The sequence below is a fragment of the Mycolicibacterium lacusdiani genome, assembly GCF_021916785.1.
GTDB lineage: Bacteria > Actinomycetota > Actinomycetes > Mycobacteriales > Mycobacteriaceae > Mycobacterium > Mycobacterium lacusdiani.
In genome coordinates, this window is record NZ_JAKCFC010000001.1 from 287,042 (window position 1) to 342,107 (window position 55,066).

64 protein-coding genes (2 of these 64 cut by a window edge) are annotated in these 55,066 nt (G+C 69.4%); 31 read left to right on the top strand and 33 right to left on the bottom strand.

Features of this window, described 5'->3' with window-relative positions; all coding sequences use genetic code 11:
• A protein-coding gene (locus tag LOK44_RS01385; protein WP_237568178.1) for a hypothetical protein crosses the window boundary here: on the bottom strand, positions 1–265 show its 5' portion. 182 nt of this gene lie to the left of the window's left edge; 265 of the gene's 447 nt are visible here — the first part of the coding sequence; the start codon lies at positions 263–265; its stop codon lies beyond the left edge, outside the window.
• 51 nt (positions 266–316) lie between these two features.
• On the opposite strand from LOK44_RS01385, the gene LOK44_RS01390 reads away from it, so the two are divergent.
• On the top strand, positions 317–2,242 hold the full coding sequence (locus tag LOK44_RS01390; RefSeq protein ID WP_237568179.1) for a flavin-containing monooxygenase: 1,926 nt from the start codon (positions 317–319) through the stop codon (positions 2,240–2,242).
• 12 nt (positions 2,243–2,254) lie between these two features.
• Here the strand turns inward: LOK44_RS01390 and LOK44_RS01395 are convergent, their stop codons facing one another.
• Entirely contained in the window at positions 2,255–2,707 is a 453-nt protein-coding gene (locus tag LOK44_RS01395; protein ID WP_237568180.1) for an SRPBCC family protein, read from the bottom strand.
• Between the two features lie 120 nt (positions 2,708–2,827).
• Here LOK44_RS01395 and LOK44_RS01400 point away from each other — a divergent pair, with 120 nt between their 5' ends.
• The 4 genes from LOK44_RS01400 (at position 2,828) to LOK44_RS01415 (ending at position 5,680) form a co-directional block, all read left to right on the top strand.
• The gene (locus LOK44_RS01400) at positions 2,828–3,709 is read left to right on the top strand and encodes a TIGR03854 family LLM class F420-dependent oxidoreductase (protein ID WP_237568181.1); all 882 of its coding nucleotides are present in this window, start codon (positions 2,828–2,830) and stop codon (positions 3,707–3,709) included.
• A 16-nt stretch (positions 3,710–3,725) separates the two neighbouring features.
• Complete coding sequence (locus tag LOK44_RS01405; RefSeq protein WP_237568182.1) at positions 3,726–4,028, top strand: putative quinol monooxygenase; 303 nt, start codon at positions 3,726–3,728, stop codon at positions 4,026–4,028.
• Positions 4,029–4,228: 200 nt separating this feature from the next.
• Complete coding sequence (locus tag LOK44_RS01410; protein WP_237568183.1) at positions 4,229–5,113, top strand: cyclopropane mycolic acid synthase family methyltransferase; 885 nt, start codon at positions 4,229–4,231, stop codon at positions 5,111–5,113.
• 84 nt (positions 5,114–5,197) lie between these two features.
• Complete coding sequence (locus tag LOK44_RS01415) at positions 5,198–5,680, top strand: lipoprotein LppJ family protein (protein ID WP_237568184.1); 483 nt, start codon at positions 5,198–5,200, stop codon at positions 5,678–5,680.
• A 10-nt stretch (positions 5,681–5,690) separates the two neighbouring features.
• Here the strand turns inward: LOK44_RS01415 and speB are convergent, their stop codons facing one another.
• Both speB and LOK44_RS01425 read right to left on the bottom strand, forming a co-directional pair.
• Positions 5,691–6,689, bottom strand: a complete 999-nt coding sequence (gene speB, locus LOK44_RS01420; RefSeq protein ID WP_372481179.1) for an agmatinase — start codon at positions 6,687–6,689, stop codon at positions 5,691–5,693.
• Between the two features lie 44 nt (positions 6,690–6,733).
• The gene (locus LOK44_RS01425; RefSeq protein WP_237568186.1) at positions 6,734–7,192 is read right to left on the bottom strand and encodes an acyl-CoA thioesterase; all 459 of its coding nucleotides are present in this window, start codon (positions 7,190–7,192) and stop codon (positions 6,734–6,736) included.
• A 94-nt stretch (positions 7,193–7,286) separates the two neighbouring features.
• Here LOK44_RS01425 and LOK44_RS01430 point away from each other — a divergent pair, with 94 nt between their 5' ends.
• Positions 7,287–8,237, top strand: coding sequence for a threonine ammonia-lyase (locus LOK44_RS01430; protein WP_237568187.1), 951 nt, complete (start codon positions 7,287–7,289; stop codon positions 8,235–8,237).
• A gap of 4 nt (positions 8,238–8,241) precedes the next feature.
• On the opposite strand, the gene LOK44_RS01435 is transcribed toward LOK44_RS01430, so the two are convergent.
• Positions 8,242–8,448 (bottom strand): hypothetical protein, encoded by a 207-nt coding sequence (locus LOK44_RS01435; RefSeq protein WP_237568188.1) that lies wholly within the window; start codon positions 8,446–8,448, stop codon positions 8,242–8,244.
• A gap of 98 nt (positions 8,449–8,546) precedes the next feature.
• On the bottom strand, positions 8,547–10,010 hold the full coding sequence (locus LOK44_RS01440; protein WP_237568189.1) for a peptide MFS transporter: 1,464 nt from the start codon (positions 10,008–10,010) through the stop codon (positions 8,547–8,549).
• Between the two features lie 227 nt (positions 10,011–10,237).
• On the opposite strand from LOK44_RS01440, the gene LOK44_RS01445 reads away from it, so the two are divergent.
• From LOK44_RS01445 to LOK44_RS01455, 3 genes are read left to right on the top strand one after another with little or no spacing between them, the layout of a single operon-like run.
• Positions 10,238–11,551, top strand: coding sequence for a DUF7159 family protein (locus LOK44_RS01445; protein WP_443678090.1), 1,314 nt, complete (start codon positions 10,238–10,240; stop codon positions 11,549–11,551).
• 13 nt (positions 11,552–11,564) lie between these two features.
• Positions 11,565–12,170, top strand: a complete 606-nt coding sequence (locus tag LOK44_RS01450) for a Pr6Pr family membrane protein (RefSeq protein WP_237568191.1) — start codon at positions 11,565–11,567, stop codon at positions 12,168–12,170.
• Between the two features lie 20 nt (positions 12,171–12,190).
• Positions 12,191–12,988, top strand: a complete 798-nt coding sequence (locus LOK44_RS01455; protein ID WP_237568192.1) for a L,D-transpeptidase — start codon at positions 12,191–12,193, stop codon at positions 12,986–12,988.
• Here LOK44_RS01455 and LOK44_RS01460 read toward each other — a convergent pair.
• From LOK44_RS01460 to LOK44_RS01470, 3 genes are read right to left on the bottom strand one after another with little or no spacing between them, the layout of a single operon-like run.
• Entirely contained in the window at positions 12,972–13,649 is a 678-nt protein-coding gene (locus tag LOK44_RS01460) for a sterol desaturase family protein (RefSeq protein WP_237568193.1), read from the bottom strand. The genes LOK44_RS01455 and LOK44_RS01460 overlap by 17 nt on opposite strands.
• Positions 13,646–14,368: a FadR/GntR family transcriptional regulator gene (locus LOK44_RS01465; RefSeq protein WP_237568194.1), complete on the bottom strand. Its 723-nt coding sequence runs from the start codon at positions 14,366–14,368 to the stop codon at positions 13,646–13,648. Before LOK44_RS01465 ends, LOK44_RS01460 begins: the two co-directional genes overlap by 4 nt.
• A gap of 48 nt (positions 14,369–14,416) precedes the next feature.
• Positions 14,417–15,160 carry a helix-turn-helix domain-containing protein gene (locus LOK44_RS01470; protein WP_237568922.1) on the bottom strand — a complete coding sequence of 248 codons (744 nt, stop codon included), beginning with the start codon at positions 15,158–15,160 and terminating at the stop codon, positions 14,417–14,419.
• 145 nt (positions 15,161–15,305) lie between these two features.
• On the opposite strand from LOK44_RS01470, the gene LOK44_RS01475 reads away from it, so the two are divergent.
• Complete coding sequence (locus LOK44_RS01475) at positions 15,306–15,659, top strand: hypothetical protein (RefSeq protein ID WP_237568195.1); 354 nt, start codon at positions 15,306–15,308, stop codon at positions 15,657–15,659.
• Here the strand turns inward: LOK44_RS01475 and LOK44_RS01480 are convergent.
• Entirely contained in the window at positions 15,623–16,906 is a 1,284-nt protein-coding gene (locus LOK44_RS01480; RefSeq protein ID WP_237568196.1) for a cytochrome P450, read from the bottom strand. The genes LOK44_RS01475 and LOK44_RS01480 overlap by 37 nt on opposite strands.
• Before the next feature lie 238 nt (positions 16,907–17,144).
• On the opposite strand from LOK44_RS01480, the gene LOK44_RS01485 reads away from it, so the two are divergent.
• The gene (locus LOK44_RS01485; protein ID WP_237568198.1) at positions 17,145–17,786 is read left to right on the top strand and encodes a hypothetical protein; all 642 of its coding nucleotides are present in this window, start codon (positions 17,145–17,147) and stop codon (positions 17,784–17,786) included.
• Positions 17,787–17,814: 28 nt separating this feature from the next.
• Here LOK44_RS01485 and LOK44_RS01490 read toward each other — a convergent pair whose 3' ends face one another.
• The 3 genes from LOK44_RS01490 to LOK44_RS01500 all read right to left on the bottom strand — a co-directional run bounded on the left by LOK44_RS01490 (position 17,815) and on the right by LOK44_RS01500 (position 21,897).
• Positions 17,815–20,052 carry a molybdopterin-dependent oxidoreductase gene (locus LOK44_RS01490; protein WP_237568199.1) on the bottom strand — a complete coding sequence of 746 codons (2,238 nt, stop codon included), beginning with the start codon at positions 20,050–20,052 and terminating at the stop codon, positions 17,815–17,817.
• Positions 20,049–20,618 (bottom strand): TetR/AcrR family transcriptional regulator, encoded by a 570-nt coding sequence (locus tag LOK44_RS01495; RefSeq protein ID WP_237568201.1) that lies wholly within the window; start codon positions 20,616–20,618, stop codon positions 20,049–20,051. Before LOK44_RS01495 ends, LOK44_RS01490 begins: the two co-directional genes overlap by 4 nt.
• Positions 20,619–20,763: 145 nt before the next feature.
• Positions 20,764–21,897 (bottom strand): nitronate monooxygenase, encoded by a 1,134-nt coding sequence (locus LOK44_RS01500; protein WP_237568203.1) that lies wholly within the window; start codon positions 21,895–21,897, stop codon positions 20,764–20,766.
• A 197-nt stretch (positions 21,898–22,094) separates the two neighbouring features.
• Here LOK44_RS01500 and LOK44_RS01505 point away from each other — a divergent pair, with 197 nt between their 5' ends.
• Positions 22,095–22,748, top strand: coding sequence for a fatty-acid--CoA ligase (locus LOK44_RS01505; RefSeq protein ID WP_237568205.1), 654 nt, complete (start codon positions 22,095–22,097; stop codon positions 22,746–22,748).
• Positions 22,748–22,951: a (2Fe-2S)-binding protein gene (locus LOK44_RS01510; RefSeq protein WP_237568206.1), complete on the top strand. Its 204-nt coding sequence runs from the start codon at positions 22,748–22,750 to the stop codon at positions 22,949–22,951. Before LOK44_RS01505 ends, LOK44_RS01510 begins: the two co-directional genes overlap by 1 nt.
• Here the strand turns inward: LOK44_RS01510 and LOK44_RS01515 are convergent.
• Entirely contained in the window at positions 22,890–23,648 is a 759-nt protein-coding gene (locus tag LOK44_RS01515) for an HAD family hydrolase (protein WP_237568208.1), read from the bottom strand. The two genes, LOK44_RS01510 and LOK44_RS01515, sit on opposite strands and share 62 nt — an antisense overlap.
• A gap of 241 nt (positions 23,649–23,889) precedes the next feature.
• Here LOK44_RS01515 and LOK44_RS01520 point away from each other — a divergent pair, with 241 nt between their 5' ends.
• Together LOK44_RS01520 and LOK44_RS01525 are read left to right on the top strand one after the other, a co-directional pair.
• A complete protein-coding gene (locus tag LOK44_RS01520) occupies positions 23,890–24,282 on the top strand; it encodes an STAS domain-containing protein (RefSeq protein WP_163917341.1) in 393 nt (130 codons plus the stop codon).
• Positions 24,283–24,350: 68 nt separating this feature from the next.
• Positions 24,351–24,803 (top strand): ATP-binding protein, encoded by a 453-nt coding sequence (locus tag LOK44_RS01525; RefSeq protein WP_372481149.1) that lies wholly within the window; start codon positions 24,351–24,353, stop codon positions 24,801–24,803.
• Here the strand turns inward: LOK44_RS01525 and LOK44_RS01530 are convergent.
• Positions 24,800–25,870, bottom strand: coding sequence for an NAD(P)H-dependent amine dehydrogenase family protein (locus LOK44_RS01530; RefSeq protein WP_237568211.1), 1,071 nt, complete (start codon positions 25,868–25,870; stop codon positions 24,800–24,802). The two genes, LOK44_RS01525 and LOK44_RS01530, sit on opposite strands and share 4 nt — an antisense overlap.
• A gap of 115 nt (positions 25,871–25,985) precedes the next feature.
• Here LOK44_RS01530 and LOK44_RS01535 point away from each other — a divergent pair, with 115 nt between their 5' ends.
• Positions 25,986–26,729, top strand: coding sequence for a glucose 1-dehydrogenase (locus tag LOK44_RS01535; protein ID WP_237568212.1), 744 nt, complete (start codon positions 25,986–25,988; stop codon positions 26,727–26,729).
• 12 nt (positions 26,730–26,741) lie between these two features.
• Here LOK44_RS01535 and LOK44_RS01540 read toward each other — a convergent pair whose 3' ends face one another.
• Positions 26,742–27,581 carry an alpha/beta fold hydrolase gene (locus LOK44_RS01540; protein WP_237568213.1) on the bottom strand — a complete coding sequence of 280 codons (840 nt, stop codon included), beginning with the start codon at positions 27,579–27,581 and terminating at the stop codon, positions 26,742–26,744.
• A gap of 58 nt (positions 27,582–27,639) precedes the next feature.
• On the opposite strand from LOK44_RS01540, the gene LOK44_RS01545 reads away from it, so the two are divergent.
• The 3 genes from LOK44_RS01545 to LOK44_RS01555 all read left to right on the top strand — a co-directional run bounded on the left by LOK44_RS01545 (position 27,640) and on the right by LOK44_RS01555 (position 31,446).
• Positions 27,640–28,263: a TetR/AcrR family transcriptional regulator gene (locus LOK44_RS01545; protein WP_237568214.1), complete on the top strand. Its 624-nt coding sequence runs from the start codon at positions 27,640–27,642 to the stop codon at positions 28,261–28,263.
• A 104-nt stretch (positions 28,264–28,367) separates the two neighbouring features.
• A complete protein-coding gene (locus LOK44_RS01550; protein ID WP_308192690.1) occupies positions 28,368–31,133 on the top strand; it encodes a glycoside hydrolase family 2 protein in 2,766 nt (921 codons plus the stop codon).
• Between the two features lie 106 nt (positions 31,134–31,239).
• The gene (locus LOK44_RS01555) at positions 31,240–31,446 is read left to right on the top strand and encodes a hypothetical protein (RefSeq protein ID WP_237568216.1); all 207 of its coding nucleotides are present in this window, start codon (positions 31,240–31,242) and stop codon (positions 31,444–31,446) included.
• Here the strand turns inward: LOK44_RS01555 and LOK44_RS01560 are convergent.
• Positions 31,443–31,709: a hypothetical protein gene (locus LOK44_RS01560; RefSeq protein ID WP_237568217.1), complete on the bottom strand. Its 267-nt coding sequence runs from the start codon at positions 31,707–31,709 to the stop codon at positions 31,443–31,445. The two genes, LOK44_RS01555 and LOK44_RS01560, sit on opposite strands and share 4 nt — an antisense overlap.
• Positions 31,710–31,734: 25 nt before the next feature.
• Complete coding sequence (locus LOK44_RS01565; protein ID WP_372481150.1) at positions 31,735–32,400, bottom strand: VTT domain-containing protein; 666 nt, start codon at positions 32,398–32,400, stop codon at positions 31,735–31,737.
• Positions 32,401–32,491: 91 nt separating this feature from the next.
• On the opposite strand from LOK44_RS01565, the gene LOK44_RS01570 reads away from it, so the two are divergent.
• Genes LOK44_RS01570 through LOK44_RS01580 form a run of 3 tightly spaced genes read left to right on the top strand, consistent with a single transcriptional unit; the run spans position 32,492 to position 37,215 of the window.
• Positions 32,492–33,778, top strand: coding sequence for a competence/damage-inducible protein A (locus tag LOK44_RS01570; RefSeq protein ID WP_237568218.1), 1,287 nt, complete (start codon positions 32,492–32,494; stop codon positions 33,776–33,778).
• Positions 33,779–33,784: 6 nt separating this feature from the next.
• On the top strand, positions 33,785–34,714 hold the full coding sequence (locus LOK44_RS01575; RefSeq protein WP_237568219.1) for a phosphotransferase: 930 nt from the start codon (positions 33,785–33,787) through the stop codon (positions 34,712–34,714).
• 8 nt (positions 34,715–34,722) lie between these two features.
• Positions 34,723–37,215 carry a GcvT family protein gene (locus tag LOK44_RS01580; protein ID WP_237568220.1) on the top strand — a complete coding sequence of 831 codons (2,493 nt, stop codon included), beginning with the start codon at positions 34,723–34,725 and terminating at the stop codon, positions 37,213–37,215.
• 20 nt (positions 37,216–37,235) lie between these two features.
• On the opposite strand, the gene LOK44_RS01585 is transcribed toward LOK44_RS01580, so the two are convergent.
• The 3 genes from LOK44_RS01585 to LOK44_RS01595 are packed head-to-tail and all read right to left on the bottom strand — an operon-like array spanning position 37,236 to position 38,955.
• A complete protein-coding gene (locus LOK44_RS01585; RefSeq protein WP_308192691.1) occupies positions 37,236–37,607 on the bottom strand; it encodes a hypothetical protein in 372 nt (123 codons plus the stop codon).
• A 4-nt stretch (positions 37,608–37,611) separates the two neighbouring features.
• A complete protein-coding gene (locus LOK44_RS01590; protein ID WP_237568221.1) occupies positions 37,612–38,529 on the bottom strand; it encodes an alpha/beta fold hydrolase in 918 nt (305 codons plus the stop codon).
• Positions 38,530–38,589: 60 nt separating this feature from the next.
• On the bottom strand, positions 38,590–38,955 hold the full coding sequence (locus tag LOK44_RS01595; RefSeq protein ID WP_237568222.1) for a hypothetical protein: 366 nt from the start codon (positions 38,953–38,955) through the stop codon (positions 38,590–38,592).
• Positions 38,956–39,114: 159 nt separating this feature from the next.
• On the opposite strand from LOK44_RS01595, the gene LOK44_RS01600 reads away from it, so the two are divergent.
• Positions 39,115–39,768, top strand: coding sequence for a response regulator (locus LOK44_RS01600; RefSeq protein ID WP_237568224.1), 654 nt, complete (start codon positions 39,115–39,117; stop codon positions 39,766–39,768).
• Between the two features lie 7 nt (positions 39,769–39,775).
• On the opposite strand, the gene LOK44_RS01605 is transcribed toward LOK44_RS01600, so the two are convergent.
• Positions 39,776–40,132 (bottom strand): response regulator transcription factor, encoded by a 357-nt coding sequence (locus LOK44_RS01605; protein WP_237568225.1) that lies wholly within the window; start codon positions 40,130–40,132, stop codon positions 39,776–39,778.
• Between the two features lie 109 nt (positions 40,133–40,241).
• On the opposite strand from LOK44_RS01605, the gene LOK44_RS01610 reads away from it, so the two are divergent.
• Positions 40,242–41,768, top strand: a complete 1,527-nt coding sequence (locus LOK44_RS01610) for a GAF domain-containing sensor histidine kinase (RefSeq protein WP_237568226.1) — start codon at positions 40,242–40,244, stop codon at positions 41,766–41,768.
• A 21-nt stretch (positions 41,769–41,789) separates the two neighbouring features.
• Here the strand turns inward: LOK44_RS01610 and LOK44_RS01615 are convergent, their stop codons facing one another.
• The 4 genes from LOK44_RS01615 to LOK44_RS01630 form a co-directional block, all read right to left on the bottom strand.
• Positions 41,790–43,253 (bottom strand): amidase, encoded by a 1,464-nt coding sequence (locus tag LOK44_RS01615; protein WP_237568228.1) that lies wholly within the window; start codon positions 43,251–43,253, stop codon positions 41,790–41,792.
• A gap of 51 nt (positions 43,254–43,304) precedes the next feature.
• Positions 43,305–43,772: a nuclear transport factor 2 family protein gene (locus LOK44_RS01620; protein ID WP_237568229.1), complete on the bottom strand. Its 468-nt coding sequence runs from the start codon at positions 43,770–43,772 to the stop codon at positions 43,305–43,307.
• Positions 43,772–44,830 (bottom strand): TerC family protein, encoded by a 1,059-nt coding sequence (locus tag LOK44_RS01625; protein WP_237568231.1) that lies wholly within the window; start codon positions 44,828–44,830, stop codon positions 43,772–43,774. Before LOK44_RS01625 ends, LOK44_RS01620 begins: the two co-directional genes overlap by 1 nt.
• 173 nt (positions 44,831–45,003) lie before the next feature.
• Positions 45,004–45,243: a hypothetical protein gene (locus LOK44_RS01630; RefSeq protein WP_237568233.1), complete on the bottom strand. Its 240-nt coding sequence runs from the start codon at positions 45,241–45,243 to the stop codon at positions 45,004–45,006.
• A gap of 49 nt (positions 45,244–45,292) precedes the next feature.
• Here LOK44_RS01630 and LOK44_RS01635 point away from each other — a divergent pair, with 49 nt between their 5' ends.
• Both LOK44_RS01635 and LOK44_RS01640 read left to right on the top strand, forming a co-directional pair.
• Positions 45,293–45,700, top strand: coding sequence for a VOC family protein (locus tag LOK44_RS01635; RefSeq protein ID WP_237568235.1), 408 nt, complete (start codon positions 45,293–45,295; stop codon positions 45,698–45,700).
• A gap of 16 nt (positions 45,701–45,716) precedes the next feature.
• A complete protein-coding gene (locus LOK44_RS01640) occupies positions 45,717–46,352 on the top strand; it encodes a nitroreductase family protein (RefSeq protein WP_237568236.1) in 636 nt (211 codons plus the stop codon).
• A 186-nt stretch (positions 46,353–46,538) separates the two neighbouring features.
• On the opposite strand, the gene yaaA is transcribed toward LOK44_RS01640, so the two are convergent.
• The 5 genes from yaaA to LOK44_RS01665 form a co-directional block, all read right to left on the bottom strand.
• Positions 46,539–47,285, bottom strand: coding sequence for a peroxide stress protein YaaA (gene yaaA, locus LOK44_RS01645; protein ID WP_237568237.1), 747 nt, complete (start codon positions 47,283–47,285; stop codon positions 46,539–46,541).
• Between the two features lie 11 nt (positions 47,286–47,296).
• On the bottom strand, positions 47,297–48,442 hold the full coding sequence (locus LOK44_RS01650; RefSeq protein ID WP_237568238.1) for an alkaline phosphatase family protein: 1,146 nt from the start codon (positions 48,440–48,442) through the stop codon (positions 47,297–47,299).
• Entirely contained in the window at positions 48,443–48,865 is a 423-nt protein-coding gene (locus tag LOK44_RS01655; RefSeq protein ID WP_237568239.1) for a Rieske (2Fe-2S) protein, read from the bottom strand.
• Positions 48,866–48,928: 63 nt separating this feature from the next.
• Entirely contained in the window at positions 48,929–49,507 is a 579-nt protein-coding gene (locus tag LOK44_RS01660) for a DUF6529 family protein (RefSeq protein ID WP_372481151.1), read from the bottom strand.
• Positions 49,504–49,965 (bottom strand): hypothetical protein, encoded by a 462-nt coding sequence (locus tag LOK44_RS01665; RefSeq protein ID WP_237568241.1) that lies wholly within the window; start codon positions 49,963–49,965, stop codon positions 49,504–49,506. The genes LOK44_RS01660 and LOK44_RS01665 overlap by 4 nt, the downstream gene beginning before the upstream one ends.
• A gap of 252 nt (positions 49,966–50,217) precedes the next feature.
• Here LOK44_RS01665 and LOK44_RS01670 point away from each other — a divergent pair, with 252 nt between their 5' ends.
• Together LOK44_RS01670 and LOK44_RS01675 are read left to right on the top strand one after the other, a co-directional pair.
• Positions 50,218–51,456, top strand: coding sequence for an acyltransferase family protein (locus LOK44_RS01670; protein WP_237568242.1), 1,239 nt, complete (start codon positions 50,218–50,220; stop codon positions 51,454–51,456).
• Positions 51,457–51,469: 13 nt separating this feature from the next.
• Positions 51,470–52,150 (top strand): Rv0518 family GDSL lipase, encoded by a 681-nt coding sequence (locus LOK44_RS01675; protein WP_372481152.1) that lies wholly within the window; start codon positions 51,470–51,472, stop codon positions 52,148–52,150.
• Positions 52,151–52,157: 7 nt separating this feature from the next.
• Here LOK44_RS01675 and LOK44_RS01680 read toward each other — a convergent pair whose 3' ends face one another.
• Positions 52,158–53,057: an aminoglycoside phosphotransferase family protein gene (locus LOK44_RS01680; protein ID WP_237568244.1), complete on the bottom strand. Its 900-nt coding sequence runs from the start codon at positions 53,055–53,057 to the stop codon at positions 52,158–52,160.
• 54 nt (positions 53,058–53,111) lie between these two features.
• Here LOK44_RS01680 and LOK44_RS01685 point away from each other — a divergent pair, with 54 nt between their 5' ends.
• From LOK44_RS01685 to LOK44_RS01695, 3 genes are read left to right on the top strand one after another with little or no spacing between them, the layout of a single operon-like run.
• Positions 53,112–53,549: a PPOX class F420-dependent oxidoreductase gene (locus LOK44_RS01685; protein WP_237568928.1), complete on the top strand. Its 438-nt coding sequence runs from the start codon at positions 53,112–53,114 to the stop codon at positions 53,547–53,549.
• 57 nt (positions 53,550–53,606) lie between these two features.
• Positions 53,607–53,927 (top strand): ArsR/SmtB family transcription factor, encoded by a 321-nt coding sequence (locus LOK44_RS01690; RefSeq protein WP_237568246.1) that lies wholly within the window; start codon positions 53,607–53,609, stop codon positions 53,925–53,927.
• Positions 53,927–54,577 (top strand): cation efflux transmembrane domain-containing protein, encoded by a 651-nt coding sequence (locus LOK44_RS01695; RefSeq protein ID WP_237568929.1) that lies wholly within the window; start codon positions 53,927–53,929, stop codon positions 54,575–54,577. The genes LOK44_RS01690 and LOK44_RS01695 overlap by 1 nt, the downstream gene beginning before the upstream one ends.
• 27 nt (positions 54,578–54,604) lie before the next feature.
• Here the strand turns inward: LOK44_RS01695 and LOK44_RS01700 are convergent, their stop codons facing one another.
• On the bottom strand, positions 54,605–55,066 hold the 3' portion of the coding sequence (locus LOK44_RS01700) for a hypothetical protein (RefSeq protein ID WP_237568247.1). Its footprint extends 51 nt past the window's final position; only the last 462 of its 513 coding nucleotides appear in the window; the start codon falls outside the window, past its right edge — the gene reads right to left on this strand; it ends in the stop codon at positions 54,605–54,607.

Below are 55,066 nucleotides of genomic sequence, written 5' to 3' on the forward strand. Positions count from 1 at the left end.
GCACGTTGCGGCCGACCATCTCGGTCTCGAGTCGGTCGGCCACCTCGGTGTGGCCGGCGTCGCGCAACTTGTCGCAGGCGTCTCCGAGAGTGAGGTCGGCATGCCCCATCAGCTGGTGGAAGGAGTAGAGGTGCCCGCGGGCGCGCTCGACCCACTCCAGGGCCTCGGACACCGACCCAACCGCTTCGACGGTCGCGTCGGAGATGTCGTCGGGCAACTTGCGGTCGTGGTCTGCGGGCTTGTCGTCGTCGGCGTGCTCGGTCACCGAAACCAAATACCCGCACGGTTGGCCCGGAAACGTGGTAGCACTCAAGCGGTGCGCAACCCACATGCCGGACAACCCTTTACGGATTCCGACGAGGAGATCGCCCGGGCACTGCTCGACGTCAGCGTCCCCACGCTGATGCTGTCGCTGGTGCACATGTCCGGCGACCCCGAATTGATCCGAGGAGCGCTCAGGCCGGCAGGGCTCTTCCTCAACGAGGTGCAGGGCTACCTGTCCGAGGAGGACAAGGCGGCCGCACGGGACCTCGCCCTGACGGTGATCAGGGACTACCGGGACCGCGGCTGCCCCGAGCCCGAGCCGATCGGACCGGAACTGCTCAAGGAGATGATGGAGTGGCTGGTCTGCGAGCCCGTGCCCGAGGAGTACGTGCCGATGCTGGCCGAGGAGATGGAACTCGACGGCCGCGACGGCCGGGCCCCCGAGGCGCTGGACCCGGCCGCGTGCGCCGACTTTCCCGTCGTCGTGATCGGATGCGGCGAGTCCGGACTGCTGGCGGGAATCCGCTTGCGGGAGGCGGGGATTCCGTTCACCATCGTCGAGCGCAACGCAGGCGTGGGTGGCACCTGGTATCAGAACACGTACCCCGGCGCCCGGGTCGACGTCGGCAACCACTTCTACTGCTACAGCTTCGAACCCACCGATCAGTGGACCCACTTCTTCGCCGAGGCGCCCGAACTGCAGGCGTACTTCGAGGGCGTCATGGACCGCCACGGCATCCGCCCCCACGTGCGCTGGGAGACGGAGGTGACCGAGGCTCGCTGGAACGGTGACATCGCCACCTGGACGGTCTCGACACGGGATCGCGACGGAAAACGGGCCGACCTCACCGCGCGTGCGGTGATCAGCGCCGTCGGCCAGTTGAACCGGCCCAAGGTGCCCGACATACCCGGCCGGGATACATTCGGCGGCAGCGCCTTTCACTCGGCGGAGTGGGATCACTCGGTCGACCTGGCGGGCAAGCGCGTCGCGATGATCGGGGCGGGCGCCAGCGGTTTCCAGATCGCCCCGGCCATCGCCGACGAGGTCGCGCACCTCACCGTCTTCCAGCGCACCGCGCAGTGGATGTTCCCCAACCCCAACTACCACGCCGAGGTCGGATCAGGCGTTCAGTGGGCGTTGCGGCACCTGCCGTTCTACGGCAGGTGGTACCGGTTCCTGCTGTTCTGGCCGGGCTGCGACAAGGGGCTCGACGCCGCGCGGGTCGATCCCGACTACCCCGACCAGCAGCGCGCGGTGAGCGAGATCAGCGAGGTGACGCGGTTGGTGTTCACCGACTGGATCACCAGCCAGCTCGACGGCGACACCGAGCTGGCCGCGAAGGTGGTGCCCGACTATCCGGCGACGGGCAAGCGCACGCTGCAGGACAACGGCACGTGGCTGAAGACGTTGACGCGGGACGACGTCGACCTCGTACGGACGCCGATCGCCCGCATCGAGGCAGATGCCGTCGTGACCGAGGACGGCGTGCGTCACCCGGCCGACGTGATCGTCTACGCCACCGGGTTCCACGCCAACCGCGTGCTGTGGCCGATGACGATCCTGGGCCGCGACGGCGACGACCTGATGACCCGCTGGGGTGAGCGACCGGTCGCCCATCTCGGCATCACCGTGCCCGGGTTTCCGAACCTGTTCTGCATGTATGGCCCAGGCACCAACCTCGCCAGCGGCGGCAGCCTGATCTTCCACTCGGAATGCCAAATGCGCTACATCACGGACTGTTTGACGACGCTGATCGCCGGCGGCCACCGGTCGATGGAGCCCCGCCAGGACGTCTGCGACGACTGGGTGCGCCGCAGCCAGGACGAGATGCGGACCATGGTGTGGTCGCAGCCGTCGATCGAGCATTCGTTCTACAAGAACGCCTACGGCGAGGTGTACACGCTCAGCCCGTGGCGGCTGGTCGACTACTGGGGATGGACGCGGGCGGTGAACGCCGCCGACTTCGTCTTCGACTGAGGCTTTTTAGAGTCAGGCCTCGACGACCGCCTTGATCCCCTCGAGCGTCTTGCGCATGTCGCGGACGTTGCGGCGGCGACGCAACTGGCCGCCGAACAGCCCGAACAACGTGGTGAACACGCCCTCGTTCATGAAGAACGACTCGGTGACGTCGGTGCCGGTGGCCGAGGGTTCGAACCGGTAGCGCCAGTTGTTGACGGGGCGGTCGCCGATGAGGACCTCGAAGCCGAACTCGCGGCCGGGGTCGCACGCCGTCACGCGGCACGTCGTCCAGTAGACGGGGCCGATCTCGTTGCGCCGGACGTGGCCGCGGAACTTCGCGCCCAACTCCGGACCCGTCGCACCGCCCAGCCATTCGGCCTCGAATGTCTCGGGGGAGAAGCGGCCGGTGTTGCGGACGTCCGACACCAGTTCCCACACCTGCTGCGGCGGGGCGGCCATGGACACGGTCACTGATGCCTTCATCAGGGCACTCCCTCGTCTGCGTCGGACTGGTCGGCCTCAGCACAGGCCGCTGACTCAGCGTGCCACCCTCGCCCGGCGAACCAGCGCCGGGTAGGGCGCCCCGTCGCTACGCTCGCCCCGGTGAAGATCCGTTTCGGCGTCGGCCTGGCAGGCGAGACCGCCCCCGACGCGCTGCCCGGCCTCGTCGACCGCCTCGAGGAGCTCGGCATCGACTCGCTGTGGTTCTCGGAGTTGGTGTACTCCAAGGCCGTCGACCCGTTCGTCGGCATGGCGTTCGCGCTGGCGCGGACCACGCGATTGAAGGTGGGGACGTCGGTCGTCGTGCTGCCGGGCAGACACCCGGTGTTGGTGGCCAAGCAGCTCGCGTCGTTGGCGGCGCTCGCACCCAAGCGGGTGCTGCCGGTGTTCGGGCTGCGGTCGGCGATCGCGACCGAGCGCGAACTGTTCGTGGTGCCGGAAGGCAGGCGGGCCGCGGTATTCGACGAGTCGCTGCGCCTACTGCGCGCCGCACTGCAACCCGACGGCGAGCGGTTCGAGGGTGAGCTCTTCTCGGTGAGTTCGCCGCAGGTGCAGCCACGGCTGGCCAGGCCGCTCGACATCTGGCTCGGCGGGTCCGCACCCGCGGGGCTGCGTCGCATCGGCAGGCTGGCCGATGGCTGGCTCGGCAGCTTCGTCACGCCCGACGAGGCGCGGCGGGCGGTGCAGCTGATCCAGGAGTCCGCTGCCGAGGCCGGACGGGAGATCGAAGCCGACCACTTCGGCATCAACCTCGCGGTCAGCGAGGGCGGGCTCGGGGAGGACCTGAGGGCCGCGGTCCGCAGCCGCCGTCCCGACGTGGATCCCGCCGACCTCGTCGCCGACGGCTGGCCCGCACTGCACCGCCTCGTCGATGAGTTCACCGCGGCCGGGTTGTCCAAGTTCGTGGTGAGGCCGGCAGGCGGCAGCGACCTCGACGGTTTCGTCGAGAGATTCGCCGCCGAACTGCTGCCTCGGGAGAACTAGCCGCGAGGAGGACCCCATGGCCGAGCACGTGATCGTGTCCGGACACCTGACCGTCGCACCGGAGGCCCGCGACGACTACCTGCAGGGCTGCGCGAGTGTGGTCCGGGCTGCCAGGGCGGCGCCGGGCTGCCTGGACTTCGCGATCGGAGCCGACCTGGTCGACCCCGGCCGGATCAACGTCTTCGAACGCTGGGACTCCCGTGCCGCCGTGGAGGCGTTCCGCGGCGACGGCCCCAGCGACGAACAGAACGCAGCGCTGCTCGACGCGTCGGTCGCCGAGTACGACGTGGGCGGAGCTGCCCGACCCCTCGGGCCGTAACGGAAAGCCCAGCTCAGAGCGGCTTTCGCCCGGGGCTCGCACGGACGCGCGCGCGGGTGCGGGATTCGCCGGGTGTCGAACCGCTCGGGTACTGTGCATACACTGCCCAGGACGTACGGGCGAGGCTCCCGAGCCCGGTGGAGCCTTCGTTGGACACGAATCAGCCGACACCATCCTCACGACGCCAAGGGGCCATCACCTTGTCAGACACACCAAGCCAGACCGAGGGCCTCACGCCGCACTTCGAAGACGTCCAGGCGCACTACGACCTGTCCGACGACTTCTTCCGGCTGTTCCTCGACCCGACGCAGACCTACAGCTGCGCCTACTTCGAGCGTGACGACATGACGCTCGAGGAGGCCCAGCGCGCCAAGATCGATCTGTCGCTCGGCAAGCTCGGCCTGGAGCCTGGCATGACGCTGCTCGACGTCGGCTGCGGCTGGGGCGGCACGATCAACCGTGCGCTGGAGCGCTACGACGTCAACGTGGTGGGTCTGACGCTGAGCCGCAACCAGCAGGCACACGTCCAGAAGCTGCTCGACGCCAAGGACAGCCCGCGCAGCAAGCGCGTGCTGCTGCAGGGCTGGGAGCAGTTCGACGAGAAGGTCGACCGCATCGTGTCGATCGGCGCGTTCGAGCACTTCGGTCGCGACCGCTACGCCGACTTCTTCGCCAGGGCCTACGAGGTGCTGCCCGACGACGGCGTGATGATGCTGCACACGATCATCAAGCCCAGCGACGAGGAGTACCACGAGCGCGCGCTGCCGATGACCATGACCATGCTGCGGTTCTTCAAGTTCATCATGGACGAGATCTTCCCCGGCGGTGATCTGCCGCAGGCCAAGACGGTCGTCGAGCACGCGACGAAGGCCGGGTTCGAGGTCAAGCTCGTCCAGCCGCTGCGCCTGCACTACGCGAAGACGCTCGACATCTGGTCGGCAGCGCTCGAGGCGCGCAAGGACGAGGCGATCGCCATCCAGTCCCAAGAGGTCTACGACCGGTACATGCGGTACCTCACCGGCTGCGCCGACCTGTTCCGCAAGGGCTACACCGACGTCGCGCAGTTCACCCTGACCAAGGGCTGACCCACCACGGACGGCGGTACCCCGGCCTGGCTCCGCTCGCGGGCGGCAGTCGCGCTGCTGGCCGCGACCCTCACGCTCACAGCGGTGTTCGGCGTGTTCGCCCTCCTGGTGCTGTCGCGTCCCGGCCCGGACCCCGCCGCGGGCGTGCCGCGGATGACCGAGGCCGCGGCCGCCGAGTCGGTGACCGCGGCCGCGCGGGACGCCGTCGTCGCAGCCCGGTTGGAACGCCCGGCGGGTGGGCGGACGAGCATGTCGTGCGGGTCGGCGACCGGACCGCCGTACCGCCCGGTGGTGCACATGACGTTCGCGCTGCCCGAGGGCAACACCGTGGGCTACCTGAATCGCGTGGCAGCCGACCTGGTCGCCGACGGATGGGCCGACTCGGGAGTCGTGGCGGAGTACTTCGGCAAGAAGCTCACCAGGGGTGGTGTCATCGCCGTCTTCTACCGCAATCCCGAACGCCTCGACGTCGCCACGATGCGGCTGTCGGGCGAGTGCGCCGTCGACGCCGTCACCAACGAAGGCGTGTGGACCGAGATCGGCGACCGGCTGCGCGCCGGCTCGTGACCAGCTGGGGCTAGGACCTGGGCCGCCCGGGTGGGCCGACCTCGCCGCCCGCGGCGTCACGGCGCCGGGCGGCCATGCCTGCCAGTGCCTCGAACACGACGCGGTGCGCCGCGTTGACGGTCAGCTCGGCGTGATCGTAGGCGGGTGCCACCTCCACGACGTCGACACCGGCGACGTCGTGTTCGTAGCAGAGCTGGCGCACCATCCGCAGCAGGTCCACGCTCGTGATGCCGCCGGGCTCGGGGGTGCCGGTCCCTGGCGCGTGGGCGGGATCGAGGACATCGATGTCGACGGACAGGTACAGCTTGTCCGCCTTCGCGAGCGCCTCCCCGACGGCGTCGACCATGACCGGCTTGAAGCCGCGCTCCCAGATCTCCTGCATGGTGTGCCAGACCATGCCCTGTTCCTGCATCCACTCGAACGTGTCCTGCGGCGGCCAGTACCCGCGCAAGCCGACCTGGACGAAGTGGGTGCCGGGGACGGCACCCGACTCGATGAGCCTGCGCATCGGCGTGCCGTGGCTGGCGAGATTGCCGTCGATGATGTCGGCGGTGTCGGCGTGTGCGTCGAAGTGCACGATGCCGACGTTTCCGTAGCCGTGCACGTCGGCGACGGCCGTCGCCGATGGCCACGTGATGGAGTGGTCACCGCCGAGCACGACCGGGACGATTCCGCGCGACGCGACGGCGTGCACGCGTTCGCGAATGTTGGCGTGCGACACCTCGGTTTGCCCGTGCGGACAGTAGGCGTCGCCGTAGTCGACGACCTCGAGCCAGTCGAAGATCTCGAGCCCGAGGTCCATGTGATAGGTGCCCGGCTCGTACGCCGTGGCCCGGATCGCCCTTGGGCCGAACCGCGCTCCCGGCCGGTTGGTGGTGGCGACGTCGAACGGCGCCCCGACGATCGCGACGTCGGGTTGCCACGAGTCGAGCTGCTCGGTCTCGGTGAGGAACGGGCGGTGCCCGAACGTCGCCAGCCCCGAGTACGGCAGGTCCAATTGCTCGGCCATGCCGGGCGGCAGATCGCGCTGCGGGCCGTGCTCGTGCTGGTGGCTCATGACGTGACCGTACCCCTTGTCGGCAAGCTATGCGCCGCAACGGATGTCAGCGCCGAGCGCAACTCCGCCGGGATCTCTCGCTTGGTCCAGTCCGTGGTCGACACGACGACGTAGACGGTGCGCCCGGTGACCGCGACGCACTCGGCGTCGTCGGTGGCGGCCCGCCGCCACGCCTCGAAGCCGAGCGTGAGGCTCGTCGTGCCGGTCGCCACGCTGGTCACCAGCACGCGTACTGCGTCCCGCCACCGCACCGGTGCCGAATAGTCGAGTTCGGTGTGCACGACCTGGAGGTCGCAGCCTGCCGCGTTCAGCTCGGCGAACGAGATGCCGAGGTGGTCGAAGAACGCCGTGGCGGCTTCGTCGAACCAGGTGAGGTAGTGCCCGTTGAACACCACGCCCTGCTGGTCGATCTCGGCGTAGCGCGGCACCACCGGGAACGCGAAGGGCTGACTCACGTCCGTCACTGTGCCCGGTGCCGGCACCCCGGGCAATGGTGTGCCGTCACTAGGCTCGAGGGTCGGCAGTGGCGGATTCAGCGCGGAGGACGAGATGCAGCAGGTCACCATCGACGACGTCCGTGCGGCGGCCGACCGGATCAGGGGGTCGGTGTTGCGCACGCCGCTGATCCCGGCACCGTGGGCCGACGGCGAACGCGACCAGCGCCTGTGGATCAAACCCGAGAGCCTGCAATCCATCGGTGCGTTCAAGGTGCGCGGCGCCTTCAACGCCATCGCCTCGCTCGACGACGCGACGAGGGCCAGGGGCGTCGTCGCCTACTCGAGCGGCAACCACGCGCAGGCGGTCGCCTACGCGGCATCGCGCTACGGCATCACGGCGCACATCGTGATGCCGATCGAGACGCCCGAGATCAAGGTGGCGGCGACCCGGACGTGGGGCGCCGAGGTGGTGCTCTGCGCCGCGGGGCAGCGCGAGGCCGTCGCCGCCCAGGTCGTCGCCGACACCGACGGCGTTCTCATTCCGCCGTTCGATCACCCCGACGTCATCGCCGGACAGGGCACGATCGGCCTCGAGATCGTCGAGGACATGCCCGACGTCGACACGGTGATGGTGCCCGTCAGCGGGGGAGGGCTGGCCTCGGGAATCGGCACCGCGCTCAAGGCGCTGCGACCGGAGGTCCGGGTGATCGGGGTCGAGCCGGAACTCGCCGCGGACACCGCTGAGGGACTGCGTGTCGGCCACCCGGTCGACTGGCCCATCGAGGATCGCAACCGGACGATCGCCGACGGTCTGCGGTCGCAGCCGTCGGAGCTGACGTTCGCGCACCTGCGGCGGGTGCTCGACGACCTGATCACCGTCTCGGAGAACGACATTCGGTCCGCCGTGCGCGAATTGGCCTTGCGCGCCCACCTGATCGCCGAGCCGAGTGGCGCGGTGGCGCTGGCGGCCTACCGCGCCGCGGCTCGACCGGGCAAGACCGTCGTCATCCTGTCCGGCGGGAACGTCGAGCCAGCGCTGCTGTCGGAGATCCTGGCGGGCTGACCGACTACCAGGGGACCACCAGCGGCGACGACACCTCGCAGTGCCGGGCCATGGCGTGTTCCCACGCGTCCTGTTCGGCGGCGGCCCTGAGGAAGCGGCGACCGCCGAACCATCCGCACGAGCAGACCGCAACCGAGTGACCAAGGCCCAGTGCGTGGACGAGGACCGTGCCGTGCTCGACGCCGTCGATGGCGTCGCGCGGGGACGTCATGACCATCTGCCGCCTCCTCCAGCCGGGGTGTGTCCGTGGTCACATCATCGCGGACCCGGACGGCGATTCCCGTGAAGCTCCGGTCACGGTTCGGTCTCCTAGTGCACGCCCTCCATCAGCCGGCTGATCCAGCCGGACAGCGCCCAGACCACGACACCGGCGACGATGGCGACGACGCCCAGGATGCCGAAGTAGGCGAATTCCTTGGCCGGGTCGTAATACCCCGACAGCACGCCCGACATCGAGGTCCCCAGACCCACCGAGAAGAAGTAGAGGGCCATCATCTGAGCCCGGAACGCCGTGGGCGCCAACTGCGTGGTCACCGCCAGTCCGATCGGCGAGATCATCAGCTCCGACACCGCGAACGCCGCGAGGATGCCCGCCACCACCAGCGCCGGCACCGTACGTCCCGTCGTACCCGCCATCGGCAGGAACAGCAGGAAGGCCGCACCCATCCCCATGACGCCGTAGGCGAACTTGCGCGGCGTCGTCGGGGCGCGGTTGCCCAGCCGCGTCCACAGCACCGCGAACAGCGGCGAGAGCAGGATGATCCACACGGGTTCGATCGAGCCGATCCAGCTCGACGGCGCGGTCCAGCCGAAGATGGTCCAGTCCATGCGTTCGTCGGAGTACACCGCGAGCACCGTGAAGATCTGCTGGAACAGCGACCAAAACACCGCGTTGGCGACGAACAACGGGATGAAGGCACGCACCCGCGTCTTCTCGACCCGTTCGACGTGGCTGCTGCGGAGCATCACCGCGAAGTAGGCGATCGAGGCGACGACGATCACGCCCGTGGTCACCTGCGACAGGTTCGCCAGCGTGATCAGGCCGGTGAACAGGGTTGCGACGACCAGCAGCAGCGCGACCACCCCGACCGCGGCGTACTTCGCGAACGCCTCGCGGGGCAACGGGTTCGGGACCTCCCGACCGTGCTCGCCCAGGTTGCGACGGAATGCCACGTACTGCGCGAGTCCCAGCGCCATGCCGACGGCGGCGGCCCCGAAACCGACGTGGAAGCCGACACGGGTCTGCAGCAGGCCGGTGATGAGCGGCCCGATGAACGCACCGAGGTTGATGCCGAGGTAGAAGAGGGTGAAGCCGCCGTCGGCCCGGGCGTCGCCCTTGTCGTAGAGGGTGCCGAGCAGCGACGATGCGTTGGCCTTGAGCGCGCCGGAACCGAGTGCCACCAGGACCAGCCCGGCCCCGACGCCGGCCAGGCCCGGCAGGATCGCGAGTGCGATGTGGCCGAGCATCACCACGACGCCGCCGTAGAACACGGTGCGCTCCATGCCGAGCACCCGGTCGGCGACCCAGCCGCCGAGCACCGTCGACAGATAGACCAGACCACCGTAGGCGCCGACGATGCCCGTCGCGGTCGCCTGCGGGAGGCCGAGCCCGCCGTCGGTCGCCGAGTAGTACAGGTAGTAGCCGAGGATCGTGAGCATCCCGTAGTACGAGAACCGCTCCCACAGCTCGACCCCGAAGAGGTTCGTCAGACCGAGCGGATGGCCGAACACGGTTCGGTCGTGCGTTGCCTCCCCGGCATGTCCAGAAGTCATGGGGAAACACCCTGCCACGCCGGCGGCGACGTCACCGAGGAAGTGGCCTCCGGACACGGGACCGCCAATGCCCGGCGCGCTGCGCACCCGCCGGTTCGGTAGTGTCGCGCTGAAGGTGTGCCACACGTCGGCGCCGCGCTCGTCGCGCCTCGGTACGGACCGGGCCCTGTCCCGGCGCCAATGATCCGTTCGACGTGGCCACCGCATGGTTCGAAATAGGGGTGCATGTGGACGCGGTACTCGGGTTGTCGATGACTCCCACGTCCGTCGGACTGGTCCTCGTCGAGGGACAGGACGCCGACGGCGCGACGGTGGACGGCAATGCCTTCGAGGTGCACGCCGGGGCGGTCGAGACCTCCGAGCAGGCCGCCGCCGCCGTGCGGCGCACGGAGGCCCTCGCCGCGACGCGCGGACTGCGGCTGACGTCGATCGGCGTGACGTGGAGCGAGGACGCCGACGCCGAGGCGTCGATGCTGATGAAATCGCTGTCGGAATCAGGCTTCGACAACGTGATGCCGATCCGGATGCCCGAGGCCACCGAAGCGCTGGCCCGCGGCATGGCCGCCGTGGTCGGCTTCGAGACCACCGCCGTGTGCGTCATCGAACCCGAGACGGTGATCAGCCTCGTCGTGCACGCGAGCAGCGGCGCCGTGCAGACCGCGTTCAACCACTCCATCTACTCCGACGACGACCTGATCGGCTGGCTGAGCACAATCTTCACCAAGGCCGACTGGCAGCCCGAGGCGCTGGTGGTGGTGGGCTCGGCAGGAGGATTCTCCTCGATCGTGCCCGAACTCGAGGACGCGCTGTCGGTTCCGGTGTTCACCCCCGAAGAGGCCCAATTGGCACTGGCCAGGGGAGCGGCGCTCGCCTCGGCGCAGAGCATCGACGGCCCGCTCGACCCCGGCGGCGAGTTCGCCGCCTACGCGCTGACCACCGGTGACCACGCCCGACAGACCCGGCGCGGCCGGGTGCCGGTGGGCGCGGCAGGAATGCTCGTCGCCGGTGTGCTGACGTTCGTCGTGTCGGTCTCGGTGGCGGTCAGCCTCGAACTGTCGCCGCGCAGGGATGCGCCTGCCAGCCCGGCCGCCGCCGCCGCAGACGCGCCGCAGGCACCGGCCGCGGCCAGGGCCAACCCGTCGATGCTCGCCCCGCCGGTCGCCATTCCTCCGGCTCCTGCCGCACCGCCCGTCATCGCGGAGGCCCCACCCGCACCCGAGGCGCCGCCGATCGAGGTCGCGCCCGCAGCGGCGCCCGACGCCGCCTTCGTTCCGGAGGCGCCCGTCGTCGCCGAGCCCCCGCCGCTGGCGCCGGTCTACCAGGAGCCTCCGGTGGTGGCCCCAGTCATCGCACCGCCGCCCGCGGTCGTTACGCCGCCGGCCACGGGAACGGGTCCGCTGGTCCCCAACTACACGGCTCCCACCAAGAAGCCGGGCATCTTGGGCCGCATCCGCGACAAGATCCCGTTCCTCGGGGACGACGATCAGTCGCAGGTGGCCCCGGCCGTGCCCGCGACGCCCCCGTACGTTCCGGGTCAGTAGTCGGGTCGACGGTTTGGCAACACCCGATGGGGCCCGAGACTGCCTCCGCATCGCGCTCCGGCTGGCGATCGTAGGCGCGGTCATCGCTGCCGTCGTTCTCGTCGAACTCACGTCGCGCTCCGGCGTGGCATGGCGGCTGATCACGTTCACCTACCAGGTGAACGTGATCGCCGCCGCCTTCTACGCCTGGACGCTCGTCTCGCCGGAAGCCAATCGGCGCAACGGCATCCGAGGGGCTGTCGTGGTCTACGTCGTCGTCGCGGGCCTGGTGTGGAACCTGTTCCTCACCGGGCGCAGCATGGGATACACGCCGGCGAACCTGCTGCTGCACGTCGTGGTTCCGGCACTGGCGCTCGTCGACTGGTTCGCGATCGGGCGCAACGACCGAGTGGTCCGGTGGTGGCAGCCGATCGCATGGCTGGCCTACCCGGCCGCCTACGGCGCGTTGGCGTTCTTGGTGCTGAACTCCGCGGGCCGGCGCGCGCCGTACTACTTCCTGGATCCCACGAGCGTCGGCGTGCCGACGGTTCTGGCGAACTGCGCCCTCCTGTTGAGCTGCTTCCTAGGCATCGGTTATCTGCTGGCGGCGTCCTCGCGGACACGCGCGGCTAACGCTTAGCGCTTCAGAACCGATCTAGCATGGAGAAGGCCATCGACCTCGGAGGATTGACCTTGCGTAACGCCGTGCAACGTGTGCTGGCAGCATCTGCTGCCGGCCTGTCCCTGGTGCTGTTGGCCGGAACCGCATCGGCGGGGGTGAGCAGTGCAGGCATGGCGGTGCCCTCAGCCGTCCCGGTGGCTGCCGTCTCGCCCTCGGCAGGCGAGGTCGTCGGCGTCGGTCATCCCGTGACGGTGACGTTCGGCGCCCCGGTGGCGAACCGGCTCGCCGCGCAACGGAGCATCGAGTTCACGTCGTCGCCCGTGCCGGCCGGTGAGTTCGTCTGGCTTTCCGACCAGGTCGTGCAGTTCAAGCCGACCGGGTTCTGGCCCGCACACAGCACGATCTCGCTGTCGGTCGGCGGCGCGAAGACCAACTTTCAGACCGGTGCGTCGGTGGTCGGCGTCGCCGACGTGAACGCTTACACGTTCACGGTCAGCATCGACGGCGTGGTCGCACGGGAGATGCCCGCGTCGATGGGCAAGCCGAAGTTCGCCACGCCGATCGGGTCGTTCACCGTGCTCGAGAAGCAGGACGTCGTGGTGATGGACTCGCGCACCATCGGCATCCCGCTCGGCGATCCCGAGGGCTACAAGCTCACGGTCTACGACGCGGTGCGCATCACCTGGGGTGGCGTCTACGTGCACGGCGCGCCGTGGTCCACCGGCTCGCAGGGCTACGCGAACGTGAGCCACGGCTGCATCAACCTCAGCCCTGACAACGCCTCCTGGTACTTCGACAACGTCAGCAAGGGCGACCCGGTCATCGTCCAGTCGTAGAACCGTGCAGGTTCTTCGCCGTCGGTGAAGCGGGCACCGTCGCCGGGTCCGGGTAGGTTCCCAGCACCCTGTCGGCCGTGCCGGTCGTCGTGACCGTGAACCAGTAGTGCTCGTTCTTGTAGTGGTGGTGGCGGTGGTTGCGCCACACCGCGCGGTAGAGCGCGGACTTCGGCTTGTAGTCGCTGTGGATCAGGTAGTGGCACCACTCGTAGGCGAGTCCGAGGATCGCAAGGAACACCAGGAACGTCAGTCCGAGACCGACTCTCGGGAAGGCGAGCACCGCGATTGCGGTCGCGAGCGGCAGCACCCACAGCAGCGCGCGCCACGGAATGAAGATCAGCGGGACGTTGCGCGGGTCGACGTGATGCTCTCGGTGCTTGCGGGCCAGCAGCGAGTCGACCGTCATGCCGCCGACGCGTCTGGGGCGCCAGTGCAGCACGAACACATGCACCAGCCACTCGAAGAACGGGAACACCGCGAGCATGGCGAGCGGCACCACTGCGTCGCTCACCCGCCAGTCGCCGACCACGCCACGCGCAGCCAGGGCGCCCGTCAGCACCGCCCCGATCATCCACGGCGATGGGTGCCTGCCGAATTCTGCGACGGCGTCGGACAGGGTGAACGCGCGGCGGTCGGTGCGCGGATTCCGGGCGGTGGTCATCGGCTCTCCTCCAGTTCGGCGATTACGTTCAGCAGGGCCGTGGTGGCGGGTTCGAGCAGCGCTCGGGCGGCGTGCTCGGCGGCGGCCGGGTTGCCCGCGCGGATGGCGTCGGCCACGGCGCGATAGCCGTCGGCGCGGCCGACCTCGTCGGCCATCATGGTGGCCAGCGCTGGCAGGGCAGGCTCGTAGGTGGCCCGAAGCGTGTTGTACATCAACCGGAATGCGATCGAGTCGGCGCCGTCGACCACGTGATCCCAGAAGGTCAGCGCGACGCGCTGAAGTTCGACCGGGTCGGTTTCGGCCTCCAGTGCGGCGACCGTCTCGTCGAGGAGCTCCGCGAGATCCGGGGCGCGGCGCCGCGCCGCGAGTTCGGCGATCTTCGGTCCGTTGTGCAGCCGGGTCTCGAGGATGCTGCGGACGACGGTGAGGTCCAGTTCGCCCGCCCGCAGCAGCAGGCGGGGGAGCAGGTCGAGTCCGGCGTGCTTGCGGAAGTCGCGGATGGTTGTGGCATCGCCCTGGCGCACGTCGACTAGGCCGGCTTCGGTCAGTCGCTTGAGTGCCTCGCGGATCGCAGGCCGAGACACCCCCAGCACCTCAGCGAGTCGGCGTTCGCTCGGCAGCGCGTCACCGGGGCGCATGTCACCGCTGAGCACCTCGGTGACGATTTGCTCGAAGACGTCCTCGGGGACTGATCGACGGTTGACGGGTTGCAGGGCCATACCCGGAATCTGCCACTGAATCGGTATGAGGTCAAGTGGTCATACCAGTCAGGGATCGGCTCGCAAGGCCTCCGTGGTGACGTCGTCGGCAGGCAGGAACGCCTCGATGCTAAGTTCGGCCGCCGTCAGATCCAGCGCCGTACCGAAGGTCGTGACGGTGCTCAGGAACGTCAGCACGACGCCGCCGGCGCCTTCGATCTTCAGCGGCACCACCACGCCGCCGAGATCACGGGATTCGTCGAAACCTCCCGGGTAGGCCTCGATCTCGGCGAGCAGCGCAGCCAGTTCGCCGGACCCGCTTGCCGCGACCTCGCGGCGCAACCGGCCGATCACGTGGTGACGCCACTGACCGAGGTTGCGGATGCGCGGCGCCAGTCCCTCGGGATGCAACGACAGCCGGAGCGCGTTCGGCTCCTCGAGCAGATGCTCGGCGACGCCATGGGCGAGGATGCCCGCGCCCGCGTTCATCGCGACGATCCGCCAGCCGCGATCGACCGCCAGGCAGGGGTAGGGCTCGTAGGCCGCGAGCACGCGGTGGACGCCCTCGCGCACTGGGGCCATCTCCGGGTCGTCGAGCGAGCGTTCCGCGTGGATCGGGGCGAGCCCAGCGGCCAGCAACAGCCGATTCTGTTCGCGCAGTGGGACGTCGAGCGCGTCGGCGAGGCGTAGCACCATGGCCCTGCTCGGCGACGACCGTCCCGTCTCGATGAAGCTGACGTGACGCGACGACACGTTGGCCTCGAGCGCAAGGTCGAGCTGGCTGAGCCGGCGGCGCTGCCGCCACTGGCGCATCAGCGTGCCGAACGGGGCGGGGGAGGTGACGGTCACCCCGCCAGTGTCACGCAGCGGCGCCCCGGGCTCCACTACCTCACGGGTAATTGCGCCGGTTACGTCGGGGCGGGACGCTCGTGGTGTCCGACCGACCGAGGAGCAGACGATGAGGTCTCACCCGCGCAGCCCCGCCCCGCCCGTCCCGCGCTGGTTGCGCACCGTGCTGAAGTGCGATCGAGCCGGCTCGTCGTGGTACATCGGGATGGGGTTCTTCTTCGCACCCGCGCTGGCCGTGGTGTCCCCGTGGCCGGCCGTCACCACGGCGCTGTGGGTGTTCATCGCGCTGGCCGGGCTGTGGCTCGGGCTGCTCGGCATCGCCATGGCCACCGGCTTGGCGTTGGTGCTGCGGACGGGCCGGGAGATTCCCGAGGACTATTGGCGAACCATCGTCCACTACCCTCCTGCGCCGAGGGTCACCGAACGTCAGTGCGCCGCAGCCCCTTTGGCGCCGCCCGTGTAGTCGACCTGCCAGTGCTTGATCCCGTTGAGCCAACCCGACCGGAGTCGCTCGGGCTTGGCCAGCGGGGTCAGGTCCGGCATCGCATCGGCGATGGCGTTGAACATCAGGTCGATCGTCATGCGCGCGAGGTTGGTGCCGATGCAGTAGTGGGCCCCGGTACCGCCGAAACCGACGTGCGGGTTGGGATCACGCAGGATGTCGAACTCGTAGGGGCGGTCGAAGACGTCCTCGTCGAAGTTGGCCGAGCGGTACATCATCACCACCCGCTGGCCCTTCTTGATCTGAACGCCCGACAGCTCGGTGTCCTCGAGCGCGGTGCGCTGGAACGACGTGACGGGGGTGGCCCACCGGACGATCTCGTCGGCGGCGGTGGCGGGCCGCTCGCGCTTGAACAGCTCCCACTGATCCGGGAAGTCGGCGAAGGCCATCATCCCCTGGGTGATCGAGTTCCTGGTCGTCTCGTTGCCCGCCACGGCCAGCAGGATGACGAAGAAACCGAGCTCGTCGTCGCTGAGCTTGTGCCCCTCGACGTCGGCCTGGACCAGCTTGGTGACGAGGTCCTCACCCGGGGTGTCCGCCCGCTCGGCGGCCAGCTGCATGCCGTAGGTGATCAGCTCGACCGACGCGCTGATGGCATCGTTGCCTGCGAACTCCGGGTCCATGTCGCCGACCATCTGGTTGGACCAGTGGAAGAGCTTCATCCGGTCTTCCTGCGGCACGCCCATCAGTCCGGCGATGGCCTGCAGGGGCAGTTCGGCCGACACCTGCTCGACGAAGTCGCCGGTGCCCTCGGCAACCGCCTTCTGCGCGATGTCGCGGGCGCGCTGCGCCAGATCGGCGCGCAGCTGTTCGACGGCCCGCGGGGTGAAGGCGCGCGAGACGATCTTGCGCAGGTGGGTGTGGTGCGGCGCGTCCATGTTGAGCAGCACGAACTTGCCGGTCTCGATCTGGCTGTCGACCGTGCCGTCCTTGTAGCGCGGTAGGGCCGTCTTCTGCAGGCTGGAAAAGACGTCGCTGCGGCGCGACACCTCCTTGACGTCCTTGTGCTTGGTGACCACCCAGTAGCCGCCGTCGCCGAATCCGCCGACTCCCTCTGGCTGCTCGTTCCACCAGATCGGCGCGACCTTGCGCATCTCGGCGAGTTCCTCGACCGGCAACCGCTCGGCATAGATGTCCGGGTCGGTGAAGTCGAAGCCGGCGGGAAGGTTCGGGCCGTTGGTGGCATCCGGCACAGCAGTCTCCGGCATCTTGGTCACTCCTCACACGAGGCGATCTAGTGGCGTATTCCATAGCTACACCACACGTCGGAGGTACCGCGGCAGGTTGGAGAAAGTTCCGAGTAGAACGTGTTCAGCCGTGCCGGACACCGACGATCTCGGCTCTGGGGATGCGCCCGTGTAACGAAGTGCGGCAGAATTCGGAATACTCGTTGAGCGACCCTGAGTAACTTCCGTACCAGCCGTAACACCTCGAGAGGCCACCGTGATGGGCAACGACACACGAAGGTTTCTGACCGCCGCGCTCTGCGGCGCGTCCGGACTGATCGCCGCGGTCTGCGTGACCGCAACCGCGTCAGCCGACCCCGGCGTCCCGCCTCCGCCACCGCCTGCCGTCCCGTCGGTCGCGGGCCCCCTGGTCCCCGCGCCCCCGGCCGGACCTGCGCCCGCCGCACCACTGCAGGCCGCCGCAGGCCAGCAGGCGCCTGCCGAAGCCCTTCCGGCGCCCGCCCCCGCAGAGGGAGTGCCGCACATCCCGAGCCCGGACGCGCTGCCGCCGGGGTCGACGATGGATCCGGCGGCCAAGGGCAACGACGATCCGAACGTCAGCTACCTGAAGGACCTGTGGCAGGCGGTGCAGAACAAGGAGATCAGCGGCAAGGAGGCCCTGATCATGGGGCTCGCGCAGCGTGGCATGAACACGCCGTACCCCCAGCAGGCCGCGGGCCCGAACGTGCCGCGCAGCGGTGTCGATTCGGTCGCTCCCGCTGCCGTTCCCGCTCCCGCCGCAGCCCCCGGGGCACCGGCGCCACTGTTGCCCCCGCCGCCCGCGCCTGCACCGGCCCCCGCCGCCGCTCCGGCTCCCGCGCCGGCACCTGGCCCGCTGCTGCTCCCGGCTCCCGGCGCCTGACCGACCTCGGCGCTCAGTCCACCGGTTCCTAGCCCGCCTCGACGCGCGCGGGCACGTGCTTGTGCCACGGCGTTCCCGCGTACGCGTCGCGCCAGTCGGACGACGTGAGCGCATTGGGCGCCACGCCGGGCGTGTGCGACGCGCCGTCGGCGTCGCGGTGATCCAGGCCGTAGCCGTTGGGTAGTGACACGTGACCCGGCAGCATGGCATCGCTGATCTCGACCGTCGCTCGCGCCGACCCGGCTGCGGTGGTGATGCGCGCCGATCCGCCGTCCACCAGCCCGATGGCCATCGCGTCTGCCACGCTGATGCGCAACGCACCGTCGACGTCGCGCTTGCGCCACGCCGGATCGCGCAGGATGTCGTTGGCGGTGTACGCACGTCGCTCGCCCGCCGACAGCACGAGCGGGAACTCGTCGGTGGTCAGCCGGGCGGGCGCGTCGCGTAGCTTGCCGATCTCGGCGAGCATCTCGGGCATCTCGAGGGCGATCCGCTTGTCCTCGTGGGTGATCAGGTCGAAGTCGTCGGCGTACTCGTGCACGCTGAACGTCACGCCGGATCGGCTGGACAGGATCGCCTCGAACAGTGCGTTGCCGTCGGCGTGCCCGGCACGCTGCACGGCCTGCGGATAGGTCATCGCCGTCTTCTGCGCCAGGCCCCACAGCGCGGCGGCGCCGGCGAGGCCGTCGGGCAGGGTGGGCCCGAGCGTCTCGTACAGCACGAACGGCAGCACCCGGCCCAGCGCCGGATTGGCACTGACGGCGACGAAGAAGGCCTGCGCGTAGGCGTCCAGCCCGGACTCGGCGGCCAGGCGCAGCGGTCGCAGATCCTCCTCGTCGACCACTCCGAGCGCACGCACCAACCGGGCCCAGATCTCGGGTTCGGCCAGCGTGCCCGGCAGTGGCTCGAAGATCGGGTGCCGCAGGTGGAAGGTGTTGTGCGGGAACTCCAGATTGAAGAAGGTCGCCTCGGGCTTCTCGAACTGACTGGCCGCAGGCAGCACGTAGTCGGCGAGCCGGGCCGTCTCGGTCATCGCGACGTCGATGACGACGAGCAGTTCCAGCGACGACAGCGCCTCCCGGACGGCGGCCGAGTCGGCCACCGAGTGCGCGGGATTGCTGCTCTCGACGATCATGGCGCGGAACCGGTCTGGGTGATCGGTCAGGATCTCCTGCGGCACGACGTTGCTGGGGACCAGCCCTGCGATGACCGGCGCTCCCGTCACCGGCGTCCGCCCGACCCCGCTGGTGGCGAACAACGGCGCGAACATCGAATGCAGATGCTGCGCACCGCGTTTGGCGAAGCTGCCGGTGAGGATCCACAGCAGCTTGTCGAGGTAGGAGCACAGCGTGCTGTTGGGTGCCTGCTGAACGCCGAGGTCTTCGAACACCGCGACGCTCGACGCGGCCGCGATGCGCCGAGCAGCGCCGCGGATCAGGTCCTCCGCCACGCCGCAACGCTGCGCGTAGTCGGCGATCGGGACCTCGCGCAGCACCTCGCGCACCGCGTCGACGCCGGTGACGTGCTGGGCAAGGAAGGCGTCGTCGCACAGGTTCTCGGTGACGAGCACCGCGGCGAGCGCAGCGAGGCACCAGGCGTCGGTGCCGGGCCGGACCCGCAGGTGGAAGTCCGCCAGCTTCGCGGTGTCGGTGACGACGGGGTCGATCACGATCATCGAGCGTCCGGGGTCCTTGGCGATCTCGTTGAGCACCACCCGGGCACGGGGGAAGCTCTGCGACATCCACGGGTTCTTGCCGACGAACACCGACACCTCGGCATGCTCGAACTCACCGCGGGTATGGCCGCCGTAGAGGTGCCGGTCGACCCAGTGTTCACCGGTCTTCTCCTGTGCCAACGCGTTCGAGCGGTAGCGGGAGCCGATGGCGCGCAGGAAGGCGCCGCTGTATGCGCCACCAAGGTGGTTGCCCTGGCCGCCACCGCCGTAGTAGAACACCTTGTCCCCGCCGTGCTCGTCCCGGATCCGGGCGAAGCCCTCGGCGATCTCGAGAATGGCTGTGTCCCAGTCGATCTCCTCGTAGGAGCCGTCGGGGCGGCGGCGCAAGGGAGAGGTGAGCCGGTTGCGGTCGTTCTGATAGTGGTCCAGGCGCAGCGCCTTGTTGCAGGTGTAGCCCTGCGACGCGGGATGCGCCTTGTCGCCGCGGATCTTGGCGATCGTGCGGTCCTCGGTCTGCACGACGATGCCGCAGTTGCATTCGCACAGGATGCAGGCCGTGGCCTGCCATTCGGTGGTGACGTCGGTGGTCATCGCGACGACTTCCCTTCTCCGGTCTCTGCCGCCACGATGGCGCGCAGCTGTCTGTGGACGAGGTCGATCGGTGTGGCGTCGCGCGTCGCGCGCGCCACCACGATCGCGCCCTCGAGCGAGGTCATCAGCAGCATCGCGATCTCCTCGGCACGCTCCCGGGCGACGCCGTCGTCCTCGAGTCGTCGCCGGATCGACTCGGTCCACCGCGTGAAGGCCACGGCGGCCCGGTCGAGCGCCGGCGCGTTGTCCGCCTCGACTGCCACCGCGACGACGGGGCATCCGGCGCGGTAGTCCGACTCGGCCAGCGAGGCACGGAAGCCGTCGAACACGACGTCGAGCACCTCGAGGGCATCCCGGGCGGCGTCGATCTGAGCGGCAACGAAGTCAGCGGCGTAATCGACTGCCTCGCAGAGCAATTGGTTACGGCCACCGGGGAAGTAGTGGTAGGCCGACCCGCGCGGGGCACCGCTGTGCGCGAGGACGTCGGAGATCGCGGTCGAATGTGCGCCGCGCTCGCGGATCAGCAGAGCGGTCGAGACGACCATCCGTTCCCGTGGACTGACCACTGTGGCGCCTCCTCGGCATTGATTATGTAGAGCAGCATACATAGCGCCGTAGCGGGCCGATAGCCCCGAAGGCCAGTGCCGCACCGAACGACGCGAAGGCCCCCTCCCGAATCGGGAGGGGGCCTTCGTCGGACCGGGCAGGTGGCTAGACCGAAGCCGCCTCGTTCAACTCGTTGAGCGTGTTGGTCGCATCGAGGTACTCCTGAACCCATCGCTCGATGACGGCCGAGGTCTTCTCGACCTTCTCGAACTGGCCCACCACCTGGCCGACCGGGTTGAAGGCGACGTCGACGCTCTCGTTGGGGTACTTGTTGGTGGCGGCGACCGCGATCCCCGACACCATGAACTGGAGCGGCATTCCGAGCGGCTTGGGGTTCTCCGGGTTCTCCCAGGCCTCGGTCCAGTCGTTGCGCAGCATCCGCGCCGGCTTGCCGGTGAACGAACGGCTGCGCACGGTGTCGCGACTGCCCGCCTTCACGTACGCCGCCTGCTGCACGGGGGTGTTCTCGGCCTCCTCGACCATGAGCCACTGCGATCCCGTCCAGGCGCCCTGCGCGCCGAGCGCGAGCGCTGCGGCGATCTGCTGGCCGCTGCCGATGCCACCGGCCGCCAAGACCGGAACCGGTGCGACCTCCTTGACCACCTGCGGCCACAGCACGATCGAGCCGACTTCGCCCGAGTGGCCGCCGGCCTCGCCGCCCTGGGCGATGATGATGTCGACGCCCGCATCCGCGTGCTTGCGCGCCTGGCTCGGCGAGCCGCACAGCGCGGCGACCTTGCGGCCCTCGGCGTGGATGTGCTCGATCATGTCCCGTGGCGGAGTGCCGAGCGCGTTGGCGATCAGCGTCATCTTGGGGTGCTTGAGCGCCACCTCGACCTGCGGAGTGGCGGTTGCCTCGGTCCACCCGAGCAGCTGCAGAGTGCTCTCGTTGTCCTCGGCGGTGAGCGGGACGCCGTGATCGGTCAGGATCTTCTTGGCGAAGTCGAGGTGCTCCTGCGGGACCATGTCCTGCAGCATCTTCGCCAGCTCGTCGGCGGACAGGTTCGCGTCCATGCCCTCGTACTTGTTCGGGATGACGATGTCGACGCCGTAGGTGTGGTCGCCGATGTGCTCGTCGATCCAGTTCAGCTCGATCTCGAGCTGCTCGGGAGTGAACCCGACGGCTCCCAGGACGCCGAATCCGCCGGCCTTGCTGACGGCGACCACGACGTCGCGGCAATGTGTGAAGGCAAAGATCGGGAACTCGATGCCGATCTGATCGCAGAGGGGGGTGTGCATGCCAGCTCCTAGGTGGGGCTCGAGCGGTGAGCTTCGAATTGGAACGTGTTCTAGTTTAGTACCCGCCAACCCCGCTCCGGGTCAATCCTGGGGATTAGACGGCGCACATCGGGACTCGACAGCGCAGGAGAAGGTCATTACCGTTTTTCGCGAATCGCGTTACAACACGTGATCGTCTCGAGGAGGGACCGCAGACCGTGACGCACTGGCTGAACCACTCGCTCGTCCTCGCCTCCGACTACCGCATCCCCGACCCGGAACGGGTGCTACCGCTGCTCGAACGTCGTCGGGACGCGCTGGCCGACCTCGGCGCGCACCACGTCCTCGTGTACACCTCGACGACCGAACCGGACCGGGTCATGGTCCTGATGGCGATCCACACGCGCGAGACGATCATCGAGCTGTTGCGGTCACGCGTCTTCTTCGATTGGTTCGACGCCGTCGGCGTCGAGGACATCCCGGCCGTGTTCGCGGGTGAGCTGATCGACCGACTCGACCTCGTCGGTGAGATGACGCCGACCGCGCCGGAGGTGATGGTCTCGGTGGTGACCCCGGTGGCGAGCGTCCCCGGGCTCGTCGACCACGTCCGGGAGACCGCGGGCGACCTGCGAGCCGCGGGCGTGCGCAAGACGTCGGTGTTCAGCGCGTTCGACGACGAGCGCGAGGTGATGATGCTGTTTCAAATCGACGACGAGCGCCACGCCCGACACTGGCTGCGCGATTCGGACCTGAACTCCGAATGGTTGGGCCGGGCCGGGATCGGCGCCTATCCGCCCGTCTTCATCGGCAGGTTGCGTCAGATACTGCGCATCCCGACTCCAGACATCGAGGACACCACGGGCGGCAACTGATGTACGTCTGCCTGTGCGTGGGCGTCACCAATCAGGCCGTCACCGACGCCGTGGCGGCCGGCGCCAAATCCTCCAAGGACGTCGCCGCGGCGTGCGGCGCAGGGTCGGAGTGCGGTCGCTGCAGGCGCACCGTGCGCGCGATCATCGACGCCCACCCCGGCGCCGCAGCAGGCGCGCCGACGCGGGACGACCGGGACCGCTGACCTCGAGCACCGGCCAGCCCTGCTTCGCCGCCTCCGCAGCGAGACGCGACCGCGGGTTCACCGGCCTGGGCGACCCCACCTCCCGCATCAACGGGATGTCCTCGTCGCCGTCGGCGTAGAAGTAGCTGCGCGACAGGTCGACGTCGTTGGCCTCGCAGAAGCGTCGGGCGGCCGCGGCCTTGCCCGGCCCCCAGACGACCGGCCGGATGATGCCGCCGTTGAGCGCCCCGCGCTCGTCGGTGTCGAAGTGGTTGCAGATGACGTGGTCGATGCCCAGGTAGCGCGCCACCGGCTCGGCGTGGATGGTCAGCGCCGACGAACTCAGCACGACGGTGTGGCCGCGGTCCTGGTGTGCGGCGACGATCCCGCGCATCGTGTCGAAGACCCGTGCCTGGATGTGGGTGCGGAACAGGTACTCGCCGAGGTCGTCGAGATCGGCCAGCAACTCGCCCTGCAGGTATCCGGCCGCCCGCAACATCAGCCGTTCGAACTCCATGCGGCCCAGCCGGTAGCGCACCGATGCCTCGATCACGCCGAGCACCTCGCCGATGCGCGCCTGCCTGCTGCGGATGCGGTGGCCGGCGTGCACGGTGGCAGTGAATCCGGAGACCAACGTGCCGTCGAGATCGAAGAACGCACCGATGCGCGCGTCGGCCGCGCTCGACGCGATGGCCGACAATTGCGGGTGCGGGGTCATCTGCCTCCTGGAGCCGCTGGGCCGAGTCGCTGGGCTGAGTCTGATCGGCGTCCGACCCCATTTGAGCATCACTGGCTGACTCGCGGGGGTGCAGACGGTAGCCGATAGGTACGAAGTCGGGCTCATCGGCTAGGTTCGATCACAGTAGTTTCGTTCTTGCCTGGTTCAGTCGGAAGCCTCGCGAGCATGAAAGCAGCGCCGATTCGCAGCCAGCGATGCGGCCGAACAGGGAAGATGGGCCTTGGACGAACAACGCGAAGCATCAGCCGCCAACGCGGCCTCATCGTCGTCATCGGCGTGCGAGGTCAGCGAGCGGCAGATCGGGGAGGTCGCCGTCGTGGCACCCTCCGGCGTGGTCGACATGCTGACCGCGCCACAGCTGGAAGGGGCGATCCGTACCGCCCTCAGCAACAAGCCGGCCGGTCTCGTAGTCGACCTCACCGCGGTCGAGTTCCTGGCCTCGGCGGGCATGGGCGTCATCGTGGCAGCACACGAGGAGAAGGACGACGGCACCAAGTTCTGCATCGTCGCCGAGGGCCCGGCGACCAGCCGTCCGCTGAAGCTCGTCGGCATCGCGGACATCGTTCCGCTGTACGCCACCCTCGACGAAGCGCTCGCCGCACTCGATTCCTGAGGTACCCCCGTGAACTCGGCTCGCAGACACGCTTACCGAGAGGATCGACCGGGTACGCATCACCTGCCATGATCGATTCGATGTCCACCGCCGACGTTGCCAACGCGGAGCACTTCGAGCGACTCGAGGCTGCCGCCGACGCACGCACCGCCTCCCAGATCCGCGATGAGTTCGCTGCGTGGCTGCGCACCTTCTTCACGTTGGACGCCACGCGGACCAGTGATCTCGTGCTCGCGATCAACGAGGCGCTCGCCAACTGCGCGGAGTTCGCGTACGTCGGCGCGCCGCGCGCGGGCACGATGGATCTACAGGCATGGTTCGAGCCCGCCGAGTCGACCATCGTCGTGGTGATCGCCGACCGCGGGTGCTGGCGCAACCCGGAGTCGCCAAGGGCGCTCAGCCGGGGCCGCGGCATCCCGCTGATGGAAGCACTCGCGGACCGCTCCTCGATCGAGGCGTCAGAGGCAGGCACGCAGGTCCGGCTCGAGTGGACGAACGTCGGACGCGCCGAAGCCCGCTAGCGCACCACTCCCTTGCCGGTGACCAGTGGCATGTCGAGCGTCGTCCGGATGCCGGGCGCTGCGGCCACCACGTCCGGGATGCCGTTGACGATGCGCCCCGCCGCCGCGAGGATCGCGGCGTAGTTGTGGTCGCCGTTGCGACTGGTCGGGCAGACGTCCATGACGTATGACGGCTCACCGGTGATCTCCACCCGGTAGGACCCGCCCTCCTGGGCAGGCTGCGCCCAGTCGGGCCGCAGGTCGCCGCGCAGGCGGGTGATGTGTTCGACCACGATCACCGGACGACCCTTCACCATGCCCTCGATCTGGAACCGCAGCGCAGCGACGGTCCCCTTGGCGATCGTGCCGACCGCGACGTCGATGTCCTCGGGGGCCGGTTCCTGCTCGACGGAGTCCCTGATCTCGTCGACCTCGACGCCGAGTCCGGCAGCCAGCTGCCGGATGGCGGTGCCCCAGGCGATGCCGAGCACGCCGGGCTGGAACAGGATGGGCAGGTCGCCGATCTGGTTGCCGAAGCCCATCACGTCGAACATCACCGTCGCACCGTCGTAGGTGGCGTAGTCGGCGATCTCCATCGTCCGGACCTGCTGGATGCTCTGGCAGGTGCCCGCGAGCGCGAAGGGCAGCAGGTCGGTCGCGAACCCCGGATCCACCCCGGTGATGAACACCGTCGAATTGCCTTCGCGCGCAGCGTCTTCGACGCGGCCGATGTACTTGTCGGGAACTACCTGCCACGGGTACTGCAGCACGCCGGGCGCTGAACCGACGACGTTGATGCCCGCACTCAGGAACCGGCGCACGTCGGCCATGGCCTCGGGCAGTCGCGTGTCGCCCATCGCGCAGTAGACGACGCAGTCGGGCTTGGCCGCCACGATGGCGTCGAGGTCGTTGGTCGCGACGATGCCGGTGGTCACCTCGAGCCCGGCGAGATCTCCCGCGTCCCTGCCGACTTTGGCGTCCGAGGACACCCAGACGTGGGTCAGCTCGAAGCGCTGATCCTCGACGAGTTGGCGCAGCGCGAGGCTGCCGCAGTTTCCGGTACCGATGAGTGCGACGCGGATCGCCATGCTGATGTTTCCTCCCGACGGTGCCTTCCGACTCAGGCCCACGCAGTATGCGTGCTGACCCGCCGAATTGGAACAGGTTCTAGTTCGAGAAACCCGTACGGTAGCCTGACCCGTCATGGGACGCGTGGACGGAAAAGTCGTACTGATCAGCGGCGGGGCTCGGGGCATGGGCGCCGCACATGCCAGGGCCCTGGTGGCCGAGGGCGGCAAAGTGGTCATCGGCGACATCCTGGACGACGAGGGCAAGGCGCTCGCCGACGAACTAGGTGACAGCGCCCTCTACGCGCACCTCGACGTGACCGACGCCGAGGAGTGGGACGCGGCCGTCGCTGCGGCCGTCGATCAGTTCGGGTCGCTGACCGGTTTGGTCAACAATGCGGGCATCGTCGCGATGGGCCAGATCGGCAAGTTCGACATGGCCAAGTGGCAGAAGGTGCTCGACGTGAACCTCACCGGCACGTTCCTGGGCATGCAGGCGTGCGTCGGCGCGATGAAGACCGCCGGCGGGGGTTCGATCGTCAACGTGTCGTCGATCGAAGGTCTGCGCGGGGCGCCGATGGTGCACCCCTACGTCGCAACCAAGTGGGCGGTGCGCGGCCTGTCGAAGTCCGCGGCCATCGAGTTGGGCAAGTTCAACATTCGTGTCAACTCGCTGCACCCGGGGTTCATCCGGACCCCCATGACCAAGCACTTCCCCGACGACATGGTGACCACGCCGCTTGGCCGTCCCGGCCAGTCGGAGGAGGTGGCGACGTTCGTGGTGTTCCTCACCAGCGACGAGTCGTCGTTCTCCACGGGCGCCGAGTTCATCGTCGACGGCGGCCTGGTCACCGACGTGCCGCACAAGGACCTCTTCTAGCGGGGAATTCTTCTAGCGCGTCGCGTCCGCGGTCGCGATCGCGTCGACAACGGCGTGCGGTGCGTCGAGCGCGACGAACGTCCGCGCGCCCGGCACCTCGACGAGTGTGGCGTTGGGAAACAGCGCGGCCAGGCGCCTGCCGAGTTCCGGCGTGAAGCTGCGGTCGGCCTGACCCCACACCAGCGTGACGGGCTTGTCGAACCGGGGCAGCCGGGTCGCGACGTCGGTGAGATCCGTTGCGGCCACGCCTCGCAACAGCGTGGCGAGGTTGCGCCCGATGCGCGAATCGGCGACGCACGGCCGGACCCACGACGCCGTGAGATCGTCCCTGCGCCGAAGCAGCAGGCCGTACCCGAGGGGCGAGTACCGCAGTGCGGGTATGCGCATGAGCCCGGCGAGCGCCTTGATCGTCCGCGGTCCACGCATGGTCGCGAAGACGACGTTGAACGGGAACGGCGGAAACTTCTCGAACGCATCGCAGTTGGTCAGCACCAGCCTGCCGATACGCTCCGGGTGGGCGTCGACGAGCAGTTGGCACAACCCGCCGCCGGTGTCGTTGCCCACCAGCGTGACGTCGTCGAGGTCGAGGGCCACCAGGAACTGGTGCAGCAGTTCGGCGACCGCCTGCGGGCTGCGCAGGACCTCGTCGTCGACCGGCATGACGTGCGAGCCCAGCGGGAGATCCGGCAGGATGCATCGGAAGCCGTTGCCTGCCAACGTCTCTGCCACCGTCAGCCAGAGCCGGTGATCCACCAGGATGCCGTGCGCGAACACGACCGGCGGACGGGTCGAGTCGTCCGGACCCAACACGCGGTAGTGGATCGTCGCTCCCTGCAGCCTGACCTCGGGCATCTCCGTTATCCTCTCCTCAACTTACGAACACTCGGTATGAAAGTTACGTGCACACTGTATGGAAGTCAATGGTGAGAAGCCGGCTCGACGCCGGACGCAGGCCGAGCGCACCGCGACGACGCGTGCCCGGTTACTCGACGCGGGCCGCGAACTCTTCGCCGCCCACGGCTACGCCGCCGTCTCGACCCAGGCGGTGGTCGAGGCGGCGGGAGTCACCCGCGGCGCGCTGTATCACCAATTCGGCGACAAGGCAGCGCTGTTCGCCGAGGTGTACGAGGACGTGGAACGCGGTCTGGTCGTCGCCATCACCGACCGCATCGCCGCCGCGGCGCCGGCCGACCAACTCGCGGCCATGCGCGTCGGCGCCCGCCTGTTCCTGGAGGAGTGCTCGTCACCCGCCGTCGCGCGCATCGTGCTGATCGACGCGCCCGCAGTGCTGGGGTGGGCGCGCTGGCGCGAGGTGGGCATGAAGTACGGACTCGGCATCGTCGAGGCGATGCTGGCCCAGGCCATGTCCGACGGCGCGATACCCGAGCAGCCGCTGCGCCCCACCGCCCACGTGCTGCTCGGCGCCCTCGACGAGGCCGCGCTGTACATCGCCAGGGCACCCGACGGCGAGGACGCGCTGCGGCAGATGGTCGTGGTGTGCGACCGCCTGATCAGCGGTATCGCAGGCGACTGACGCACCGGCAGGCCGCCACCGGCACAATGTAGGTTCTGGGCCGGTCGGTTCGACCCCGGCAGAGGGAGAGCATCGCCATTGCGACCGAGACGCGCCGGACGGCCGTGCGTGGCCCCGTCCTGCTGATCGTCACCGTGTTGCTCATGGCGATCTGCGCGGGCGACCTGCCCCGTTTTGCGACGCCGGAGCCGCCATCGTCGACGCGCGAGATCGCCGACGGCTGGCAACTCAGGTCGGCGCGCGGTCTCGATGCCGACGGGTCTGCGCTCTCGCGCACCGACTACCAGCCCGTCGACTGGCACGCGGTCGCCAGCATGCCCGCCACCGTGCTCCAGGCTCTCGAGGACGACGGCACGTACCCGAACCTGTACTACGGTAAGAACCTTCGCGACGAAGTGCCGCAGGATCTGTGGCAGCAGGACTGGTGGTACCGCACCACGTTCGACGCGCGCGCAGGCCACACGTCCTATCACCTGACCTTCCCCGGCATCAACTACCGGGCAGAGATCTGGCTCAACGGCCACCTCGTCGCCGACGATCGCCAGGTGGTCGGCATGTACGTCGAACACGACCTCGAAGTCTCACGCTGGATCGTGCCCGGCGGCCCGAACGCACTGGCGGTCAAGGTCGTTCCCGAACGGGCGCTGCAAGACGTCGACGGCGTGGAACTCGCCGACAGCTGGTTCGACTGGATCAACTGGAACTACCTCGGCTATCAGGGGCCGGGCAAGAACCCGGCCAACGGCAACTCCTTCGTCGCCGACCGCAATGCGGGCATCTGGAAACCCGTCTACCTCGAGTCGTCCGGTGCCGTGGCCATCGAGGCGTCGACGGTCACGACCGATCTGCCGTTGCCCGCCACCGACAGTGCTCGACTGACCCTTTACTCGACGCTGCGCAACTCCGGGGCGACCCGCACCGGGGGAGTGCTGCGCGCCACGATCAGCAGGTCCGGTCGGGCGAGTGTCACCGTCGAACGCGACGTCTCACTCGCACCCGGCGAAACCAGAGAGGAGCGGTTCGCCCCGGACGACTTCCCGGACCTCGTAATGCGCGACCCGGACCTCTGGTGGCCGTACACCATGGGCGAGCCGAAACTGTACGACCTGCGCATCGAGTTCGTCTCTCGCGGAACGCCCGTCGACACCAGGACGCAGCGCTTCGGCGTCCGCGAAGTGACCCAACTGCGCGACGACGACGAGCGTTTCCCCGAGATCGGTCGCGGCGGCAACTTCTACTTGCTGGTCAACGGACGCGACTTCCTCGTCCGCGGCGCCAACTACACTCCGGACCTGCTTTACGACTACGACCCCGACCGCGAGGACGCCATCCTGTCCTACACGCGCGACCTCGGGCTGAACATGCTTCGGCTGGAGTCGAAGATCCCCACCGAGGGCTTCGTCGAGCAGGCCGACGAACTCGGCATCCCGCTGATGGTCGGCTGGATGTGCTGCAACCAGTGGGAGAAGTGGGCACAGTGGGACGCCGAGGACAACGCCGTGGCAAGGGCCAGTGTCCGCTCACAGGTGTCGATGCTGCGGTCGCATGCCTCGGCGTTCGTGTGGGCCAACGCCAGCGACGGCCGGCCCCCCATGCCGCTCGCCGGCGACTACCACGCCATTCTGCGAGACCTGCACTGGCAGAACGCCATCGTGGACAGCGTCTCGTCGTACACCGTCGACGCCGACGGCGAGCGACTGTGGGACGGCATCCACATGGAGGGTCCGTACACCTGGCGGCCGCCGACCTACTGGTTCAGCGGTGAGTACCGCGCTGCCCGCGGCGCCTCGGCCGAGCAGGGCGACAACGAGCACATCCCACCGTTCGCCAGCCTCGAGGAGTTCATCCCGCCCGACCGGTTGTGGCCGATCAACGACGACTGGTACTTCCACGCCGGATCCAATACCGACAACGAAGTGCTGCGCAGCATCCAGCGCGTGATCACCCGGCGCTACGGGCCGTCGTCGGGCGCCGAGCAGTTCGCCGCGAAGGCGCAACTGGCGCACTACGAATCGACTCGCGCCCAGTTCGAGGCCTACGCCGCGCTGGGCTGGGCGGGTCACAAGATGACGCTCTACTGGATGCTGAACAACCACTGGCCGTCCTTCTTCGGCAACCTCTTCGACTACTACCTGCGTCCCGGCGGCGCCTACTTCGGCGCGAAGAAGGGCCTCCGTCCGCGCACGGCCGTCTTCGACTCCTACGCCACCGGTGACCGCGCCAACGTCACCGCGGTGAACCAGACCCCGGACGCGGCCTCGGGCATGCGCGTCCGGGCCCGCGTCTACGACCTCGCGGGCCGGCTCCGCGACGACCGCACCAGCGGTGCGCTGACCCTGCCGCCCAGCGGCGCCGTCCCCGCGTTGACCCTGCCCCGTCAGGCGCGGGACTCGCGGGTCTTCTTCGTGCGCTGTGAACTGCTCGACGCCGCAGGCAACGTCGTGACCGAGAATGTCTACTGGCAGTCCCAACGCAACGACGACGTCGACCCGAACCGCGACTTCGCGTTCCAGCTGAATCAGTCGAGCTGGGCGGACATGACGGCGCTCAATTCACTGCCCGCCGCTGCGCTGACGGTGACGGCGCAGCGCAGCGTCGACGGCGCGGGCCGCGACGAGGTCACGATCCGGCTCACCAACCCGACCACGCGAATTGCGTTCTTCGCCAGAGCCGAACTGACGGCGACGCGCGGTGGCGACGAGATCCTGCCGATCACCTACGACGACAACTACGTGACCGTGTTCCCCGGCGAGAGCGTCGAGGTCAGGGGCGTGGTGCCCAGCCCGCTGGTGACCGCGAACTGGGTGCGTGTCACGCCCTACGATGCCGCGGCCGTGGAGGTGCCCGTCACGCCGATCGAGCCGCGCTGATCCGTGTTTAGACGTCGACGGGTGGGTACCCGCGCGGTCGGGGCGTCGAACGCTCCGTGACATCACCGAGCGCGATGGCAGAAGGGAGATCGGAACAGTGACCGGCATGGAACCACTGAGCGACGCGGAACCGCTGCGCGAGGCCAACCCCGTCGACATCGCCGAACAGGTGCGAGACGCCGCCGACTGGCCCGAGGACGAGGTGGCGACGTCAGACCGCGAGGTCGACCTCGAGAGCAACCCTGCGGACTACGTCGAACAGCAACAGCCCGTCGTGGACGTCGAGGACGAAGCCGACGAGCGACGCGACTAGGACCGGTCCGGCTCGCGACCGACCTGCTCGGACTCCCATTTGGACTCCAGCGACCGGGTGACCACGGTGCCTGCCGCGTACTCGACGTCGAACGTCTCGCCGCCGTTGGTCTCCAGCGTCACCAAGACGATCGGCCGATCGTCGCGGGTGGTGTCGTCGCGGTGCACGACCCGGTAGGTCTGGGTGCCGTCACCGCGGTCGTGGTCGATCAGGTCGCCTGCTGCGACGTCGTCGATGCGGTCGTCAGTCGAGTTGTCGGCCATGACGACCACGGTAGCGGCGCGCGTACTAGCCGGTGGGCGCGGCCTCGCCACGCCGTCGGAGCAGCACGGCCCGGCCCACCGACAGCAGCACCGGCAGTGCGGAGAGCAGCGCGATGGCCAGCACGACCAGTTCCAGGTGTGTGGCGACGAACGGCAGGGCGCCCAGGTAGTAGCCGACCGCGGTGAGGCCGACACCCCAGGCGACGGCGCCGATCACGTCGAAGGCCAGGAACACGGGGTAGCGCATGCCCGACGCTCCGGCGATGACGGGGGTGAACGTGCGCACCACGCCGACGAAGTGACCGATCACGATCGTCTTGCGGCCGTGCCGTTCGAAGAACGCCCGGGACGTCGACAGATACCGCTTCTTGAAGAAGCGGGCGTCGTCGCGCCTGAACAGCGCAGGCCCCAGCCGCCTGCCGATCGAATAGCCGAGCTGCCCTCCCGCGATCGCCGCCGCCGCCGCACCGGCACCCAGCGGCCACGGGCCGATCGGGGCATCGGGTTGCGCTGCGAGCAGTCCCGCGGTGAAGAGCAGGGTGTCGCCGGGCAGGAACGGGAAGAACAGGCCCGTTTCGATGAACACGATCAACATGACGCCGGGAAGCAGCGCCGACGCGAACAGTCCGCCGGCGCCCAACCAGTACATCGGGTCGAGCACCTCGGGCATGGCCAGTACGGCACTCGTCACGGCCGCCGAAGCTACCCGCGACGGATGACCGTGACCTGAACGGGAGGCAACCATGCCCGCGGGGGCGCGCGGTCGACGTAGGGTCGTCGGGGTGAGCGCACGCGCGGGAATCGTCGTGACGGGTACCGAAGTCCTGACTGGGCGGATCCAGGACCGCAACGGGCCGTGGCTCGCCGATCGGCTACTCGAACTCGGCGTGGAATTGGCCCACGTCACCATCTGTGGGGACCGGCCCGCCGACATCGAGGCGCAGATGCGCTTCCTCGCCGCCGAGGGCGTCGACCTGATCATCACGAGCGGCGGCCTCGGCCCGACCGCCGACGACGTGACCGTGGCGACGGTGGCCAAGTTCTGCGGCCGCGACCTGCTGCTCGACGAGGCGCTGGAGGAGCGGATCGCAGGCATCCTGCGGCGCCTGATCGGCACCCGCGCCGGTGTCGACTTCGACGCCGTGATGACCGCAAACCGCAAGCAGGCCATGGTTCCCGAGGGTGCGGAGGTCCTGGACCCGGTGGGCACCGCGCCCGGCGTGGTGGTGCCCGGATCGCCGACGGTGGTCGTGTTGCCCGGCCCGCCCCGCGAACTGCAGCCGATGTGGCCGCGCGCGCTCGCCACCGAAGCCGTGCAGAAGGCGATCGCCGGCCGCACCGTCTACCGCCAGGAGACGATCCGGATGTTCGGCCTACCCGAGTCGGGTCTTGCCGAGACGCTGCGCATCGGCGAGGCAGGCATCGACGGTTTCGACCGCATGGAGATCACCACGTGCCTGCGGCGGGGCGAACTCGAGATCGTCACCCGCTACGAGCCCGCGGACGCAGCGATCTACGACCAGCTCGTCGACCTGTTGCGCACCCACCACGGCGCCGAGATGTTCTCCACCGACGGAGCGCTGATCGACGACCAGGTGGCCGATCTGCTCGCGGGCCGAACGATCGCCACGGCAGAATCGTGCACGGCGGGCATGATCGCCGCCCGCCTGACCGACCGTGCCGGGTCCTCGGCCTACGTCGCGGGCGGGGTGGTGTCGTACTCGAACGACGCCAAGGCCGACTTGCTCGGGGTCGATCCGGCGTTGATCGCGTCGCACGGAGCAGTGTCCGAGCCCGTCGCCGAGGCGATGGCCGCCGGTGCGCTCGCACGCTTCGGCGCCGACACCGCCGTCGCGACCACGGGCATCGCCGGACCTGGCGGCGGCAGCGCCGAGAAGCCGGTCGGCACCGTGTGCTTCAGCGTCCGGCTGGCTGACGGCACCACGCTGACGAGAACCCTTCTGCTACCGGGTGACCGCTCCGACGTCCGCGAGCGGTCGACGACCGTCGCGATGCACCTGCTGCGTTCGGTGCTCAGCCGTTCTGCGACACCGAGCCGGGGGAGCTGAGCGGCGTTGCCGTTCTCCTTCGGCAGTGTCGAACTGGCCGAACTCGACGCCCTCCTCGAGCAGTTCCCCGCGCTCGCCGGTCGACCGCGGGAACTCGAGGACCTCGCGGGCGGACTGACCAACCGCAACGTCAAGGTGACCACCCCCTCGGGGGTCTACGTCGCGCGGTGCTGCGACACGTCGAGCAGCCTGCTCGGCATCGACCGCGACAACGAGTACGCCAACAGTCGCGCGGCTGAGGCGGCCGGCGTGGGTGCACCGGTCGTCGACTACCGCCCCGACCTGGGCATCCTGCTGATCGGCTTCGTGCCGGGCCGGACGCTGTGCGACGACGACTTCGCCAGGCCGGGCGTCATCGCCAAGGTGGCGAAGGCATGCCGGGCACTGCACGCGGGCCCGCGCTTCCGTGACGACTTCGACATGTTCACCCTTCAGCCGTCGTATCTGAAGGTCATCTCGGACAACGGGTTTCGCATACCCGACGATTACCACGACTACGCCGAGCGGTTCGCGGCGATCCGCGCGGCGCTGGCCGACGACGACACCACCGTGCCCTGCAACAACGACCTGCTGGCGGCCAACTTCGTCGAGGACGGCGACCACGTGTGGCTCATCGACTACGAATACTCCGGCAACAACGACCCATGCTTCGAACTGGGCAACGTCTGGCGGGAGTGCAACCTGTCGATCGAGCAGTTCGAGGAACTCGTCACCGCCTACCACGGCCGCGCCTCGCGCCGCCTCTTCGCGAGGGCCCGGCTGCAGGGCACGGTGTCGCAATACGGCTGGACGCTGTGGGGTTGCATCCAAAATGGCGCCAGCGCATTGCAATTCGACTTCTGGGAGTGGGCCATGGAGCGCTACGAACGCGCCGTGGAGGAGTTCCGGGGTCCCGACTTCACTCGACTGCTCGACGACGCGCGAGCACCGGACTAAGGAACGACGTGGCCGAGGAATCGCAGCAGCACACGACAAGCAAAGCCCTCCCCACCCGCGCCCAGGTGGTGGTGATCGGTGGTGGCGTCATCGGAACCAGCGTGGCCTACCACCTGACCAAGCTCGGGTACACCGACGTGCTGCTGATCGAGCAGGGCAGGTTGTCGTCCGGGACCACGTGGCACGCGGCCGGTCTGGTGGGTCAGCTGCGGGCATCCGAGGGCGGTACCCGGCTCGTGCAGTACTCGACTCAGCTGTACACCGAACTCGAGGCGGAGACCGGCCTCACCGCCGGCTACCGGCAGTGCGGGGGCGTGATCGTCGCGCGCACCGAGGACCGTATGACGCAGCTGCGGCGCACGGCCGCCAACGCCGCGGCCTTCGACCTCGAATGTGAGCTGATCACACCGGAACAGGCGCTCGAGCACTACCCGATGATGCGGATCGACGACCTCGTCGGTGCGATCTGGCTGCCTGCCGACGGTCGCGCCAACCCCACGGACCTGACGTTGGCGCTGGCGAAGGGGGCTCGCCTTCGCGGCGCGCGAATCGTCGAGCGCACCAGGGTGATCGCGACGATGGTGGCCGACGACGGTGGCCGGCGCCGCGTGGTCGGCGTGCGCACCGACGCCGGTGACGTCGAGGCCGAGATCGTCGTCAACTGCGGGGGACAGTGGGCCAAGCAGCTGGCTGCCATGGCGGGCGTCAACGTTCCACTGCACTCGGCCGAGCACTTCTACGTCGTGACCGAGGCGGTCGATGGCGTGCATCCCGACCTGCCGATCCTGCGCGACCCCGACGGGTACACGTACTTCAAGGAGGAGGTCGGCGGCCTCGTGATCGGCGGCTTCGAACCCGAGGCCAAGCCGTGGGTCGGCCCCGACCAGATCCCGTACCCCTTCGAATTCCAGCTCCTCAAGGAGGATTGGGACCACTTCCAGATCCTGATGGACAACGCGCTGCTGCGCATACCGGTGCTCGAGCAGACCGGCTTGAAGAAGCTGTACAACGGGCCGGAGAGCTTCACGCCCGACAACCAGTTCATCCTCGGCGAGGCTCCCGAGTGCGCCCACTACTTCGTCGCCGCGGGCTTCAATTCCGTGGGCATCGCATCTGCGGGTGGCGCCGGCCGCGCGTTGGCGGAGTGGATCGTCGGTGGGGCGCCGACGAGTGACCTCACCGGGGTCGACATCCGGCGCTTCGCGCCGTTCAACGGCAACAACCGGTGGTTGCACGACCGGGTCGCCGAAGTCCTCGGCGTGCACTACGAGATTCCGTGGCCCAATCGCGAACTGACCACCGCGCGCCCCTTTCGGCGGTCCCCGGTCCACCACCTGCTGGCCGCGGCGAACGCCAACTTCGGCAGCCGCATGGGGTGGGAGCGGGCCAACTTCTTCGCCCCTGACGGCGAGCCCCCGGTCATCGAGTACTGCTGGGGTAAGCCGAACTGGTTGCCGTGGTCGGCGGCCGAGCAGACCAGCACCAGATCCGGCGTCACGGTGTTCGACCAGACGTCGTTCTCCAAGTACCTGATGGTGGGGCCCGATGCCGAGGCCGCTATGCAGTGGCTGTGCACCGCGGACGTCGCCGTCGACGTGGGCCGCACCGTCTACACCGGCATGCTCAACGCCCGCGGTACCTACGAGGCCGACGTGACGGTCACCCGCACTGCGCGCGACGAGTTCATGATCGTCAGCAGCGCCGCGACCACCGAGCGCGACAAGGACCACATCGTTCGAAACCGCCCGCCGGGCAACGCTGCTCAACTCGTCGACGTCACGTCCGCAATGGCGGTGTTCGGCGTCATGGGTCCCCGCTCTCGCGAACTGCTGGCCTCGCTCAGTGACGCCGACCTGTCGGACGACGGCTTCCCGTTCGGGACGAGCCGGCTGATCTCGCTGGGGTATTCCACCGTGCGCGCCACCCGCATCACCTACGTCGGCGAACTGGGTTGGGAACTCTACGTTCCGACGGAGTTCGCGGTCGGCGTGTACGAGGACCTGATGACGGCGGGCGCGGCGTTCGGCGTGGCCCGCGGCGGCTACTACGCCATCGAATCCCTGCGACTCGAGAAGGGCTACCGGGCGTTCGGGCGTGAACTCACGCCCGGCGACGGACCCGTCGAAGCCGGACTCCTGTTCGCCTGCAAGCTGTCCGGTGACGTGGACTTCCTCGGACGCACCGCCGTGGAGAAGGCCCGCTCCGACGGAGCGCGCCGCCGCGTCGTCGGATTCCGGGTCGACGCACCCGATGCCATGCTCTGGGGTGGTGAACTCGTGCTGCGCAACGGCGGGGTCGCCGGCCAGGTGACGTCGGCGGCGTGGGGCGAGACCACGGGCGCGTGCGTCGGGCTGGCGTACGTCCGGTCCGCCGACGGCGAGCCGATCGACGCGACCTGGATCGACACCGGGTCCTACGAGGTCAACGTCGGCGGCACCGCGTATCCGATCACCGTGTCGCGCAAGGCGATCTACGACCCGGACAACGCCCGAATCCGCTGAGCCCGAATCCGCTGAGGGGCTCAGCCACCGACTGCGGCGTCGTAGCCGACACCGCCGAGTGCGAACGCCACGCCGCACAGCACGAACGTCCCGAGCGCGAACGGCCACGCCGGCTTGCTGCGCACCAGCTGGACGACCGTGATAGTGAAGCCCACCAGCGCGATCGCGGCGGCGGCCACCACGGCGGTGCCGACGGCGGTCACGGCGCCGTCGACGCTGCACGTCTGCGGTGGGCAGTGATCCAGGAACGCGAGCAGGAAGAAACCCATCAGCGCGGCACCCGCGCCGAACAGCACCGTCAGCACCATGACGACGATGGAGATCACCACGTCCGCGGTCGAGCGCCGAGGCGCTGCGGCATGCGGCGGGGGGAGCGGCTGGTGGTACGTCACCTCCTCACCGTTCGACGTCGACGGAGTCCCACAGGTCGATGATGCTGCCGAGGATCTCCTCGGCGACGCCGAGACCGCCGAGGTGGCTCTCGCCCGGCAGGGTGAACAGTTCGGCGTCGGGCAGGCGCGCGACGACGTGCTGGCCGTGGGCGAAGGGCACGATGTGGTCGGCGTCACCATGCCACCAGCGCACCGGCACCTTTACCTCCTCGAGCTGGAAACCCCACTCCTTGGCGAACACGGCGACGTCGGCGAACGGCGCGGACAGCTGTTTGCGGCTGCCGTTGAGCAGGTCGTCGAGGAACATCGCGCCGAACTCCGGCCGCAGGAGGAGACGCCGGTCGGCCTCCGGTGACACCGCGGCGTACGCGTGCAGGGCCACGGGCGCGATCGGGCGGATCATGTGGACCAGGCCGACGGCGGCCAGCCGCAGCGGTAGACCGATGAAGGGCAGAGCGGGCGCAACCCTCGACCCGAAGCCCATCAGCCCGCCGCCGATGCGCTCGGCACCGACGGTGGGTGCGACGCCGCCCAGTACGCCCGTCACGACGACGCGATCGGGCATCGCCGCAGCGCACCCCAGCGCGTACGGGCCGCCGCCGGACAGCCCGATGACCGCCATCTGATCGATGCCCAGCACGTCGGCGATGGTGCGTAGGTCGTTGGCGAAGGCCAGCACGTTGGGGTACTGGTGCGGTGTCGACGATCCGATGCCCGGGCGGTCGACGCCGATCAGCCGGATCCGCTTGGCCTCGGCGTATGCGCGCGCCTCGACGGGTATCTGGCGGCGGGCGCCGGGGGTGCCGTGCAGCCAGAAGACGGCACGGCCCTGCGGATCACCGAACTCGGCGAAACCGATCTGACGGTCGGCCCCGACGGCGACGTTGCCTTCCAGCTTGGGGCGTTCGATTGACATGGCCATCCGCAGAGTGTCGCATGCGTCACAGCCCGACCCCGCCGGGTTCGCCGGACGAGGCCGCGGTCAGGACGCGATGCCGACCACCGCGGGCCATTCGAGCGCGAGTCGTTCGACGAAGTCCGTGAACGCCGCGTCGCGGTAGCGCTGGATCGCCGCGGCGCAGACGTCGCGGACCGGGAACGTCACCGTCCACACCACCAGCGCGCGTCCGGTCGCCGCATCTTCGTCGTCCAACACGTCGTACACCTCGATCGAGGCGTCGTAGTCCAGGGCTTCGGGGTCCAGGGCTTCGGGGTCCAGCGTCAGGTCTCGGCGGCCCGGCCGCCCAGCGGTCGCAGTCTGCCCGGCCAGTCGTCTCAGTGCAGCGACGATGGCGTGCATGTCGCCGGACGGCGCGTCGATCTCGCTGCGGCATCGGATCTTCGGCATCGGCCCCACTCCTCGCGCCCCATGGTCGTCGAGACCACTGTCCCGCGACGGACGCCCTGTCGTCGCCGGGGCTGGCCGCCATCCTCGGCGGGGGTTACCCGTACCCGGGTCCCCCCGCTAGCCGGTAGTCGGCCCGGATCGGTGCGACAATCCCGTGTGATGAACGCCGTACGAGTAGTGGTCGCCGACGACGACGTCCTGCTGCGGGAGGGCCTGTCCAGCCTCCTCGAGCGATCCGGTTTCGACGTGGTGGGTCAGGCAGGTGACGCGACGGGTCTGCTCGATCTGGTGCGCGACACCCGGCCTGCCCTGGCGGTGGTCGACATCAGGATGCCCCCAACGCACAGCACCGAGGGGCTCGACGCGGCGAAGACGATCCGCGAGCAGTGGCCCGACGTCGCGATCCTGGTGCTCTCGTCGCACATCGACGTCGATCACGCCATGGAACTGCTGGCAGGCGGGCATTCCATCGGCTACCTGCTGAAGAGTCGGGTGACCGACGTCGCCGACTTCGTCGACACCGTCGGACGCATCGCGGGCGGCGCCTCGGTGGTCGATCCGGCGCTGGTCGCCGAACTCGTGTCGGCCCGGCGTCGCGACGACCCGCTGGAGGCGCTCAGTGCCCGCGAGCGCGAGGTGCTGACATTGATGGCCGAAGGCCTGTCGAATGCGGGGATCGGTCGCCGGATCTGGGTCACCGAGGGCACCGTGGAGAAGCACGTCCGCAGCATCCTGACCAAGCTCGACTTGCCCGAGACCGGTGACGATCACCGCCGCGTGCGTGCGGTCATCCTGTACCTCGACTCGCTCTGACCCCCCGTCAGGTCCCGCCAAGGAGTCCGAGGATGGCACCGGGGGACAGCGCGAACTTGGGTACGAAGCCCAGCGCCGGGCTCGCGGCGATCATGTCGGCGAAGTCGTGTTCGGAGTGCGTCGAGATCAGGATCGTCGACGGTGCGGGATCTTCGGTGGCGTACAGGCGGTCGACGACGTCGAATCCGCTCTCGGTGCCGAGGTTCACGTCGACGAGGGTGACGTCTGGTCGCAGTTCGCGGTATTGGGACAGCGCCTCGTCGGCGGTGCTGGCCACCCCGACGACCTCGATTCCCGCGCGCTCGAGCATGCTGCTGGCGGCGTCACGGAAGTTGGCGCTGTCGTCGACGATCAGGCAGCGCACGGGGAACCTCCGGAATTGGCCATGCCCCGACTGTGCCAGCGGGGTCTGCGGGCGGCATTGCTGCTAGCTGGAATACCCCGGTAGGGAAGACGCACTAACATCCGGTGCGATGACAGAGCGCGGAGAACCCACCGACACGCGGCGGTCACTGCGCAGTCGTCTGCTCGCAGTGGTGCTGCGCCCCGACGCGCGCCCCCTGAGCTGGGGAATCGTCGTCGCCGTCGGCTTCCTGGTCGCCGAGACGGCCGTGGTGCTGTTCCTCGGCCGGGTAGCGCCGGAGAACGCGTTCGGCGCCATCTTCCTGCTCGGCGTGCTCGTCGTGTCCGCGGGCTGGAACTTCGGGTTGGCGCTCGCCACGTCCATCGCGAGCACCCTGGTGTACCTGTACTTCCACATGGACGGGGTGGCCGCTGCGCTGTTCGTGTTCCTGCCGCTGGCGCTGCTGGCCAACGTCCTCGCGGGGCAGGCGCGGCTGCGGGCGGCCGAATCCGAGCGACGTCGACGCGAGGCCGATGCCCTGGCAGGGCAGCAGGCCGCGCTGCGCCGGGTGGCGACCGTCGTCGCTCGCGGCGCCGAACCGTCCGAGGTGTACCCGGTAGCCGTGGCCGAACTCGCCAGGGGTCTCGGCGTCGAACACGTGACGCTGCTGACGTTCGAGGCGGACGACCACTGCGTGGTGACCGCGGCCGCGGAAGTCGAGGGCACGCCCAACCTCGTGGTGGGGGAGCGCCTCTCGCTCGACGGCGACAGCGTCACCCTGCGGGTGCTCGACACCGGCGCACCGGCCCGCATCGACGACTACGCCGGCGTGCCCGGCTCGATAGCCGAGCGGTTGCGCGGCTTGGGATTGCACTCGGGGGTCGGTTCCCCGGTGACCGTGGACGGCTCGACGAGGGGCACACTCGTCGTGGGCTCGACGCGCGCGGCGCCGCTGCCACCGGAGACCGAGGACAGGGTGTGCGACTTCGCCGACCTGATCGGAACCGCCATCGGCAATGCGGAGACCCGCGCCCAGCTGCAGGCGTCCCGCGCGCGGGTCGTGACGGCAGCCGATCAGGCGCGCCGCGGCATCGAACGCGATCTGCACGACGGTGCGCAACAACGGATCGTGTCCCTTGGCCTCGGCCTGCGCACGCTCGAGGCGTCCATCCCCGAGTCCGACGCCGCGCTGCGCAAGCAGGTCGAGAACCTGATCAACGGCATGGCCGATCTCTACACCGAGCTGCAGGAGCTGTCGCGCGGCATCCACCCGGCGATCCTGTCGAAGGGTGGACTCGGGCCCGCGCTCAAGACGCTGTCACGACGCTCTGTGGTCCCGGTGGGTCTCCAGCTCGAGGTGAATCGCCGGCTGCCGGAGTCGATCGAGGTGGCCGCCTACTACGTGGTGGCCGAATCCCTGGTCAACGTGGCCAAGCACGCCAAGGCCTCGGCCGTCGACGTGCGCGCCGAACTCGACGACCACGAGTTGCGTCTCGACGTCGTCGACGACGGGGTGGGTGGCGCGTCGACCGGCGGTGGCAGCGGCCTGATCGGTCTCAGGGACCGGGTGGAAGCCGTGTCGGGCCGGCTCGACGTCGCGAGCCGGGCAGGCGTGGGGACCACCGTCACCGCACGCATTCCCGTTCCGGCGCAGTGACTCTCGCGGCGCAGCGCTAGGTCAGCCCGATACCCAGCCTGCCGGTTTGCGGTCGCGCCACGGCATGGCGTCCTCCAGTTGCGCGGCGAGCTGGAGGAGCACTGCCTCGTCGGCTGCCATCAACTGCACGCCGACGGGCAGGCCGTCGGCCGTGGTCGCGAGCGGGAGCGAGATGGCGGCCCAGCCGGTGACGTTGGCGAGCGTCGTCCACCCCGTCGTCGCGAACTCGACGTCGAAGAACTTCCGCGTCGTACCGCGGGGCTGGTCGAGCAGCGCGTACGGCGGCGGCGGGGTCAGCAGCGTGGGCACCAGCAGTACGTCGTGACCGGCCATGCCCGTGGCGAATCGACGGGTCTGGGCGTGCACCGCGGCGATGGCCTCGGCGTAGGCGAGCCCGGTGGTACCGAACCCCTCGCGAACCATGACCCAAGTGCTCGCCTCGAACTCGTCCTCGCGGGGTTCGCGGCCGAGGTGCTCGGTGGCCAGCGCGTGGAGTTGGACGTTGCTCACGGTGTGCAGTACGGCGATCGCATCGGCCACGGCGTCGGGATCGACGGTGGGGGCACCCGATTCGACGCGGTGACCGAGGCCGGCCAGCGTCCTGGCCACTGCCTCGACGCCTGCGATCACGTCGGGGTGGGTCGTCGCACCGGGGAACGGCGAGTCCGTGGTCGTCAGGATGCGTTGCGGGCCAGGGTCGTTCGTGATCCCGAGAAGGAACGGGGTCGTCGGCAGCGGCGCGCCGTACGGGTCGCCGGGCGCCGACCCGGTCACGGCGTCGAGCAGTGCCGCGCTGTCGCGGACGGTCCGGGTGAGCGCGTGCTCGTTGACCAATCCCTCGAGCCCGTGCCCGGCGCCGGGCGCGAACGACGTACGGCCGCGGCGCGGTTTGAGTCCGACGAGGCCGCAGCACGATGCGGGCACCCGGATGGACCCCGTCCCGTCGCCGCCGGAGGCCGCGGGGACCACGCCCGCGGCGACGGCGGCCGCGGATCCGCCGCTGGAACCCCCGGGCGTCGCGTGGGGTGACCACGGGTTGACGGTGGGGCCGTACAGCGAGGGCTCGGTCGTGCAGTGGTTGCCCCACTCCGGGGTGTTCGTCTTGCCGAACGGGACCAGCCCGGCCTGCAGGTAGCGGTCGACGATCCACGCCGACTCGGTCGCGACGTGGGTGCGCAGCGCGCGGGATCCCATCGCCTCGGGAGCGCCCGCGAGCGAGGCGCCGAGGTCCTTGAGCAGGAACGGCACCCCCGCCAACGGTCCGAGGTCGCCGCCGCGCAGCACGCCGGACTCGTCGAGTCGAGTGGCTTGGGCCCTGCCGCGGTCGAACAGGTCGGTGATGACGGCGTTCAGGCCGCGCGTCGCCTCGACCCGCAGGATCGCGGCGTCGAGCAGTTCGATGGCACTGACGTCGCCTGCGGCCACCAGCGCCGCCTGCCCGACGGCGTCGACGTCGGCCAGTGCGAGGGCGGAGTTCAGATCCATCGACGGATCATCGGGCCTGTCGCCGCGCCGGGCAACTCGGACCGGTGCGCGTCACCGCAGCGGGATGTCGACCGGCGCGCCGCGCTCGGATTCCGGTCGCGGTCCGAACAACCGGCGTTCACCCTCGTCGATCGAGACGTCGTTGATGCTGGCCTCGCGGCGCCGCATCAGCCCGCGATCGTCGAACTCCCACAACTCGTTCCCGTAGCTGCGGTACCAGCGGCCTGCGGCGTCGTGCCACTCGTACTGGAACCGTACGGCGATGCGATCACCGCCGTACGACCACAGGCTCTTGCGCAGGACGTAGTCGAGTTCGCGCTCCCACTTCGCGGTGAGGAACTCGACGATCGCGGCGCGCCCGCTCAGGAAGACGTCGCGGTTGCGCCACTGCGAATCCTCGGTGTACGCGAGGCTGACGCGGTGCGGGTCCCTGGTGTTCCACGCGTCCTCGGCCGCCTGCACCTTCGTCGTGGCCGAGGCCAGGTCGAACGGTGGTAGTGGCGGCCGAGGCTGGTCCACTAGCTGGGCTCCGAGGAGGGCTTGCTGGGCTCGGGCGTAGCCGCGGAGGTGGTGTCGGGCGCCGCGAGCGGGAGTTCATCTTCGGCGTCGGCCACCTTGTCCTCCTTGCGCGTCTTCCACAGGCTGGCGGCGGTCGTGATCGCCAGCGTGACGATGATGACCCCTAGGCTGGCCAGCGTGGGGATCTCGGGCACGGCCACGTGCTCGCCGCCGTTGATGAACGGCAGCTCGTTCTCGTGCAGCGCGTGCAGCACCAGCTTGACGCCGATGAACGCCAGGATGAACGCGAGCCCGTAGGACAGGTAGACCAGACGCTTGAGCAGGCCGCCCAGCAGGAAGTACAGCTGGCGCAGACCCATCAGCGCGAAGACGTTTGCGGTGAAGACGAGGTAGGGCTCCTGCGTCAGGCCGTAGATCGCAGGGATGGAGTCCAGGGCGAACAGCAGGTCGGTGGTCCCGAGCGAGACGATGACGAGGAACATCGGCGTCATCAGACGCTTGCCGTCCTCCTTGATCCACAGCCGCAGCCCGTCCCACTTGTCGGTGAGGGTGAAGTGGGTGCGCGCGAACTTCACCACGGCGTTGTCGCCGTCGTCGTCATGGTCGCTGTCGCGGACCAGGCCGACGGCGGTGTACACCAGGAACGCGCCGAAGATGTAGAAGATCCAGGAGAACTGGTTGATCGCCACCGCGCCGAGGGCGATGAAGATGCCGCGGAAGATCAGCGCCAGGATGATGCCCACCATCAGGGCTTCCTGCTGGTACTTCTTCGGCACGTTGAAGCTGGCCATGATGATCAGGAAGATGAACAGGTTGTCGACCGAGAGGCTGTACTCGGTCAACCAGCCGGCATAGAACTCGATGCCGAAGTCACTGCCGTGGAAGAACCAGAGCCACAGGCCGAAGGCGACTGCAGCGCCCACGTACACCGACAGTGCGATGGCACATTCGCGCAGTGTGGGTTCGTGGGGTCGGCGGGCGATCATCACCACGTCGAACAGCAGGACGGCGACCGTCACGCTGAGCGTGATGATCCACTCGATGCTGGTTACGTTCAAAAGTTCCTCCGGACGTGACGAAACGGCCGAGGTCTCTACCGCCGCGCGTCGCGACCCACGGCACCGGCCGGTCAACCATGAACGACGTGATGACGACACCGCGGCGAAGGAATACTCCCCTCGGCGGTCAGTCTGTCAGACGATCATGGCGCCGGGAAATCGGGCGACCGACGTCAGTCGCGGTCGGCGGCGTTGTTGGCGCGCGCGTCGACCGACGTCCTGCCGTCGGTGGCCGATGCCAGGGCGATGGCGATCAACACGTCGGCGGCGGTGATGAACAGCCCCCACCAGTACATCCACTTCAGCGATGGGTCCGGTTGGCTCGCGAAGAATCCGATCAGGAAGATCGGCCCCACGATGCCGCAAACGAAGACGAACGCCTGTATGCGCACGTAGCGCCAGAACGTCTCCACGGGGTCAGAGGATACGGTCGCCGCAGCCGACCGGCTAGGCTCCGGCCTCGTGAGATTCGAACTGCTCAGCCCGACCGTCGAGATCGGATTGGTGACCACCAACCTCAACGCGATGGTCGCCTTCTACGAGGACTTCCTCGGCTTGGAATCCCAAGGCGAGATCGAGTTCGTCGGCGGCAGGCAGCGGCGGTACGTGCTGGGCGCCAGTGTGCTCAAGCTCGTCACGTACGACTCACCGCCTGCGGCTCCGGTGGCACCGGGCGGTGGCCGCGCCCAGGCGGGGCTGCGGTACTTCACGATCGGCGTCAACGGGTTGCGGGCGGCCGCGGAGGCGTTCGAGGCCGCGGGGTTCGAGATCGTCGAGCCGCCGACCGAGTTCGCGCCCGTGCCCGGCATGGGTTGGATGTTCGTCGCCGATCCCGACGGCAATTCGATCGAGCTGTTCGGAACGCTCTGACGATGGCCGACTAGAGATGGCCGACGTGGTCGCCGACGTCTGGGAGGTCATGTCGACCGCGCGGACCATCCGGCGGTTCACCGACGAGTCGGTCGGCGACGACGTCCTCGGGCGCTGTCTCGAGGCAGCCACCTGGGCCCCGTCGGGTGCCAACGCGCAGGCGTGGCGGTTCGTCGTGCTGCGGTCGCCCGAGCAGCGCGCTGTCGTCGCGATGGCGGCGAGCCAGGCGCTGACGGTGATCGAGGAGGCCTACAGCCTGACGCGACCCGCCGCCGGCGACGACTCCCACCGCGCCCGCAACGACCGGGCCACCTACGAATTGCACGATCGCGCGGGCGAATTCACGTCCGTGCTGTTCGTCCAACGGCGTCTGCGCCTGGCGTCGGACATGCTGCTTGGCGGATCGATCTTTCCGGCGATGCAGAACTTCCTGCTGGCTGCTCGCGCACAGGGTCTCGGCGCCTGCCTCACCAGCTGGGCGTCCTACGGCGGCGAGCCCCTGCTGCGCGACGCGGTGGGGGTGCCCGAGGATTGGATGCTCGCCGGGCACGTCGTGGTCGGCTGGCCAAAGGGCAGGCACGGCCCGGTGCGCAGGCGGCCGTGGCAGACGGCGGTCAACGCCGATCACTGGGACGCGCCGGGCATCACCTGAATCGGCTGACGGTCGTCGCCCGAACGTCGACTTACCGTGCAGTTCGAAGCCACGACGCGACGAAAACTCCACGTTCGCGCACCGGCATCACCCGCGAGCGTGCATGAACTCGCGCTCGGACACGGCGTGTCGGCCGCAGACACGCACGCTCGCCGGAGGACCTCGCGGGAGAACGAGTGCCCCGTCCTAAGCGGGGACGACGACCGTCAGCGCGTTGCCGCTGCGTTCGACCTGCATCCCTGCCCGGCGCGCGACCGCCGCCACGCGTCCCGCGTCGTCCGGTTCGGCCCGCGACGCCACCAGGGCGCGGGCCAGCCTGCCCTTGTGCGCCTTGTTGAAGTGACTGACCACGGCACGGCTGCCGTCGGGCCGCTCCGACACGACGTCGACGTCCACCGCGCCCGGCACCCGCCCCAGCGACGCGTAGGCGCCCGACCGGAGGTCGACGACGAGTTCGTCGCGGGCCAGGGCGGCGAGCACGGGTTCGAGCACTGGTTTCCAGCGGGCGGCCATGGTCTCGCCACCGGGCAGCTTGGACCCCGCCGACAACCGGTAGGCCGGGATCGCGTCGTCGGCGCGCAACAGTCCGAACAGCGCCGAGCCGACCGCGAGCCGTGCCCGTGCCCGCTCGGCCGCGGCACCCTTGAGCGACTCCACGTCCAGGGCGTCGTACAGCACGCCGGTGTAGCGGTGGATCGCGGGCATGGTCGGCGACGCGAGCAGGGCTGCATTGCGGTCGATCTCGCCATCCTGGGAGGCGGAGATGCCCAGCGCCCTACGGCTGGCGGGCCGGTCTGCCGCCAGGGCGATCAGCTCGTCGACCAGCGTTGCGCGCAGCGGCCCCAGCTGGGGCGTGCCCAATGCTTCGAGACGCAGGGGTGGGCCGTCGCCGCCGTCGCGCTTGGTCTCCGACGGCGGCAACAGCACGATCACGGGCGATGACGTTAACCGAGGTCCCGATGCGCCAGCAGGAGGGGGACGCGCTGCTCCGCGGAGGTCAGCGACCCGTGGTGTCCGAGGAACGCCGATTCGACGGGCTCGGTGGCGCGCCGGACGAGCGTGGCCTGGCCCGAGGCCGCGGCGATCACGTCGCCGATGCGCGAGCGGACGTCGTCGGTCACCTTCGGGCCGAACCAGCCGGCCGCGATGGCCTCGTCGCGGGTGACCACCCAGGCCTTGTCCGCCAGGGTCGACCGCCAGGTGTCGAGGACGCCTCCGACCGCGCCGTCGCGGACGTACAGGTGCCGCGCCCGCGCCTCGCCGCCGACGTCCAGCACGCCGTCGAGGAGCGCGGGGGAGGAGTCGACGTCGACCGCGTCGGCCGAGCTGACGCCGACCATGCCGTGGTCCGCGACGACTGCGAGCAGGCCGCCCGGTGGCAGGCCGTCGACCACCGACTCGACGAGACGGTCGACCTGGCGCAGCTGCATGCGCCACGCGTCGGAGCCGGGACCGTGCAGGTGGCCGAGCATGTCGAGGTCGGCGTGGTAGCCGTAGCAGAACCCGCCGCCTGCGACGGTGGAGCGCACGGTCGCCGCGAGATCGCCAACGGCGTGGACGCCGACGTACCGGCCACCGCGCAGGACAGCGCGGGTCAGCCCGGAGTCGGCGAACCGGGCGTCCGAGACCACCCTGACCCGAACGCCCGCCGTCGTCGCACGCTCGAAGTTCGTCGAATGCGGCTGCACGCGTTCGGGTTTCGCCCGCTCACGCAGGTCCTCACCCCAGGGGTGCTCGCGCCAGGTCAAGGCGTTGACCACGCCGGTGTCGGGCAGCCGGAAGGTGTAGCCCACCATGCCGTGTTCACCCGATCGGCGGCCGGTGCCGACGGCGGCCAGCCCTGCGGCGGTCGTCGCGGGGAACCCGACGCCCAGGGTGCGACCGCGCATGCCCGCCATGACGGGGGCGTCGGCGGCGTGCGCGTCGAGCAGGTCGGCACCGAGTCCGTCGATCAGCAGGACACAGGCACCGGTGACGTCGGCGGGTAGCGCGATCTCGCTGCGGAACCCGGTGGCGCCCATCGCGGTGAGCACGGCGGGCACCACGTCGGCGAGATGGGGCAAGCGCGCGTCGGGCGCGGGATAGTGCACCTAGCCCTCGACGATCGAGTCGCCCTGCACGGTCACGGCCTTGGGTGACAGTGCCGACGCGGCCGGGCCGTTGACGACTGCGCCGTCGAGGTCGAAGCGGCTGCCGTGGCACGGGCAGACGATGTTGCCGTCGGTGATCTCCGACACCGAGCATCCCGCGTGCGGACAGCGCTTCGAAAACCCCTTGAACACCCCGGCGGTCGGCTGGGTCAGCACGACGTCGTCGAGGATCACGCCCGAGCCGACCGGCACGTCGGCCGTGGCCGCGAGCGCGGCGGGGGCACCACCGTCGGACGGAGCCGCCGACTCCGGCTGTGGCTGGTCATCGTAGGCGCTGCAGGCGGTCAGGGTCGTGGCTGCGATGCCGAGGCCGGCGCACGCCAGGACGGTGCGCCTCGATGGTGGGGTGACTTCGACGGGCACGGGCGGACGCTCCTCGGTTCGGTGGTGTCGGGTGGTGGTGATGGCGTAAGTGGTGGGCCGGGTCTACAGCGTGACGCCACTGGTCTGAAAGAACCAGAGCGCGGAGGTCAACCAGATGAAGACGAGGCCGAAGAAGGTCAGCCCGCCCACGACGGGGATGACCCACGGCCGGAGCCCGCTTCGGGTGAGCAGCAGCATCTTCGTGACGAACACGCCGTAGAAGAAGCACCCGAACAGCGAGTGGAACAGGACGCGGGCATCGGTCGACTGGAAGCCGAGCGCATAGAGGCAGTGCACGGCGACCGGGACGCTGGCCAGCACGGCGAGCCGCCCCGACCAGACGTGAGCCGTGCCGATCCAGCGGGGGATGTGGCCCCTGCGGAGCAGCCCGTACATCGCGAACGCCGACCCGAACTGGAACAGCGCGAGGCCGAGGGACAGCGATGCGGTCCAGGTCTTGACCGCCGAACCGCTGGAGAAGCCTGCCACGTTGATCGCGAAGAAGCGCGGGTCGTGCGCGGAGCCGAACACGCCCATCGCCACCGCCACCGCGGAACCGGCCAGCACCGCGACGACGACGGCCACCCCGCCACGACTCGACGCCACGGGTCGGGCGATGGTCGGCGTCTCGCTGGTCGTCACGAGACGGCCTTCCGCGCGGCCGTGAAGTCCCACTTGCGTTCACCGATGAACAACGTGCCGGCGAGGTCGTCACCGACCAGCTCGGCCTCCAGGCGGCTGCTCCGATCCGGGTTGGCGAGCGCGAGGGCGCCATCGGTCGCGCTGCCGCGCAGCCACACCTCGATCGATGCTCCGTCGCAGACGTAGGCGGTTGCGGTGGCTCCGTCCACGGCGATGTCGAGCACGATCGTCTCGGCCTTGGTGGGCACGCTGCCGACGTAGTCCGCCGACGCGGGGAACTGAACCGGCGGCGGCGCTGCGGGGGGTGCGGCGCTGGGTGCGGGCGCGGTGACCGCTGCGGCCGAGGGAACGGGTGCCGGACTGGTGTCGGAGTCGGCGTTGGCCCACCAGAGTCCGCCACCCAGTACGGCTACCGCGGCCAGGGTGATCACGGGACCGCGAATCTCGTTGTTCTGCATGCGAAGAGCTTCGTTGGGACGGGGGTGCCGTCGCATGGAGACCGTGTGGAGATCGCGTGGAGATCGTGGGCGCACACGGGACATTCACAGGTCTCGGGTCCCGGGATCGGACCCGTGCCGCTGTTACCCTGCCAGTGCCGCCGGCTGCCAGGTTTTCATTCGCCCGCCCGGCCGGCCGGCGCAGAGGCGCGAGGCACACGTGACACGAACGGGGCCGCACGGAGACGGCCGAGGACATACGGAAAGGACGTCGTGCGAGGCGGTGAGATCAGGGCCCTGACGGGTCTTCGCATCGTGGCCGCCGTCTGGGTGGTGCTGTTCCACTTCCGCCCGTTGTTCGCCGAGGCTGCTCTGGGTTTCTCGTCGGCGCTGTCGCCCGTCCTGGATCGTGGCGCCCAGGGCGTCGACCTGTTCTTCATCCTCAGCGGCTTCGTGCTGACCTGGAACTATCTCGACAAGATGGGACGCACGTGGTCGACCAGGGCCACCGTGCGCTTCCTGTGGCTGCGGCTCGCCCGGGTGTGGCCGGTGTACCTGGTCACGCTCCACCTCGCCGCACTGCTGGTCATCTTCACCATCTACGTGGGGCACGTACCGCCCGAGAGCGTCGACGAGTTCAACGCCACCAGCTACTTCCGCCAGTTGTTCCTCGTGCAGCTGTGGTTCCAGCCGTTCTTCGACGGATCGAGCTGGAATGGTCCGGCGTGGTCCATCAGCGCGGAGTGGCTGGCCTACCTGTTGTTCGGCGGCCTGATCCTGGTGGTCTTCCGGGTGGCGCGTGCGACGCGCGCCCGCAGCCTGCTGGTGCTCGCGATGGCGGCGTCGTTGCCCCCGGTCGTACTGCTGCTGGCGTCGGGGGAGTTCTATACGCCCTGGAGTTGGCTGCCGCGGATCGTCATGCAGTTCACGGCGGGCGCGCTGGCGTGCGCAGCGGTCCGCAAGCTCTGGCCGTCGAGGCGCACCCAGCAGGTGGCAGGCGGTGCGTCGCTCGGGTTGATCGCCGTCATCGTCGGCGCGCTGTACTACTTCGACGCCCACCCGAACCCGAGGATCCCCGACGCCGGCGGACTGGTGGACCTGCTGTTCGTTCCGTTGGTCGTGACGCTGGCGATCGGCGCGGGCACGCTGCCACGCCTGCTGTCCACGCGGGTCATGGTCTACCTGGGTCAGGTGTCGTTCGGGCTCTACATGGTCCACGAGATCGTGCACAACGCCTGGATCTGGGCGGCGAAGCAATTCGAGCTGACCCTGTCGGGTTCCCTGGGCATCTGGATCCTGCTGGGGCTCCTAGGGGTGGCACTGGGCGTCGCCTGTCTGATGTACCACCTCGTGGAGGAACCGGCGCGGCGGTGGATGCGGCGCATGGTCGACGTCAGGGGAGTCCCGGCGTCACGCGCCACCCTGGCAAAGGATTCGGCAAGCGCCGGTAAGCTCCAGAACCTCGCCGACCACGAGCCGCGGTCGGAGTCACTACCGGCCCGCGCCGGCTGACCTGGAGGTAGTGGTGAGTCGTTCGGCCACGGTGTTGGTTGCGCTCGTCCTCGCGATCGTCGCATCTTCGACGCAGCCCTCCTATCGCACGGTGGGCCGCGAGACGGCGCTGAACCACGTCGCCATCGTCGGCGACTCGTACACGACCGGCAGCAGCGAGGGCGGCAACGGCAGTGCGAACTGGACCACGCTGGCGTGGCAGAAGCTGGCGTCCCACGGCAGGCAGATCGACGCCGACGTCGCCGCGGAGGGCCGCGCCGGCTACGTCGTGCGGGGCTACGACGGCCACGTGTTCGGCGACCTCGCTCCGCGCGCGGTCCGTCCGGACGACGACCTCGTCGTCTTCTACGGCTCGCGCAACGACCAGGGCAGCGACCCCGTCGCGCTGGCGGCTATGACGAGCGGCGCCTTCGATCAGGTCCGTCGCGTCGCGCCCGCCGCGAGGTTGCTGGTCATCGGCCCGCCATGGCCCACGGCCGACGTCCCGCCCGCGGTGCTGCAGATCCGCGACGTGCTCCGCATGACCGCAGGCGTCGCCGGTGCCACGTTCATCGATCCGATCGCCGAGGGGTGGTTCGTCGGCAGGCCGGAACTCATCGGCCGCGACGGGGTGCACCCGACTGACGCGGGGCATGCGTTCATGGCCGAGCGAATCGCGCCGTTGATCGGTGCGCAGTTGCCGCTGCCGACCTGACGCCGCGTCAGTCCTGCACGGCCTTCGCGATGGCGACGCACGTCGTGAGCCACGAGGTGTCGGTCGACCCGCCGCGCAACGCCCACATGGCGTGGCACGTCATCCGCACGACCACCCAGTCCCTGGCCCGCTCGTCGGAGAGTCCGGCTGCGTCGACGAGCGCGTAGAACCGCCTGCGGACGCCGTCGCGCGTGTACCCGGCCAGCTCGTCCCACCTGTGCCAGAGCATCGGCGCGATCTCGTAGTGCGGGTCGCCGTTGACGGGCCGTGGGCTGATCGCCAGCCAGGGCTCGCGGTCGCCGGCCAGCACCGTCCGGTAGTGCAGGTTGCTGTGGATCAGCGTCGAGCTGGTCGCGTGGTCGGTCTCGAACGCGCGGCCGAGGGCAATCGCCTGTTCGACCAGCCGGTGCGGGATCGGGGCGCTGCGCGGCAGGGCCCCGAGGTCGGTGACCCACTGCGCGACGAGTTCGGAGAGGTTCGGCAGCTGCGGCATCGGGGACAGGTGTAGCCGCGGATAAAGCGCTGCCACGATCTCGCAGGCCTCGATGTCCCACGAGTCGCGGAGGTCGGTCGGGTCGGCGCGTTCCAGCAGCAGGGCGCGTCGATGGGGATCGGCGCGCAGCAGCCTGACCGCCGCGGCGCCTGCCCACCGGCGCAGCGCCAGGTGCTCGAAGGCGGTCTCGTCCTGCGGGAAGGCCAGTTTGAGGACGGCACGCTCGCCGTCACCCGTCCGGACCGGCAGGATCAGCGAGCCGCTGCCCGATGCCGGTGCCCCGTCGGAGCGCAGGCCCCACTCGGACAGCTGCCCGGCGGCGGCCTTGGGGAGTTGGTCGACCCAGTCCGCCCACTGCGCTCCGCGCGCCGCCATGTCGCGGACGGCCGCCGGTAGGTCGATCACCGCAGCCATGCTGTCATCCCGGGCCGGGGAATGGCCCGCACGGTTCACGCGTTGTCCGACGACATGCCAGACACGTCCGATGCGTTCGATCCCCGAGACCTCCTCGCCGACGCCCGACTGGGCGTGCTTGCGACCATCAAGTCGAACGGCATGCCGCAGCTGTCGCCGGTGACGCCGTTCTACGACCGCTCGACCGACCGCATCCTGGTGTCGATGACCGAAGGCCGCGCCAAGACCGCCAATCTGCGCCGGGACCCACGCGCGGCGCTCGAGGTCACCAGCTCCGACGGGTGGGCATGGGCCACCGCGGAGGGCTCGGTGTCCCTCGTCGGACCGGGTTCCGACCCGGACGGACCCGAGGTCGAGGCGCTCGTCGAGTACTACCGTGCGGCCGCGGGCGAGCATCCGGACTGGGCCGAGTACCGCTCTGTCATGGTCGGCGACCGGCGGGTCCTGATGACCCTCGCGGTCGAGAAGGTCTACGGCGAGCGGCTGCGCTGATCACACCCCCATCGATACATCCTTTCCTGAATACAGAAGTGGATGTACCGTTGCCGCATGCCCGAACTGATGCACCGAGAAGCCCTCGCCAGATTCGGCTACGCGCTGTCGGATTCCACGCGGTCTTCCATCCTGCTGTCGCTGCGGGAGGGGGGCCAGTACCCGAGCGACCTCGCCGACGCCATCGGGGTGTCCCGCCAGACCATCTCGAATCACCTTGCCTGCCTTCGCGGTTGCGGTCTCGTCGTCGCCGTGCCGGAGGGACGCCGCAGCCGCTACGAACTCGCCGACCGGCGGATCCGCCACGCGCTCGACGATCTTGTGGGGCTGGTCCTGGCCGTCGACCCCGCGTGCTGCGCCGAGCAGGGCTGCTGCTGATGGGTACCGCGGCACGTCAGGACAGGCGCGACGTCCTGATCCGGCGGGTGCGTTGGCTGGTGGCCGCCACCATCGTCTACAACGTCGTGGAAGCGGCGATCGCGCTGCTCGAGGGGACCAGGGTGTCGTCGGCCGCGCTCGTCGGCTTCGGGCTCGACTCGGTGATCGAAGTGTCGTCGGCTGCCGCGGTGGCCTGGCAGTTCAGCGCGGCGCGGCCGGAGGACCGGGAACGGGCAGCACTGCGCGTCATCGCGGCGTCGTTCTTCGGGCTCGCCGCCTACGTCACCATCGACTCGGCACGGGCCCTGCTCGGCGACGGCGAGGCCCAGCCGTCAAGAGTGGGCATCGCGCTCGCCGCCGTCAGCCTGGCCGTGATGCCGCTGCTGTCCTGGGCGCAGCGGAGGGCGGGCCGGGAGCTCGATTCGACGTCGGCCGTTGCCGATTCACGCCAGACGCTGCTGTGCACGTATCTCTCGGCCGCGCTGCTGGCCGGCCTGCTGGCCAATGCGGTACTCGGGTGGTCGTGGGCTGATCCCATCGCCGGTCTGGTCATCGCCGGGGTCGCGGTGCGCGAGGGCATCGAAGCATGGCGTGGCCGGACCTGCTGCGCGACGCCCGTCAGCACCGAACGGACGTCGTGCTGCGAATGAGCCCGCGCAATGACCGTCGGCGGTGGTTCACCACGGCCAGCCGCCCCGCTTCGGTGCGTCACCGGGAGTCGAGGAGTCGCTGCCCGGTGACTTGCGGGGAGCCGGCGCGACGCTGATCGGCGCCCGCGTCACCGGCGTGCGCGTGACTCCGATCTCGGGTCCGTCACCGGACGGGGACGGCGACGAACGCGGATACGGGTTGCGGTACACCGGGCCGGGGTCGAGCCGTTCGGCCGTCGGGGGTGGCGGAGGAGGAGGTGGCGGCATGGGTGGTGCCACCTGAATCGGGTCGCCCCGGCTGCCCTCGATCGGCGGCGGTCCCACGTCCGGTCGACCAGCTGGCGACACGGCGGGTGGAGCGCCCTCGGGCATGTCCAGCACGGAGATCGGCCCCCACGTCGCCGCGACGCCGATCGCGACGACTGCGAGGACGGATGCGAGCTTGCCGGTGCGGTACCACGGCGGCTGCCGACGGGCGGCGCCCAGAGA

Coding starts and splice junctions, on each gene's coding strand:
- LOK44_RS01665 (WP_237568241.1), bottom strand. CDS start 49,965: ATGCAGAACAACGAGATTCGCGGTCCCGTGATCACCCTGGCCGCGGTA.
- LOK44_RS01600 (WP_237568224.1), top strand. CDS start 39,115: ATGAACGCCGTACGAGTAGTGGTCGCCGACGACGACGTCCTGCTGCGG.
- LOK44_RS01470 (WP_237568922.1), bottom strand. CDS start 15,160: ATGCGCCAGTGGCGGCAGCGCCGCCGGCTCAGCCAGCTCGACCTTGCG.
- speB (WP_372481179.1), bottom strand. CDS start 6,689: ATGGCCGAGCAATTGGACCTGCCGTACTCGGGGCTGGCGACGTTCGGG.
- LOK44_RS01545 (WP_237568214.1), top strand. CDS start 27,640: ATGGAAGTCAATGGTGAGAAGCCGGCTCGACGCCGGACGCAGGCCGAG.
- LOK44_RS01500 (WP_237568203.1), bottom strand. CDS start 21,897: ATGCACACCCCCCTCTGCGATCAGATCGGCATCGAGTTCCCGATCTTT.
- LOK44_RS01455 (WP_237568192.1), top strand. CDS start 12,191: ATGGAGAAGGCCATCGACCTCGGAGGATTGACCTTGCGTAACGCCGTG.
- LOK44_RS01475 (WP_237568195.1), top strand. CDS start 15,306: ATGAGGTCTCACCCGCGCAGCCCCGCCCCGCCCGTCCCGCGCTGGTTG.
- LOK44_RS01610 (WP_237568226.1), top strand. CDS start 40,242: ATGACAGAGCGCGGAGAACCCACCGACACGCGGCGGTCACTGCGCAGT.
- LOK44_RS01430 (WP_237568187.1), top strand. CDS start 7,287: ATGCAGCAGGTCACCATCGACGACGTCCGTGCGGCGGCCGACCGGATC.
- LOK44_RS01435 (WP_237568188.1), bottom strand. CDS start 8,448: ATGACGTCCCCGCGCGACGCCATCGACGGCGTCGAGCACGGCACGGTC.
- LOK44_RS01685 (WP_237568928.1), top strand. CDS start 53,112: ATGCCAGACACGTCCGATGCGTTCGATCCCCGAGACCTCCTCGCCGAC.
- LOK44_RS01615 (WP_237568228.1), bottom strand. CDS start 43,253: ATGGATCTGAACTCCGCCCTCGCACTGGCCGACGTCGACGCCGTCGGG.
- LOK44_RS01595 (WP_237568222.1), bottom strand. CDS start 38,955: ATGCCGAAGATCCGATGCCGCAGCGAGATCGACGCGCCGTCCGGCGAC.
- LOK44_RS01640 (WP_237568236.1), top strand. CDS start 45,717: ATGGCCGACGTGGTCGCCGACGTCTGGGAGGTCATGTCGACCGCGCGG.
- LOK44_RS01560 (WP_237568217.1), bottom strand. CDS start 31,709: ATGGCCGACAACTCGACTGACGACCGCATCGACGACGTCGCAGCAGGC.
- LOK44_RS01540 (WP_237568213.1), bottom strand. CDS start 27,581: ATGCCCGAGGTCAGGCTGCAGGGAGCGACGATCCACTACCGCGTGTTG.
- LOK44_RS01680 (WP_237568244.1), bottom strand. CDS start 53,057: ATGGCTGCGGTGATCGACCTACCGGCGGCCGTCCGCGACATGGCGGCG.
- LOK44_RS01485 (WP_237568198.1), top strand. CDS start 17,145: ATGGGCAACGACACACGAAGGTTTCTGACCGCCGCGCTCTGCGGCGCG.
- LOK44_RS01405 (WP_237568182.1), top strand. CDS start 3,726: ATGGCCGAGCACGTGATCGTGTCCGGACACCTGACCGTCGCACCGGAG.
- LOK44_RS01465 (WP_237568194.1), bottom strand. CDS start 14,368: ATGGCCCTGCAACCCGTCAACCGTCGATCAGTCCCCGAGGACGTCTTC.
- LOK44_RS01440 (WP_237568189.1), bottom strand. CDS start 10,010: ATGACTTCTGGACATGCCGGGGAGGCAACGCACGACCGAACCGTGTTC.
- LOK44_RS01395 (WP_237568180.1), bottom strand. CDS start 2,707: ATGAAGGCATCAGTGACCGTGTCCATGGCCGCCCCGCCGCAGCAGGTG.
- LOK44_RS01510 (WP_237568206.1), top strand. CDS start 22,748: ATGTACGTCTGCCTGTGCGTGGGCGTCACCAATCAGGCCGTCACCGAC.
- LOK44_RS01555 (WP_237568216.1), top strand. CDS start 31,240: ATGGAACCACTGAGCGACGCGGAACCGCTGCGCGAGGCCAACCCCGTC.
- LOK44_RS01460 (WP_237568193.1), bottom strand. CDS start 13,649: ATGACCACCGCCCGGAATCCGCGCACCGACCGCCGCGCGTTCACCCTG.
- LOK44_RS01690 (WP_237568246.1), top strand. CDS start 53,607: ATGCCCGAACTGATGCACCGAGAAGCCCTCGCCAGATTCGGCTACGCG.
- LOK44_RS01515 (WP_237568208.1), bottom strand. CDS start 23,648: ATGACCCCGCACCCGCAATTGTCGGCCATCGCGTCGAGCGCGGCCGAC.
- LOK44_RS01490 (WP_237568199.1), bottom strand. CDS start 20,052: ATGACCACCGACGTCACCACCGAATGGCAGGCCACGGCCTGCATCCTG.
- LOK44_RS01695 (WP_237568929.1), top strand. CDS start 53,927: ATGGGTACCGCGGCACGTCAGGACAGGCGCGACGTCCTGATCCGGCGG.
- LOK44_RS01530 (WP_237568211.1), bottom strand. CDS start 25,870: ATGGCGATCCGCGTCGCACTCATCGGTACCGGAAACTGCGGCAGCCTC.
- LOK44_RS01525 (WP_372481149.1), top strand. CDS start 24,351: ATGATCGATTCGATGTCCACCGCCGACGTTGCCAACGCGGAGCACTTC.
- LOK44_RS01535 (WP_237568212.1), top strand. CDS start 25,986: ATGGGACGCGTGGACGGAAAAGTCGTACTGATCAGCGGCGGGGCTCGG.
- LOK44_RS01590 (WP_237568221.1), bottom strand. CDS start 38,529: ATGGCCATGTCAATCGAACGCCCCAAGCTGGAAGGCAACGTCGCCGTC.
- LOK44_RS01480 (WP_237568196.1), bottom strand. CDS start 16,906: ATGCCGGAGACTGCTGTGCCGGATGCCACCAACGGCCCGAACCTTCCC.